The sequence below is a fragment of the Ruegeria sp. BC7 genome (assembly GCF_056539165.1).
In genome coordinates this window covers 1-57071 of record NZ_JBQFUL010000011.1, presented here as the reverse complement: position 1 = coordinate 57071, position 57071 = coordinate 1, and the positions used below count along the sequence as shown (strand labels likewise).

57 protein-coding genes, 2 tRNA genes and 1 pseudogene (1 of these 60 running past the window's edge) are annotated in these 57071 nt (G+C 55.0%); 31 read left to right on the top strand and 29 right to left on the bottom strand.

The window, feature by feature from the left end; all coding sequences use genetic code 11:
* Nucleotides 1–810 carry the 3' portion of an oxygen-dependent coproporphyrinogen oxidase gene (gene hemF / locus ACR0KS_RS19135; RefSeq protein ID WP_170568040.1) on the top strand. 75 nt of this gene lie to the left of the window's left edge, so the window shows 810 of its 885 coding nt (coding positions 76–885); the start codon falls outside the window, past its left edge; its stop codon occupies nt 808–810.
* A gap of 7 nt (nt 811–817) precedes the next feature.
* Here hemF and ACR0KS_RS19130 read toward each other — a convergent pair whose 3' ends face one another.
* From ACR0KS_RS19130 to modA, 4 genes are all read right to left on the bottom strand, one after another.
* Entirely contained in the window at nt 818–1225 is a 408-nt protein-coding gene (locus ACR0KS_RS19130) for a hypothetical protein (RefSeq protein WP_170388985.1), read from the bottom strand.
* Between the two features lie 109 nt (nt 1226–1334).
* Nucleotides 1335–2432, bottom strand: a complete 1098-nt coding sequence (gene modC / locus ACR0KS_RS19125) for a molybdenum ABC transporter ATP-binding protein (RefSeq protein ID WP_170568039.1) — start codon at nt 2430–2432, stop codon at nt 1335–1337.
* Nucleotides 2429–3121, bottom strand: a complete 693-nt coding sequence (gene modB / locus ACR0KS_RS19120; RefSeq protein WP_170568038.1) for a molybdate ABC transporter permease subunit — start codon at nt 3119–3121, stop codon at nt 2429–2431. The genes modC and modB overlap by 4 nt, the downstream gene beginning before the upstream one ends.
* Before the next feature lie 3 nt (nt 3122–3124).
* Nucleotides 3125–3904 carry a molybdate ABC transporter substrate-binding protein gene (gene modA / locus ACR0KS_RS19115; RefSeq protein WP_170568037.1) on the bottom strand — a complete coding sequence of 260 codons (780 nt, stop codon included), beginning with the start codon at nt 3902–3904 and terminating at the stop codon, nt 3125–3127.
* A 225-nt stretch (nt 3905–4129) separates the two neighbouring features.
* Between modA and ACR0KS_RS19110 the strand changes: the two genes are divergently transcribed.
* The 9 genes from ACR0KS_RS19110 (at nt 4130) to ACR0KS_RS19070 (ending at nt 11886) form a co-directional block, all read left to right on the top strand.
* Nucleotides 4130–5383, top strand: coding sequence for an aminotransferase class V-fold PLP-dependent enzyme (locus ACR0KS_RS19110; RefSeq protein ID WP_170568036.1), 1254 nt, complete (start codon nt 4130–4132; stop codon nt 5381–5383).
* 73 nt (nt 5384–5456) lie between these two features.
* Nucleotides 5457–5532 (top strand) — tRNA-Val (locus ACR0KS_RS19105).
* 80 nt (nt 5533–5612) lie between these two features.
* On the top strand, nt 5613–7202 hold the full coding sequence (locus ACR0KS_RS19100) for a site-specific integrase (RefSeq protein ID WP_170568035.1): 1590 nt from the start codon (nt 5613–5615) through the stop codon (nt 7200–7202).
* A gap of 701 nt (nt 7203–7903) precedes the next feature.
* Nucleotides 7904–8548 carry an HNH endonuclease gene (locus ACR0KS_RS19095; RefSeq protein WP_170568034.1) on the top strand — a complete coding sequence of 215 codons (645 nt, stop codon included), beginning with the start codon at nt 7904–7906 and terminating at the stop codon, nt 8546–8548.
* A gap of 130 nt (nt 8549–8678) precedes the next feature.
* Nucleotides 8679–9734 (top strand): hypothetical protein, encoded by a 1056-nt coding sequence (locus tag ACR0KS_RS19090; protein ID WP_170568033.1) that lies wholly within the window; start codon nt 8679–8681, stop codon nt 9732–9734.
* A 191-nt stretch (nt 9735–9925) separates the two neighbouring features.
* A complete protein-coding gene (locus ACR0KS_RS19085) occupies nt 9926–10297 on the top strand; it encodes a hypothetical protein (RefSeq protein ID WP_170568032.1) in 372 nt (123 codons plus the stop codon).
* Nucleotides 10298–10310: 13 nt separating this feature from the next.
* Nucleotides 10311–10493, top strand: coding sequence for a hypothetical protein (locus tag ACR0KS_RS19080; RefSeq protein WP_170568031.1), 183 nt, complete (start codon nt 10311–10313; stop codon nt 10491–10493).
* A gap of 188 nt (nt 10494–10681) precedes the next feature.
* Nucleotides 10682–11122, top strand: coding sequence for a hypothetical protein (locus ACR0KS_RS19075; RefSeq protein WP_170568030.1), 441 nt, complete (start codon nt 10682–10684; stop codon nt 11120–11122).
* A gap of 107 nt (nt 11123–11229) precedes the next feature.
* Nucleotides 11230–11886 (top strand): hypothetical protein, encoded by a 657-nt coding sequence (locus ACR0KS_RS19070; protein ID WP_170568029.1) that lies wholly within the window; start codon nt 11230–11232, stop codon nt 11884–11886.
* A 675-nt stretch (nt 11887–12561) separates the two neighbouring features.
* On the opposite strand, the gene ACR0KS_RS19065 is transcribed toward ACR0KS_RS19070, so the two are convergent.
* Nucleotides 12562–13314 carry a hypothetical protein gene (locus ACR0KS_RS19065; RefSeq protein WP_170568028.1) on the bottom strand — a complete coding sequence of 251 codons (753 nt, stop codon included), beginning with the start codon at nt 13312–13314 and terminating at the stop codon, nt 12562–12564.
* Nucleotides 13315–14017: 703 nt separating this feature from the next.
* Between ACR0KS_RS19065 and ACR0KS_RS19060 the strand changes: the two genes are divergently transcribed.
* Nucleotides 14018–15016 (top strand): LacI family DNA-binding transcriptional regulator, encoded by a 999-nt coding sequence (locus tag ACR0KS_RS19060; RefSeq protein ID WP_170568027.1) that lies wholly within the window; start codon nt 14018–14020, stop codon nt 15014–15016.
* Here ACR0KS_RS19060 and ACR0KS_RS19055 read toward each other — a convergent pair whose 3' ends face one another.
* A complete protein-coding gene (locus tag ACR0KS_RS19055; RefSeq protein ID WP_170568026.1) occupies nt 15017–16150 on the bottom strand; it encodes a Gfo/Idh/MocA family protein in 1134 nt (377 codons plus the stop codon).
* 36 nt (nt 16151–16186) lie between these two features.
* Nucleotides 16187–17290, bottom strand: a complete 1104-nt coding sequence (locus ACR0KS_RS19050) for a Gfo/Idh/MocA family protein (RefSeq protein WP_170568025.1) — start codon at nt 17288–17290, stop codon at nt 16187–16189.
* A 127-nt stretch (nt 17291–17417) separates the two neighbouring features.
* Here ACR0KS_RS19050 and ACR0KS_RS19045 point away from each other — a divergent pair, with 127 nt between their 5' ends.
* Genes ACR0KS_RS19045 through ACR0KS_RS19035 form a run of 3 tightly spaced genes read left to right on the top strand, consistent with a single transcriptional unit; the run spans nt 17418 to nt 20068 of the window.
* The gene (locus tag ACR0KS_RS19045) at nt 17418–18386 is read left to right on the top strand and encodes a PfkB family carbohydrate kinase (RefSeq protein ID WP_170568050.1); all 969 of its coding nucleotides are present in this window, start codon (nt 17418–17420) and stop codon (nt 18384–18386) included.
* Between the two features lie 9 nt (nt 18387–18395).
* Entirely contained in the window at nt 18396–19232 is an 837-nt protein-coding gene (locus tag ACR0KS_RS19040) for a 5-deoxy-glucuronate isomerase (protein WP_170568024.1), read from the top strand.
* Nucleotides 19229–20068, top strand: coding sequence for a class II fructose-bisphosphate aldolase (locus ACR0KS_RS19035; RefSeq protein ID WP_170568023.1), 840 nt, complete (start codon nt 19229–19231; stop codon nt 20066–20068). Before ACR0KS_RS19040 ends, ACR0KS_RS19035 begins: the two co-directional genes overlap by 4 nt.
* 9 nt (nt 20069–20077) lie before the next feature.
* Here ACR0KS_RS19035 and iolB read toward each other — a convergent pair whose 3' ends face one another.
* The 8 genes from iolB to iolG form a co-directional block, all read right to left on the bottom strand.
* A complete protein-coding gene (gene iolB, locus ACR0KS_RS19030; protein ID WP_170568022.1) occupies nt 20078–20884 on the bottom strand; it encodes a 5-deoxy-glucuronate isomerase in 807 nt (268 codons plus the stop codon).
* A 47-nt stretch (nt 20885–20931) separates the two neighbouring features.
* Entirely contained in the window at nt 20932–22113 is a 1182-nt protein-coding gene (locus ACR0KS_RS19025) for a phytanoyl-CoA dioxygenase family protein (RefSeq protein ID WP_170568021.1), read from the bottom strand.
* Between the two features lie 47 nt (nt 22114–22160).
* A complete protein-coding gene (gene iolE / locus ACR0KS_RS19020; protein WP_170568020.1) occupies nt 22161–23060 on the bottom strand; it encodes a myo-inosose-2 dehydratase in 900 nt (299 codons plus the stop codon).
* Nucleotides 23057–24889 carry a 3D-(3,5/4)-trihydroxycyclohexane-1,2-dione acylhydrolase (decyclizing) gene (gene iolD, locus ACR0KS_RS19015; RefSeq protein WP_170568019.1) on the bottom strand — a complete coding sequence of 611 codons (1833 nt, stop codon included), beginning with the start codon at nt 24887–24889 and terminating at the stop codon, nt 23057–23059. Before iolD ends, iolE begins: the two co-directional genes overlap by 4 nt.
* A gap of 79 nt (nt 24890–24968) precedes the next feature.
* Complete coding sequence (locus ACR0KS_RS19010; protein ID WP_170388972.1) at nt 24969–25787, bottom strand: ATP-binding cassette domain-containing protein; 819 nt, start codon at nt 25785–25787, stop codon at nt 24969–24971.
* A 1-nt stretch (nt 25788) separates the two neighbouring features.
* A complete protein-coding gene (locus ACR0KS_RS19005; RefSeq protein WP_170414704.1) occupies nt 25789–26913 on the bottom strand; it encodes an ABC transporter permease in 1125 nt (374 codons plus the stop codon).
* A gap of 80 nt (nt 26914–26993) precedes the next feature.
* Nucleotides 26994–27935: a sugar ABC transporter substrate-binding protein gene (locus ACR0KS_RS19000; protein ID WP_170484926.1), complete on the bottom strand. Its 942-nt coding sequence runs from the start codon at nt 27933–27935 to the stop codon at nt 26994–26996.
* 120 nt (nt 27936–28055) lie between these two features.
* Nucleotides 28056–29069: an inositol 2-dehydrogenase gene (gene iolG, locus ACR0KS_RS18995; RefSeq protein WP_170568018.1), complete on the bottom strand. Its 1014-nt coding sequence runs from the start codon at nt 29067–29069 to the stop codon at nt 28056–28058.
* Nucleotides 29070–29174: 105 nt separating this feature from the next.
* Here iolG and ACR0KS_RS18990 point away from each other — a divergent pair, with 105 nt between their 5' ends.
* Nucleotides 29175–29534 carry a hypothetical protein gene (locus tag ACR0KS_RS18990; protein WP_170568017.1) on the top strand — a complete coding sequence of 120 codons (360 nt, stop codon included), beginning with the start codon at nt 29175–29177 and terminating at the stop codon, nt 29532–29534.
* Between the two features lie 105 nt (nt 29535–29639).
* On the opposite strand, the gene ACR0KS_RS18985 is transcribed toward ACR0KS_RS18990, so the two are convergent.
* The 3 genes from ACR0KS_RS18985 to ACR0KS_RS18975 all read right to left on the bottom strand — a co-directional run bounded on the left by ACR0KS_RS18985 (nt 29640) and on the right by ACR0KS_RS18975 (nt 30526).
* A tRNA-Arg gene (locus ACR0KS_RS18985) sits at nt 29640–29716 on the bottom strand.
* Between the two features lie 21 nt (nt 29717–29737).
* Nucleotides 29738–30214 (bottom strand): GNAT family N-acetyltransferase, encoded by a 477-nt coding sequence (locus tag ACR0KS_RS18980; RefSeq protein ID WP_170568016.1) that lies wholly within the window; start codon nt 30212–30214, stop codon nt 29738–29740.
* The gene (locus ACR0KS_RS18975; RefSeq protein WP_170484935.1) at nt 30215–30526 is read right to left on the bottom strand and encodes an ETC complex I subunit; all 312 of its coding nucleotides are present in this window, start codon (nt 30524–30526) and stop codon (nt 30215–30217) included.
* Between the two features lie 149 nt (nt 30527–30675).
* Here ACR0KS_RS18975 and uvrB point away from each other — a divergent pair, with 149 nt between their 5' ends.
* The gene (gene uvrB / locus ACR0KS_RS18970; protein WP_170568015.1) at nt 30676–32862 is read left to right on the top strand and encodes an excinuclease ABC subunit UvrB; all 2187 of its coding nucleotides are present in this window, start codon (nt 30676–30678) and stop codon (nt 32860–32862) included.
* A 32-nt stretch (nt 32863–32894) separates the two neighbouring features.
* On the opposite strand, the gene ACR0KS_RS18965 is transcribed toward uvrB, so the two are convergent.
* From ACR0KS_RS18965 to ACR0KS_RS18955, 3 genes are all read right to left on the bottom strand, one after another.
* Nucleotides 32895–33509 (bottom strand): hypothetical protein, encoded by a 615-nt coding sequence (locus tag ACR0KS_RS18965; RefSeq protein WP_170568014.1) that lies wholly within the window; start codon nt 33507–33509, stop codon nt 32895–32897.
* 245 nt (nt 33510–33754) lie between these two features.
* Nucleotides 33755–34108 carry an MmcQ/YjbR family DNA-binding protein gene (locus ACR0KS_RS18960; protein ID WP_170568013.1) on the bottom strand — a complete coding sequence of 118 codons (354 nt, stop codon included), beginning with the start codon at nt 34106–34108 and terminating at the stop codon, nt 33755–33757.
* 54 nt (nt 34109–34162) lie between these two features.
* The gene (locus ACR0KS_RS18955) at nt 34163–34465 is read right to left on the bottom strand and encodes an excalibur calcium-binding domain-containing protein (RefSeq protein WP_480693302.1); all 303 of its coding nucleotides are present in this window, start codon (nt 34463–34465) and stop codon (nt 34163–34165) included.
* Between the two features lie 238 nt (nt 34466–34703).
* Between ACR0KS_RS18955 and ACR0KS_RS18950 the strand changes: the two genes are divergently transcribed.
* Complete coding sequence (locus ACR0KS_RS18950; RefSeq protein ID WP_170568012.1) at nt 34704–35207, top strand: pyridoxamine 5'-phosphate oxidase family protein; 504 nt, start codon at nt 34704–34706, stop codon at nt 35205–35207.
* On the opposite strand, the gene ACR0KS_RS18945 is transcribed toward ACR0KS_RS18950, so the two are convergent.
* Nucleotides 35192–35599, bottom strand: a complete 408-nt coding sequence (locus ACR0KS_RS18945) for a universal stress protein (protein WP_170388960.1) — start codon at nt 35597–35599, stop codon at nt 35192–35194. The two genes, ACR0KS_RS18950 and ACR0KS_RS18945, sit on opposite strands and share 16 nt — an antisense overlap.
* 65 nt (nt 35600–35664) lie before the next feature.
* Nucleotides 35665–35991 (bottom strand): antibiotic biosynthesis monooxygenase family protein, encoded by a 327-nt coding sequence (locus ACR0KS_RS18940; protein WP_170568011.1) that lies wholly within the window; start codon nt 35989–35991, stop codon nt 35665–35667.
* 531 nt (nt 35992–36522) lie between these two features.
* On the opposite strand from ACR0KS_RS18940, the gene ACR0KS_RS18935 reads away from it, so the two are divergent.
* The 5 genes and pseudogenes from ACR0KS_RS18935 (at nt 36523) to ACR0KS_RS18915 (ending at nt 39995) form a co-directional block, all read left to right on the top strand.
* On the top strand, nt 36523–36936 hold the full coding sequence (locus tag ACR0KS_RS18935) for a hypothetical protein (RefSeq protein ID WP_170568010.1): 414 nt from the start codon (nt 36523–36525) through the stop codon (nt 36934–36936).
* 387 nt (nt 36937–37323) lie between these two features.
* Complete coding sequence (locus tag ACR0KS_RS18930; protein ID WP_170568009.1) at nt 37324–38268, top strand: aldo/keto reductase; 945 nt, start codon at nt 37324–37326, stop codon at nt 38266–38268.
* Between the two features lie 104 nt (nt 38269–38372).
* A pseudogene (locus ACR0KS_RS18925) lies at nt 38373–38550 on the top strand (IS6 family transposase); the annotation flags it as partial.
* A gap of 133 nt (nt 38551–38683) precedes the next feature.
* On the top strand, nt 38684–39061 hold the full coding sequence (locus tag ACR0KS_RS18920) for a nuclear transport factor 2 family protein (protein ID WP_170568008.1): 378 nt from the start codon (nt 38684–38686) through the stop codon (nt 39059–39061).
* Nucleotides 39062–39149: 88 nt separating this feature from the next.
* Nucleotides 39150–39995 (top strand): universal stress protein, encoded by an 846-nt coding sequence (locus ACR0KS_RS18915; protein WP_170426894.1) that lies wholly within the window; start codon nt 39150–39152, stop codon nt 39993–39995.
* Nucleotides 39996–40071: 76 nt separating this feature from the next.
* Here ACR0KS_RS18915 and ACR0KS_RS18910 read toward each other — a convergent pair whose 3' ends face one another.
* Together ACR0KS_RS18910 and ACR0KS_RS18905 are read right to left on the bottom strand one after the other, a co-directional pair.
* Nucleotides 40072–40635, bottom strand: a complete 564-nt coding sequence (locus ACR0KS_RS18910) for a flavodoxin domain-containing protein (protein ID WP_170426893.1) — start codon at nt 40633–40635, stop codon at nt 40072–40074.
* A gap of 336 nt (nt 40636–40971) precedes the next feature.
* Entirely contained in the window at nt 40972–42276 is a 1305-nt protein-coding gene (locus tag ACR0KS_RS18905; protein WP_170568007.1) for a ferredoxin reductase family protein, read from the bottom strand.
* A 197-nt stretch (nt 42277–42473) separates the two neighbouring features.
* On the opposite strand from ACR0KS_RS18905, the gene ACR0KS_RS18900 reads away from it, so the two are divergent.
* Nucleotides 42474–43058 carry an Hsp20/alpha crystallin family protein gene (locus ACR0KS_RS18900; protein ID WP_170568006.1) on the top strand — a complete coding sequence of 195 codons (585 nt, stop codon included), beginning with the start codon at nt 42474–42476 and terminating at the stop codon, nt 43056–43058.
* Between the two features lie 219 nt (nt 43059–43277).
* On the top strand, nt 43278–44870 hold the full coding sequence (locus ACR0KS_RS18895) for a S1 family peptidase (RefSeq protein WP_170568005.1): 1593 nt from the start codon (nt 43278–43280) through the stop codon (nt 44868–44870).
* Here the strand turns inward: ACR0KS_RS18895 and ACR0KS_RS18890 are convergent, their stop codons facing one another.
* Entirely contained in the window at nt 44871–46487 is a 1617-nt protein-coding gene (locus tag ACR0KS_RS18890; RefSeq protein WP_170568004.1) for an MFS transporter, read from the bottom strand. It abuts the gene before it with no gap.
* Nucleotides 46488–46530: 43 nt separating this feature from the next.
* On the bottom strand, nt 46531–47751 hold the full coding sequence (locus tag ACR0KS_RS18885) for an amino acid permease (RefSeq protein WP_170568003.1): 1221 nt from the start codon (nt 47749–47751) through the stop codon (nt 46531–46533).
* 437 nt (nt 47752–48188) lie between these two features.
* On the opposite strand from ACR0KS_RS18885, the gene ACR0KS_RS18880 reads away from it, so the two are divergent.
* Both ACR0KS_RS18880 and ACR0KS_RS18875 read left to right on the top strand, forming a co-directional pair.
* Entirely contained in the window at nt 48189–49793 is a 1605-nt protein-coding gene (locus tag ACR0KS_RS18880; RefSeq protein ID WP_170568048.1) for a Na/Pi symporter, read from the top strand.
* A gap of 160 nt (nt 49794–49953) precedes the next feature.
* Nucleotides 49954–50361 carry a c-type cytochrome gene (locus ACR0KS_RS18875; protein ID WP_170568002.1) on the top strand — a complete coding sequence of 136 codons (408 nt, stop codon included), beginning with the start codon at nt 49954–49956 and terminating at the stop codon, nt 50359–50361.
* Here ACR0KS_RS18875 and ACR0KS_RS18870 read toward each other — a convergent pair whose 3' ends face one another.
* Nucleotides 50362–51534: a cation:proton antiporter domain-containing protein gene (locus ACR0KS_RS18870; RefSeq protein ID WP_170568001.1), complete on the bottom strand. Its 1173-nt coding sequence runs from the start codon at nt 51532–51534 to the stop codon at nt 50362–50364. It lies immediately after the preceding gene.
* A 198-nt stretch (nt 51535–51732) separates the two neighbouring features.
* On the opposite strand from ACR0KS_RS18870, the gene ACR0KS_RS18865 reads away from it, so the two are divergent.
* The 5 genes from ACR0KS_RS18865 (at nt 51733) to ACR0KS_RS18845 (ending at nt 56702) form a co-directional block, all read left to right on the top strand.
* Nucleotides 51733–52182 carry a phasin family protein gene (locus ACR0KS_RS18865; protein ID WP_170418691.1) on the top strand — a complete coding sequence of 150 codons (450 nt, stop codon included), beginning with the start codon at nt 51733–51735 and terminating at the stop codon, nt 52180–52182.
* A gap of 57 nt (nt 52183–52239) precedes the next feature.
* Complete coding sequence (locus ACR0KS_RS18860; protein ID WP_170568000.1) at nt 52240–52647, top strand: universal stress protein; 408 nt, start codon at nt 52240–52242, stop codon at nt 52645–52647.
* A gap of 595 nt (nt 52648–53242) precedes the next feature.
* Complete coding sequence (locus ACR0KS_RS18855) at nt 53243–53875, top strand: glutathione S-transferase family protein (RefSeq protein ID WP_170567999.1); 633 nt, start codon at nt 53243–53245, stop codon at nt 53873–53875.
* Nucleotides 53876–54178: 303 nt separating this feature from the next.
* Nucleotides 54179–54799, top strand: a complete 621-nt coding sequence (locus ACR0KS_RS18850; protein WP_170558291.1) for a class I SAM-dependent methyltransferase — start codon at nt 54179–54181, stop codon at nt 54797–54799.
* 172 nt (nt 54800–54971) lie between these two features.
* On the top strand, nt 54972–56702 hold the full coding sequence (locus tag ACR0KS_RS18845) for an adenylate/guanylate cyclase domain-containing protein (protein WP_480693303.1): 1731 nt from the start codon (nt 54972–54974) through the stop codon (nt 56700–56702).
* 181 nt (nt 56703–56883) lie between these two features.
* Here the strand turns inward: ACR0KS_RS18845 and ACR0KS_RS18840 are convergent.
* Nucleotides 56884–57071: copper chaperone (locus ACR0KS_RS18840; protein ID WP_480693301.1), on the bottom strand; the 188-nt coding region annotated here is incomplete at its 5' end.

Genomic DNA, 57071 nt, shown 5'->3' with positions numbered 1-57071 from the left:
GCCCTGGAAGATCGCCATGACACTGGTCCGTTCTCGGACGCGCAACCGGGCCGCTTCGAGGTCAAGCAAACCAAACGACAATCCGATGATGGCTCGGACGCGGGTGGTGGCCTGATGTCCGTCATGCGCGGAGGTCGTGTCTTCGAGAAAGTCGGTGTCAATGTCTCGACCGTCTACGGGACGCTTGGCGAGCGTGCGCAACAGGCGATGGCCGCGCGAAAAGGGATTCCCGGCATGACGGAAGATCCCCGCTTCTGGGCTTCGGGTATTTCGCTGGTGGCGCATATGCAGAACCCGCATGTTCCCGCCGTTCATATGAACACCCGCATGTTCTGGACCCCGCACGCGTGGTGGTTCGGCGGCGGGTCGGACCTGAACCCCTGTATCGAATATGACGAGGACACCGACCATTTTCACGCCACGCAAAAGGCGCATCTGGACCCGCACGGACCGGGGCACTACCCGCGCCTGAAAGACTGGGCGGACGAGTATTTCTATATCCCGCACCGCAAACGCGCCCGTGGCGTTGGCGGTATATTCATGGATGACTACTGTACTGGCGACTGGTCATCGGATTTCGCACTCACTCAGGACATCGGAAAGGCGTTCCTCCCGGCCTTCCTGCCGTTGGTCGAAAAACGCCGGGTTCAAGAGTTTGACGAGACAGACAAGGACACGCAACTTATGCACCGTGGCCTCTATGCAGAGTATAACCTTGTGTATGACCGCGGCACCAAGTTCGGGCTGGAAACCGGCCACGACCCCGATGCCGTTCTCATGAGCCTGCCGCCGCTGGCCAAATGGGTCTGATCAGCGATCAGAACCCGAAATCCATGAAGTTGTCATAACAATACCCCTGCGCTGATCCGGCGGACATGTTTTCACCCACTCGTTTAACCGTGACCGAGTAGCCCGGAGTAGTATCGACCCCTTCGGGCGGCGTCAGAGAGAATTGCACGGTCCTGGACTGCTTTTCATAGGCTCTGGTAATGTAGATCCGCTGAGATGCCTTGGTTCTAAGGCTGCGAATGGCGAAATCGCCGATACCGCACCAATACGCAACCGGCGCTGAACTTCCGATCGCGGAAACTTCGTATATGCCGTTCTTCATCGGTGTGACCGTGGTTCTAAACGCCGGGTACGCTCCGATGCCGAAGCCAACCGCCTGTGCAAGACCGGGAAGGGCAATCAACAAGGCCAAGCAGGGTATTGTCCAGAACCGCATGATCAATATCCATGATTAAAAAGCATCCGCGTTAAACCATAGCGGACAAACGAATTGAGTAAAGACAGCCGCCTTTCCAAGCCTGTTTCCCATCGGGTCGGCAAGTGCCTCAGTCGCCCCCAAGCCGCCCGCCTACGTCCTGAGGCGCAAGCGCGACGGTTTTGACAACCGCATAGCACGGCCGACCAGGTTCCAGCTCCAATGCTTCAACCGAACGGCGTGTGATACGCGCAAGAACGACACCGGCAGGCGTTTTCACGGAAACGATCGCTCCCGGCCCCTCACCTGCACGGATTGTCTCAACCGTTCCTTCTAGAATATTCAAGGCCGAAAGCCCCACCGGACGCGTCCGCGACAGGATAACTTCCTGAGCGGGGATACGGATACGCAAAGTTTCCCCCACCTGGTGCGGGATATGGGGCAAATACAGGCTTGTGCCGCCCGCATTCAATTCCGTCAGGCCATCGGCGTGATGCCTGGAAACCTTGACCTGAAGCACCGCACCCACGGCCCGGACACCCGCAGGCGCGACTGACGGATCGGATAAGACCTCAGAAGCTGGGCCGTGGCGGACGGACTTGCCATCCTGCAAAGCCACGACCGACGTCGCCAGACGCGCGACTTCGGCAGCCGAATGCGTGACGTACAGAATAGGCACTGACACCTCGTCTCGGAGCGTCTCGAAGTAAGGAAGGATTTCAGACTTGCGCGCATCGTCCAACGCGGCCAGAGGTTCGTCGGCCAGAATCAGACGCGGGCTGGCCAGCAAGGCGCGACCAATCGCGACACGCTGCTTTTCGCCGCCTGACAGACCGGCGGGCCGACGGTCCAGCAGGTGCCCGATACCCAGCATTTCAACCACTCTGTCGGGATTTTCCCGGCGCGCGCCCCGAGGGGCAAACCAACGACCATAGGCAAGATTCTGGCGCACGTTGAGATGCGGAAACAGGCGTCCTTCCTGGAAAATATACCCCAGCCGTCGTTTGTGAGGTGGCAGCCACAGACCTTTTTCAGTGTCAAACAGTTCCCACCCGTCAACACTCACCCGTCCGGCCTTGGGGCGTAGAAGGCCCGCGACCGCATTCACGACAGTCGTCTTTCCCGATCCCGATCGCCCGAACAGAACAGTCACTCCGGGCGGCGCATCAAAGCTGAGGTCCAGACCGATATCCGGCAAGTCATGCTGTAGGTGGACAGAGAGGCTCATGACCCAGCCACCCTTGCGGCGACCCGGCGCCCGATATACTCGGACAACAATAGCGCGCCCATCGCAATCACGATCGAGATAACGACCAGACGGGTCGCTGCGGACTCGCCACCCGGCACTTGCAGGAATGCATAGACGGCCGAGGGCAAGGTTTGCGTTTGCCCAGGAATGTTTGAGACAAAGGTAATGGTCGCCCCGAATTCCCCCATGGCCTTGGCAAAGGCCAGGATCGCCCCTGCAACCACACCCGGTAGGATCATCGGCAAGGTAACCGTGGCAAATACAAGCAGACGGGGCGCACCCAGCGTGGCACCTGCCTGTTCCAGCTTGGGATCAACCGCTTCGATCGACAGGCGGATCGCGCGTACCATCAGCGGAAACGCCATAATTCCGGCCGCCAGCGCCGCACCGGTCCAGCGAAAGGCCACAACGATCCCAAACTCGGCCAGCAGACGGCCAAGCGGCCCCTGAATTCCAAAGGTCATCAACAGAAGATACCCCGTGACAACCGGGGGCAAGATAAGCGGAAGGTGCACCAGCCCGTTCAGAATTTGACGGCCGGGAAAACGCCAGCGCGCCAGTGCATAGGCCACGAAAACACCGAAAGGAAGGGTCGCCAACGTCGCCCAGAACGACACCCGGAGCGACAGTTTAAGCGCCTCAAGTTCCTCTGGCCCCAACCACCCCATGCGTTATTCACCCGGCAGGGTGAAACCCTGCTCTTGGAAAACTGCCTGCGCAGCGTCCGATTGGAGATGAGCAAGAAAAGCCTGCGCCATGGATGACGCCGGCTCAACAACGGCAGCAGGGTAGATGATGGGCGGGTGCAGGTCGGGTGGGAATGTCGCGACAGTCTTGACCCGATCTTCAGCCAGTGCGTCCGAATTGTAGACGACGCCCAAAGGCACTGCGCCCGCCGCAACCAATGCAAGCGCAGCCCGCACGTTGTCAGCCTGAGCAACACGATGTTCTACGCGACTCCATTGCCCTAGATTCTGCAACGCCGCCTTTCCGTAAATTCCCGCAGGCACCGCGTCCACCAATGCCATAGCCAAATGCCCACCTTCCAATGCAGAACTTAGGTCTGTTTCCGGCCCCATCACCCCGATCTCGACATCGTCCGGGCCACCGATCAGAACAAGACCATTCCCGACAAGATTGACCCGCGATCCTGCGTCGATCAAACCCTGATCTTGCAGAACATCCATCCAGTCCGCATTGGCCGATATGAAAACCTCTGCCGGAGCGCCCTGCTGGATCTGGCGCGCAAGAACGGAAGACGCGGCGTACGAGACGGTGACATTCTGCCCTGTCCGACTCTCGAACGACGGTGCGATCTCGTCCAGCGCTGTTTTGAGGCTGGCAGCCGCAAACACCAAAACACCCTCAGCCTCGGCCCGCAGCGGAGCCTGCAGCGAGATTGCCATGGCGAGAACCGCAATCAATAAGCGGCGAGCACGTGACAGGATCATTTTCTTCCCGTCTGAAAAGTTTCAGTCCCTCCGGGAATATCTGAGGCGACGGGGCACACGCAAGCGCCTTTGCGGAACGCGACCACATATGAGACAGATAATGAACGAAAAAAGCGCAACAGGGCCATTTCCGTCAGTTGGGTCGTCGCGGATGTCGCAAACGATATTGATCGCACCCGGCACCAGATAGATGCTGCGAACAACGAAAAGAACAGGACGTCCACCATGCTGCACAATACACCCGGTCTGATAGACGCCATTCGTTCCCGCTTTGCCCATGTCGATGCCTGCCCCTTTCGGGGCCCTCGCATCTTTTTCGAGAACGCGGGCGGAGCACTCACGCTGAACTCGGTTGTTGAAACCTCGGCCAAGTTTGCCGCAATCCCTGACAATCAGGGGCGGGATAACATAGCCAGCCATGCGCTTGTGGACATCATCAACACCGCCAAGGCCGATTTGTCAGTGTTGATGAATGCCTCGACCGGACAGTTCTTTGTCGGAGAAAGCGGGACCGAGCTGTTGTTCCGAATGATCCGTACCGCCTGTGTAAACGCGCCCAAGGGCAGCAAGGTGATCGGCAGCTCGATCGAACACCCCGCAAGCCGCAGTGCCGCACGACGCTGGGCCGAGATTGCCGGATTGGGCTACGTCAACGTGCAGCATGATGACGAAACGGGCTTGGTCACAGCCGATGATTACCGCACGGCCATGACACCGGATGTCAGCGTTGCAACAATCGTTCACGCCTCACCCGTCACAGGTATGGGCATGGACGTGGCGGCCATCGCGCAGGCCATACGCGACGTCTCGCAAGACTGTTTCATTATCGTCGACGGCATTCAGCATGCGGCGCATGGGCAGTTGGATATCGACAGCTATCACGTCGATGGCTATGCGATTTCGCCTTACAAAGTGTTTTCACGCCACGGCTACGGGATTGCCTGGATTTCAGACCGCTTGACCGCCCTACCCCATGATCAGTTGATCGACGCCCCGTCTGAGGGGTGGGAGTTCGGCACCCGCGACACGGGGTCTTACGCAACAATGTCCGATGTTGTGGCCTATTTTGACTGGCTTGGGGAACAGGTATCCGAGGAAACAGATCGACGCGCCCGGATTGAGGCTGCCGGTCGCGCCATTCACGCATACGAAACCCACCTGACCGATGCTATGATCAACGGCACCGGCAACCTGCCCGGCCTACGCGATATGGATCACATCACGATCCTGGCCGGTGCTGACAACCCTGCACGCGAAGGGCTGGTCTCGATCGTTGTGCACGACACACCGTCTGCCCAAGTCGTGACACGGCTGAATCAGGAAGGCATCCGTACCCACATCAGAAAGGCCGATCACTATAGCGGCAATGTGCTGACGCCGCTGGGCCTGAGCGACTGCATCCGCATCTCGCTCTGCCACTACAACACTGAACAGGAAGTGGCGCAGTTGCTGACCGTTTTGAACGAGATGGCGGACTGATCCAAAATCAGGGAAAGAAATTATGCCAGACCCTCTTGCGCCCGCGCGCTGGCTTGGCTACATGCACCGTCACGGGTGATTAGCTCAGTTGGTAGAGCGCTTCGTTTACACCGAAGATGTCGGGAGTTCGAGTCTCTCATCACCCACCATCAAACAGCCCTTGTTTTACTGACGTCCTTTAAAATAAGGACATGACGCTGCCGTGTGGAGTACATCGCGGGAGTACATCGTGGGTCGTTTCGTAATGCCAAATCCAACTCTGATCAAAGGCTCGTATTACTGCCGAGTCGCCGTTCCAGCCGATCTCAAGGGCGAGGCCAAGGGAACGTATGTGACAGCAACGATCAATGGACAGATCATAAATCGCAAGGTCGGGACACACGCGAAAATACCTCTCGGAACGTCAGACCTGAAGGTAGCGCGGCAGAGGTTCCCTGCCGCCTTAGCTGGCATAGAAGCCCACTGGGAGAGCTTGAGACAGGGTCCAATAGCGCTCAATCACAAACAAGCCTTAGCCTTAGCAGGCGAAGTCAGAGCCGATTTCGTTCGGATACTGGATGGGAATCCCGGCGACAGTGAGATGTGGGAGGACGTACTGAAGCTGAACGAACTGGCACGTACGGGGCGGACCAACGAGCTACAGGTCAATAACCCCTCCAAAGAACTCGAGCATATGGAACATAGGTTTGGCGGTCTTGCTGATGCTATTCTCAGACGCCATCAGGTGCGGGTCACAGCAGCATCGCGGATCAAGCTGATCGGGCATCTATACACTTCGATGAATGAGGCGGCGAAAATCAACGAAGCTAAGTCGCTCGGCGATTACTCCGACAGCGGCGATACAAACAGATACCCAGCTTTCGAGATCACTGCTCCAACAGAAACTGTAAGCCGCGCCCGACTGACCTTTGCAGAAGTTATCGACAAAGAGGTACAACGGCGGGCTTCTGGGCGAGGTGGAGCGCCGTTACGTGAACGGTCAGAAAAGAAATACAGGCAAGCTGTCGCCGAGTTCGATGCAACTCGAGGCGATGATGACGTTCTGTCTATCGACGCCAAGCAAGCGGACCAATGGCTGAATGACATGCTTGATGCTGGAAAACTCAAAATCAAAACTGTCCGCGACCGCTTCAAGAACGTAAAAACAGTTATCGAATGGGCGCGAGAACAAGGGCTGGGCGAAGTGTTTCCGGACAAGAATCCGTTGGACGTGGTTAAGCCACCGAAAGCAGAGGCGACAGACAGCGCAGCGCGTACCATCCGCTTGGACGAGGCAAGAAGCATCCTTAAAGCCGCGCGTAACGAGAGCAGACCAGAGCGCCGTTGGTTGCCTTGGATGTGTGCATATTCGGGGGCGCGTATTGGAGAGGTGGCACAGCTTGGGCCGGATGATTTTTTCTTCGTCGGCGATGACTGGTTCTACAGGCTCACCTCAGAAGATGACAAGCTGATCAAAGGCGGATACAGCATCAGACGTGTTCCGGTACACCCTGCACTAATTGACGAAGGGTTGATTGGGTTTGTTGACGAAGGACGCAAGCGCGGGATCAGACGCTTGTTCCCCAATAGATCGCAAGGGAACATCCGCGATTGGGTCAGAAATGACCTCGGTTTGACACGGCGCGAATTGGCACCGAACCACGGCTGGCGGCACTTGTTCGAAGACATGGCCTTGATAGCGCACATGACCGACGCCGCTAAGCTGTACATAACAGGTCGATCACGTGGGTCCTCCGCTGAGGCATACGGAAAAAGTGATGCGATGCTGCCCGGTTTGGCTGCTCAGATGCGGATGATAAAACCGTATAAGGTAGATTGATCCGGAGCGCTGAAACTATCGCTTTTGCTTGCATTGACACAGTATTTGGGCAAGCCGTGAGTTGGAAATTCAGAAGCTAAAAATCGCTTTAATAACATAGCTTTAGAATTAAGTTCCACCATTGTAAAATGCCCCGGCTATACTATAGCTATGCTAAGCCTTTGTATGTAGCTTCCTGTTGCTACATCCTCCCCCCGGTATATTCCTATAGTCAAATATCTATAGCTACAGCCTATCAGGGATGCTCAATCCCTTTGCATGGGTCTATGCACACAGCTTACAGCCCTCCAGCGACAATTCGTTGGGGGGCTTTTTTGTTTACAGTTGGCCCTATGAACGCAGAATAGCTTGAATAAATAGGACCAAACCATCGTCAGCCACTCAAAGCGCGGAAATTATTGAGCCACAAAAATCAGAGCGCCTCTGACTATACCACTATTTGGGTCATCTCCCCCTTTACCGTTTCAGATACAGGAGCCTGTGTAACGAATGTGGCGGAGGGATGTTCCTTTCCTCACAGCGCCCCTGAGCGCCTCACACAGCGACGTTGTCGGCGACCGACTGGCAATTTACATCTGCACCCTACTGAGGCCCTACGGCGCTCTGACGCAGCCACTTCCTACTCGTCGTTGACACTGCAGCCTACACTGTGTTCTGCGTAGGACATTGCGGTAACTTGTTTTTTTCACAAGGACATTGAAATGAACTGGCGGGACTCAGTTGAGCTTGCGTTACAGAACTTAGGTGGCAGCACCAGCCTTGATCGTTTGTATGAAGAAGTCCGCGCAATTCGCGTGAGCAACAACGACACCACCCCCAAATCCCTTAAAGCAGTTGTCCGGAAAGAGCTTGAATACAACTCTTCGGACTCCTCGAATTGGCAAGGCGATAGAGACCTATTCTACAGCGTTCACGGGATAGGTATGGGTGTTTGGGGTCTTAGATCGCTCATATCGGAAACTCCGTTTGCTCACGACATTGAGTTACCTGATACGACTGGGGAAACCGAACGCTCCGAAGTTACGACCAACCGCATCATCCGTGATACGGACATGACGAAGAAGGTGAAGGCGCTTCACAACAACGAGTGCCAGATGTGCGGGGGGTTCATTGAGCTTCCCAATGGCAAGAAGTACGTTGAAGCGCACCACATCATCCCCTTGGGCGCTCCACATAATGGGCCTGACACTCCTGAAAATATAGTTGTGGTCTGCCCAAACCATCATGCCATGCTCGATTTTGGGTGTACCACTCTTTCGAAGTCGCTTCTGAAAAACGCAGTCGGTCATTGCGTATCTGACGCAAGCATAAGCTACCACAACGAGGTTATAGTCTTGTTCTCCTGATAGCAGGACGACGGTCAGATTGTGTCCGTAGGGAGCGCAGCAACTTATCGCCGCAGACACCGCGAAAAAAGATGGGTGGCGGCGTCAAAAAAACAATCATAAAGTGCGCTACATATTTCGAGGGTAAAAAATGCAAATATCAGAACTCTATGGATTTTCACGTTGGTTTCAATCCGAACTGCAACAAGTTATCACTAAGTACAGCGCTTTAAACCAAGCTCTTCAGCACAACGCTTCGCAACAGCAAAAACGCCCATTGGAACAACCTATGGACGACCTTATTGAATACCTTGGCAATATGGATTTTGACTCCTTGTCGTCGCAACAGTTGGCACTCTTTGAACTGTTTGGCGTCCAGAATCTGGTGGGGCCGAAGGGTGTATCGTTTGTGGAAACTACAATAAAGAAGAGCGACTTTGACCCGGCCACCGCGCATCAAGATGTAACGAAAGCTCAACAGTCGCTGCAATCAGCAAGTCAAAGAGCAGATGCCATCTTACAGGCGTTTGAAGGTCTTGATCTTCCAATCGCCGATCCAGAACTTGATGACGGGCGAATACTTGTAAGGATAGAATTTACCGGCGAAGCCTCAATGCACAATGTAGCTGATTGGAAGTCGTGGTCGGCATCTTGGTATGAGATTGTTCGTGGCGTAGCCGTCGCTATCGACGAAACGCCTGAAGATACGCAAGTTGTCGGTGCTTCTCAAGGCTCCGTCATTATGAAGCTGGCGGCAACATATGCATTTACCCGAGTTTTGGCCTTGATCTCAAAGTCGATTGCGAGCATCGCCAAGGACTACCTCGAAGTCAGACATTCGATGGAAGACCTGAAAGCAAAGAAGCTCCTTAACGAGCAGTCTGAAGCTGCATTGAAAGCAAATGCGGAAGAAATTAAGACAAGTGGCGTTGAGACTATCATGGATGAGCTGAGACCTATCCTACCGGATAATGTGTCCGGCGATAAAGAGAACGCGCTCAAAATGGCAATTGAAAAGGCGCTCGATTTCCACAACAAGGGTGGCGATGTCGATTTTGTTGCACCGGATCAACCGCCTGAAGTAGATGACAACGGCGAAGAACTGCCTTCTGAAGAAATAGCAAATGTCAGAGCAGCTATTGAGGAAGCCCGTGCGGTGAGAAACGAGCTTTTATTGTTGACTGACTTTAATGACGTTGGGGAATAGAATCCGTTTTGACGAGGATGAGCGAAAACTCCAAACTGCCTGCGACGAAAGCTCTATGAGAGCCGCTTAAATACAGTGCGAGTTTCGTGTCCTTAGATTGAGTCAATAGCCTTTCCGTCAGCCATAGATTGACTATCCAAAAAAAGTAATTCAGCTATCCACTACAAAAAAAGCAACAAGGGATAGTAGGAATGAAAGTCGTATACGGCTTCTTGGCAGCTCTGTCTGTGACCGGATGCGTGACTGCTGGATATGAAGGGCAAGTCGGATCATACTCATCATCAGATCAAATTCTCGCCCAACGCGAGGCAAACAGATCGATCTCCGTTTTTAGTCAGAACCCATCCGGCTACACGCCAATGGGCGAAATCGCCGTGCGACGGTGCCACAGGAGCTTTACAGAAGACCCCCCCAACATCGAAGCCATTACCGACGACTTGCAGGTCGCAGCTTACGGTCGCGGTGCCGATGCAATTAGCGATGTCAAAACAGAGAAGCTGAATGGCCTTGCTGCCAACTGTTGGTACGTTTTGGAAGGAACCGCCCAAATGTGGCGGAAGTAGGAGATCAAAGAATATGACTTCATCCTCTAATCCACGCACGAAATTCCATGAAGAAGGTGTTCAAGCGGCAAGAGACTTTCGCGAAGGTAGGAAGCCCAAATGCCCTTACGATTCAAACATTCAATGGCTTGAGGCAGAGGCTTGGGAAGAAGGCTTTCAACTCGAGTACAATACAATGTTCGGCGATCCTGAATAAGTTATGTTGACATGGCAACGGCCGCCACGCAGAAAAGCGGCCGGTGCTGCACCAAAACGTTGGGGATATCGCACTGATTTAAAAGAAGTATTTTCGGCCAAACTGTCCAGAAACTGTGTTCGACGAGGAATGAACGAGTTCGCCTTAGTCTTATATACAAACCAAATTCCATAGCTGACGAGTAATTTATGAAAGAAACACAAACAGAAGCCGAGATCGAACTGCAGAATTGCGAAAGAGAAGTAGACTACCGCCTAAGGGATTTGTCTGCCAATCTGCTTCGCCTCATCCGAGGCGGCGGCAAATCCTATGAAGTTGAAAACCAGTTGAAACACGCTCAAAATGCTATCGAACGCTATCGTGCAACGGCTTCACACGGAGTTCCCCCGCACTTAATTGACGGCGCTTTGAACCTCAGGCTCGAAGCTCCAGACGGCGTAGAGGAAAATTCTGAAGATCGTATCTGGCGAGATGGGCAAGAGCGCATGATTAGAGGGGCGCTACAGATAGCTGCATCTCATTTGCTTGGACAGAACTCACAAGGCGCAAAGGGTACCGATGAGTTGTACGAGGGACAACGCATCATCGAAGAGCTACGCCTCAAAAACCTCAAAAGAGACAGAATATAGATATTGAGAAGACGGCTGCTCACCTACGAGCTAAGTACATTTTTTCATGCAATAATTTGTAATTCCACGAGCCACAGAAGTTAGTCAAAAACGGAAACGAAGCAAAAATGCAGGGTCCTGATATTTCGAATATCAACGTCAGCCAATTGTTGGAGACGGCACAGTACGTCGCAACGTTGAAACACAATCGGGAACATCTCATGTGGATAAAACTATCTCATTCGCTCGGTAGTTTAATCGCTGATGGGGCAACTCTTACGATTCAATCTCTTGGAAAAATGGACCTATTGCTTAGGGTATTGGAAGACGAGCGGGTAGCTAAGCGCAACATGGTTGAAGGCTCCTCACCCGCAGCCCCAGACTTCTCATTGGATATTCAAAACACTCTGTCGGAATACTGGGTTGGTAGCGCATATGAGATTTTTCGTAGTGCCAAAGAAAAAAATACGTCAGACGAAGCAGCAAGACAGTTGCACGATGATCTACGTTTAGTTCGCGTACCATTGGAAAAATACCAATTACCTCAAGACCATAAGTTGACCGAGCCGCTACCTATGGGAGTCATTGGCGACGACGGTAGCGACATTCAAATGTACGACAAGACGGACAAAAACAGATCCCACATTATTGGTAGAGCAATTTCTGGGCGTGGATCGATTGAGTGGATGGCAATCGATGTCGTGAAGATGAAGAATATTCGTATGGAAAGACGCTACCTATCGGAACGAATTTTGGCCTACGGCGACAAAATAGACTCGGCTTAGTTCACCTCGCGCAATTCGAAGGTCTGCCAACGGCCTAAAGGGCGTTTCGGCCCGATCCGATTGGCATGAAAGGGTCGGCTTGAGCCAATGGACAAGAAAGCTCAGACCTATTTTACTTTGGTCTCGCCGTTACTTCTTATTTTGCGGTTTACGCTGCAGTCGAGCGTATTGACCTTTGGTACATTGGGAGAGTACATCAAGTTCATTAAAAAAACTCGGCAGAGTAATAAAATAAGGCCTCTTAGGTGAAGTCATGGGAGTTCGAGTCTCTCATCACCCACCATCCTAATCTTTTGATTTAAAAGAAAAGCCTTGCAAATAGGGGCATTTGCCCGTTTGAAGGCTACGACTTTGGTTTCAAAAGCGTTTTCATTGCTGGCAGAGTTCGTCATCTCTTCAACCGTTCCGGACAGCATGCACGTGTTTTAGCTCCGAGAGACCTGCGCTGAATCATCGGGAAGACCGTCAGCGATTTATATCTCTCACCTGTCTGACGTCAGATAGGTCATGAAAACCAGCAGGTTGATTTCGGCACCTGTGGAACAGAATTTAGGATTTGAATAAGGGGATTTCTGGTTCATCGTAACCTTTTTGGTGCGAAGATGAACCAGACGGGTTTCTCTATTAATTGACCTGCCTTGCCCTAAATACAGCAGGAAACAAGCAACTGCATCGTCATATACCACTCGATTTATCAGCGAAATAAGACCGAATACTCGCGACCTCCGCCTCATTCGGAATCCGATTAAGATGCAGCCCGCCATAGTCGCGAACATGTGCCGAGTTTGGGCCAAAAAGGCGGTAGCCGAATGAACTTCCGTCGACCAACCCTATGCCCGCAGCCGAGGCCGTCTGACCATTCGCATTTAGATGCAGCGCCGCGGCGCTACCCGAGGCAGTCAAAACGACATCCGTATTGGGCAAGGCCGCCGGCAAATTGACGCTAACGGATTTTCCACCAAAGGATGCCGACATTCGCGATGGTGAGGATTGAGTCGCGAAGATCAGTGGCTGCCGTTGGCTAGTATTGTTCGTATACACGCCCCTATTACAAACGATTGATGGAAAGGCGTGACTGAAAGATAGCAAACGGAACGCGAGACCTTCAAAAACCTCAGTCGAAAACGGAACGGATTCAGAGAATTCCAATGCCCCGCCGCTCTCACCTGTTTCTAACCAGTGGCGGGACCCATCTGTTTGATAAGTCAGAGTGCCGGTTGCCAGAAAATGCCCTCCGAGGGTGCCCTTGTTGTTTTGCCGCATCACAGTATCGCCCGGAGACGTGACCGGGATCGTGCCAGCTGCATCCTGAAACAGCGTGGACAGGTCGGAGGGATCGCGCAAAAGAGGTGCTTTAAGGCGAGCGATGGGGTTGCCCGGCCTCCGCCGAACGGCCAGGGACGTGATTGATAAGCCAACTCCGATCATTGCGGGCGATCTCCTTGCGCACTTTGCTTTTCAGTTCGGCAAGAAGTACTTGGGCCGGGCGTAAAATTACGGAAACGCTAAGTTCGCTCTGTTTACGCCTTCAAGGATCGGGTTGGCTTGCTGGCTGGCGATCCGTGTGTTTCCCAAACCTTCACTCGCCAGACGATCTGAAAAACTACCCCAAGAAGTAACTGAACATGGGACCAGTAAGTAGGTGCCTTTTCAGGGTCAGACTCGAACAAGCTGGCAACAATCAACGGTGTCCCTCGTTAGGCGTTCCAGATTCATACAATCACGGGCCTAGATCTGTGACTGGCGATAGAGTGGCAAGGGGTCCGCCTATCGAGAAAGTGAACCTGATCTTCGCGGGGTAAACACCTGCGCACAGAGGATCAGGTTCCTGAAAAAATGTCGCGCCCAGCGTCAGAAAAAGGAACAGTTGGATGCCCATTCTTGCGTTTGTTTGTTTGGGCCAATCTAAAGTCGTTTGCACGGATACAAAGCACCAAATAAACCATTGGCTTGTAAAGTTTTGCCGAGAGATAGAGACTCTCATCATCAAACATTCACGCCAATCGCGAATTGTGGACCCAGCGTCAGGGGCACTTAGGCCTTGCAACCGATTGCAAGTTTGGGGCGATGCTGCGTAGTATTCAGCCATGAAATCGCATGTCAGTTTTACCCGTTGCAGCAGGTGCCCGTTGTGAGTGTAACCCTAAAAGACGTCGCCGCTCTTGCTGGCGTGTCGCGCTCGGCCGTGTCGCGTACCTTTACCGAAGGGGCTTCTGTTTCGGCCAAGACCCGAAGCAAGGTTGAGAAAGCCGCCGCGGAACTGGGATACAGCCCGAATGCGCTGGCCTCATCGCTTACGACAGGGCGGACCAAGCTGATCGGGCTGATCTCGAACAACTTTCACAATCCTATCTTCCTTGAGGTCTTCGACCAATTTACCCGAGCGTTGCAGGAACGCGGCCTGCGGCCGTTGATCGTGAACCTGACAGATGAAACTGAACCCGCCAATTCAGTGAGAATGCTGCGCCAATACTCGGTGGATGCAGCAATCGTGGCGTCCTCGACCCTCCCACCCAGTTTCGCCAAGGCGTTCCACGACGCGGGCGTTCCTGTCGTGCACACATTCGGACGGTCGGCAACCTCGCCCGAGGTCCATGTCGTGGGAATTGACAATGTTGAATGCGGTCGGATGGCCGCACGTGAGCTGTTGGCCCGTAGCTATCGTCGCGTCGGCTATCTGGGGGGACCGAAGGATGCAACCTCGGCGATGGATCGCTATCGCGGCTTCATGGAAGAAGTCGAAAAGCACCCCGAGCTGGAGGTTTCTCACTCATTTGCAGGGGCCTATTCCTTTGAAGCAGGACGGGCCGAGATGCTGCGTCTGCTAGAACAGGCACCGGCCGATGGCTATTTCTGCGGTGATGACATTCTGTCAATCGGCGCGCTGTCGGCCTTGTCCGATCATGGGCTGAAACCGGGCAAGGACGTCGGGATTATTGGCCTGAACGACATGGAGATGTCGCGCTGGCAAAGCGTGAACCTGACGACGATTCACCAACCAATCAAGCAGATCATCACATCATCCGTCGACTTGGTCGAGGAGATGCTGAAAGACCCCGAACGATATCCCGAGGCCCGCATTTTCCCATGCCGGGTGATCGAGCGGGGCACCTTGCGACCCCGCCCCTGATTAACGGAACATCGGCGGGCGCGCATCAGTCCACGCGCCGTTATTTTTGGACGACGCAACCGCTGCGTGAACCGCAGCAATCGACCGAACCCCATCGGCAGGGGTCGGCAACCCATCGCGGGCTTCGCCCCTGATCGCATCCGCCAGATCACAATAGATATTGGCTACGGCCAGCGGGAACCCCTCGGGGTGGGCAATCGCCACGCGGGACAGGCGTTGCGCGTCGTCGTGCAGACCGCCTTCGCCTTTTTCAATGATCTGCGTGCGGCCTCCGACCGGAGTATAGACCAATTGGTTCGGCTGCTCGGACGCCCAGCGCAACCCACCGGTTTCACCAAAGACCTGAATATCGAACCCGTGCTGACGCCCGATCGCCACCGACGAGGTCCACAGCCGACCCACCGCGCCCCCTTCGGTGCGGAAGTTGACCATCGCATCATCCTCAAGCTCGCGGCTGGAAATGGTCGAGGCCATGTCAGCCGAAAGCACCTTGACCTCATCATCACTGATGAAGCTCGCCATATGCAGCGCGTGGATACCGCAATCTGCGAATTGCCCGGATACGCCCGCCATTGCCGGGTCATACCGCCAGCGCACGCGGGGGTTATCGGCATCGGTTGCGTCACCGTGGTGGCCGTGGCTGAAATTCGTCACAACCAGACGCACCTTGCCGATATCGCCTGATCGCACCATCGCACGGGCCTGCCGCACCATCGGGTAGGCCGAGTAACAGTAGTTCACAGCGCAAATCTTGCCCGCAGCATCGGCAACGCGGACGATTTCTTCGCCTTCTTCCACGGTCATGGTCATCGGCTTTTCGCACAGCACATTGAAACCGGCCGTCAGAAAGGCTTTCGCAATCTCAAAATGAGTCGAATTTGGCGTTGCGATGGTGACCAAATCGATCCGGTCGGCGCGTTCTGCTTCACTAGCCAGCATTTCTTGCCAGCCGCCATAGGCGCGGTCCTGGGCCACACCTAAACGTTGCGCGTATTCGCGCCCCACATCGGGTCGATGATCCAGCGCGCCCGCAGTGAATTCAAACATCCCGTCGGCCAGCGCCCCTAGCCGGTGGGCAGGTCCGATCTGACTGCCTTCGCCGCCACCAATCATGCCCCATTTCAACTTTGCCATGATCTTAGTCTCTCTGTTGTCTTGTTGTTTGCGCGGTCAGAAATCGCTGACCGCTTGCCATTGCCGCTGATCCGAGGAGGCACGCACCGCCGCCAGAACGCGGTTCACCTCATGCCCGTCCCTGAACGTCGGCCAGATGTTCTGGCCGGAATGGATCGCGTGCAGGAAGTCCTTGGCCTCGATGATGATCTGGTCCTGGTACCCTGTCCCATGCCCCGGCCCCTGACAGAAGGGTTCATAATCCGGGTGCGCCGGGCCGGTCAGGATCTTGGTGAACCCCCGCGACGCTTCGGGTCCTTCACGGCGATAGAGCCACAGGGCGTTCTGGTCCTCCTGATCGAACCGTATCGCACCTTTTGTGCCTGAAATCTCATAGGCATAGCCCATCTTCCGCCCCGTCGCGACACGGCTGAAATACAGGTTGCCCATGACGCCGCTCTCAAAGCGGCACATCACCTGCGCATGGTCGTCATTCGTGACCTCTCCGCCCGGTCGCCGGCTGTGGACGGTCTCTACATCGGCCATCACCTGCGCAATCGGCCCGATCAGGGCCATCGCACCATTGACCATATGAGGGGCCAGATCGCCGATGGTTCCATTCGCCATGCCTGTTGTACGCCAAGTCGCCGGAGCCTGCGGGTCTGCATAGAAATCTTCGGTGTGCTCGCCACGGAACCAGGTGACGTCACCAATCTCTCCATCCGCTATTAACTTGCGGGCGAATTGGCTGGCCGGGGTTCGGATATAGTTGAATCCAACCATGTTGATCGCACCCGCAGCCTCGGCCGCGGCCACCATCGCCCGACTGTCATCAATCGACGCGCCCAGAGGTTTCTCGCAAAGCACCGGTTTGCCCAGCGCAAACGCAGCCTCGGCGATCTCACGGTGCGTGGATTGAGGTGACGCGATCACGATCGCCTCGACCCGCCCGTCGCCAACGAGCGTGCGCCAGTCATGTGTCGCGCGTGCAAATCCATAGGCCGCGCGATACCGTTCGGCGCTGTCTGTGGTCGAAGCACAAATCACTTCAAGCCGCGGTCGCAGCGCTGTGTTGAACACGGCACCCACCGCCGCCATCGCTACGGAATGGGCCTTGCCCATATAGCCCCCGCCAACGATTCCAATTCCGATTTCAGACATTTGCAACGGCCCCGAACATTGTATTTGCAACCGGTTGCAAAATCAGTATCGTGTGAATCGATTCAACGCAAGGAACAACAGTCCCTGCAAACCCATTCTCGCCGGAGGAAAAGCTGTGGCCACTTTGATGGACGGTATCAAAGGAAACCGGTTTGCTGTCTTTGGGCGTGCGGGCATGGACATGTTTGCCGACCCAGTTGGCGTGAAAAGCGAAGACGCGGATATGTTCCGCGCTGATCTGGGTGGGTCTTCCGCCAATATTTGTGCGGGCTTGGTCAAACTGGGCAGTCGGGCGTCTCTGATCACTTCGGTCTCGGACGATGCGGTGGGGCGGTTCTGCCTGAACCGTCTGGCCCACTATGGCGTGGACACGTCCTATATCCGTGTTCTGGGAGGGGAATACCGCGTTTCACTGGCCGTTTACGAAAGCCGAATTGAAAACTTCCAGAACGTCATCTACCGCAATGGCGCCGTTGATTTCCAAGTCACAAAAGAAGACATGGACCGGGTCGACTATGGAAAGTTCACGGCGGCGATTTCGGCCGGAACGGTATTTGCGTCAGAACCTTCACGCAGCGCCACATTCCGCGCCTTTGAGAATGCCCGAAACGCCGGGTTGCCGATCATTTTTGACATCGACTACCGCCCCTATAGCTGGCCCTCAGCCGAAGTAGCCGCCGATGTGCTGTCCCGCGCAGGCGACGCCAGCGACATGATCGTCGGCAATGACGAAGAATTCGGATTCATGGCTGGCGGCATGGAACGTGGTTTCGCAAAGGCGAAGGAACTGGCCGAAAAACCGGGGCGCATCGTCATCTTCAAGAAAGGCGAAGAAGGTGCGGTCACTTTGTTCAACGGACAAGAAATTGAGACCGGGATTTATCCTGTCAAAGCCGTAAAGCCAAACGGCGCGGGCGACAGTTTCATGGCGGGGCTGCTGGCTTCAATCGCGGCAGGATACGGGCTGGAAGACGCGGTCATGCGCGGCTCGGCCTGTGCCTCGATCGTTGTATCCCAGCCCGGATGCGCCCCGGCGATGCCGACCACACAAGAGCTGGATGCGTTCCTTGCGTCTCATCCCGGCCCCACGACATAGGAGAGTCCCATGCATATCGCGCCCTATGAAAACCAGAACAAGCCCATCGTCGATGCCGACGATCCGACGGTGCCCCTGAACTATTTCAACATCGTCAAGTTGAAGAAAGACGAGGCGTTCGCATACCAGGTGCCCGGCTATGAAACCTGCATCGTACCAGCCACCGGCAGCGTCGACGTCGAGGTCGAGGGCGTGCAATTTCCCGCTCTGGGAAACCGGGGGGAGGATGTCTGGGATGGCGAACCCGAAGGGGCATATGTTCCGGTGGGTGCCAAAGCGCAGATGGTTTGTGTATCGGACAGCGCCGAGGTCTTCGTCGCCGGCGCTAAATACGACAAGGTGCTGGATCCGTTCGACGTGCGTGAACATGACCTTGTGCAATATGGCAGCGACGACACCAAAACCCATCGCAAGATCAAACATATCCTGGGCCAAAAACAGCATGACAAGGTCGGCCGCCTGCTGGTGAGCGAGCTGTTTACCGTCGGTCAGGGCGGCTGGTCAGGTTTCCCCAGCCACAAGCATGACACCAATCGCCTGCCCGACGAGACGCGCCATGACGAGACGTACAACTTCCGCTTCAAACCCAACTGGGGCTCGGGCCTGCAAATGCTACAACGCGAGGACAACAAGCCGGGCGACGCATATCACATCGTCGATGGCTCAACGATCTGTATCGACAAAGGGTATCACCCCTGCTGCGTTCTTCCGGGATATGAGATGTATTACTTCACCATTCTCGGCGGCCTGACACAGCGCTCGTTAGTACAGTTTTTCCAACCCACCCATGCCTATCAGGTCGAAACGATTCCGGGCATCAAAGACATGATTGCCAAGTTCAAATGACTCTTGCCACACTGAAGGACGTGCTGACCCCTGCCCATGAACAAGGATATGCTGTCGGCGGGTTGGTCACACTGGGCTGGGAGGATATGCGCGCCTACGTAGCTGCCGCCGAAGCTGAAAACGCGCCTGTCATCCTTCAAGCCGGACCAAGTTGCCGCGCGCACACGCCATTGCCGATTCTGGGCAAGATGTTTCGGTACCTGGCCGAGAACGCCTCGGTCCCGGTCGTGGCCCATCTTGACCACGGCTATACGTTCGAGGAGTGCAAAATTGCTCTGGACAGCGGCTTCACTTCGCTGATGTTCGACGGATCGCGAAAGCCCCTGCAGCAGAATATCGACGAAACTGCCGCCATTGCAGACATGGCCCACGCCGCTGGAATTTCCTGCGAGGGTGAGATCGGCTTCGTGGGCTATTCCGGCGGCGAAGGATCAAACGGCACCGACCCGGAAGAAGCAGCCCTGTTCGCACGTCAAAGCGGCGTCGATGCGATGGCCATCTCGGTCGGCAATGTCCACCTGCAACAGGACAAAGAAGGAAAGCTGAACGAGGCCCGCATCACCGAAATCGATGCTGTTACTGATGTGCCCCTTGTGATCCACGGCGGCTCGGGCGTGCCAGAGGAACAACGTAGCCGTTTGGCGCGCGACACGTCAATCTGCAAGTTCAACATCGGCACCGAACTGCGTATGGCATTCGGCCAAGCCCTTCGGGAAGCGGTGAACCGCGATGCAGACCGTTTTGACCGCGTGACCATTCTGAAAGAGACCCATGATCCCGTCGAAGCTGCTGCCCGCATCGTGATCCGGGCTTTCGGCGCGCCTCCGCAAAGGTAGGCGCAGACGTTACCCGTCGCGCTCCATAATCCACTCGACTTCGGGGGCCGGAACAAAGCGCCATTTGCGCAGCGGACCCGCCATGACGTTCAGATAGTACATCTCGAACCCATAAGGGGCACCGCAAGGGTGATGACCGCGCGGGACGGTCACAACGTCACCATCCGACACAGCCATGGTCTCATCCAATTGGCCGTCATCTGTATAAACCCGTTGAATGCCAAACCCGTTCGCGGGATTGAGGCGATGATAGTAGGTCTCTTCCAGGTAGGTGATCCTTGGAAAGTCATCCTCGTCATGGCGATGGCTGGGATAAGACGACCAATGGCCGTTCGGAGTGAAGACTTCGGTCACCAAAAGGCTGTCGGCATAGTCTTCGTTCTCCATCGCGACGTTGTTGATATAGCGGGTGTTCAACCCCTTACCCCGTTCGGTCAAGGTGATGCCGTCCGGCCCAATCTGCCGCGCCCTGTGCCCCCCTTTTCCCGGCGCCGAACAAACGGCAAGAACACAATCGGTTTCGGCAACGGCCCGCCACTCGACCCCATTGGGCAGATAGAGGCAATGCGGCGGCGTCTTCTCAAACACGTTCATCCGGTCGCCCAGTATGCCCCAGTCGCGATCTGCTCCGCTGATCTGCGCTTTGCCTTCGACCATGACCAGAATGACCTCTTGGTCCCCGGTCACCTCGGACGCGACATCACCCGCCCGCAGGTGATAGAGGCCAAAGCCAACATACCGCCAGCCCGCATTGGCCGGGGTGATATCATGCACCTTGCCGCGCGTGCCGAACGGTTTCCTGAGCAAGTCTGCCATGGCGTCGTCTCCTTGATGGGCGGGTCATAACCCAACCGAATGATGTTTCACGCGGCTTGCCGTGTGAGCAAGGCCGAAAGCGCGTCGGCCAATTGCGACTCTGACCAACCTTCGGCGACCGCGCGGCGCAGGATGCCCGCCTGACTTTCTGGCGCATTGCCCCCGATCGGCGGATCCGTGTCCAAATTGGTAGGGAATGGATACCCTTCAGCCGCGGCCGCGATTGCAGCATTCAGCTCCAAGGCGTCCAGATCGCCTCGCTGTTTCAATGCGATCAGGGACGGCAAAATTGCTTGCGACATGGCTCGTCGATCCACGGCCTCCATCGCGCGCCCAAAGGCGGACGAGATTTGCAGCAAGTTCGCCATTCGATTGATATCCGAGCTTCGGTTTTCTCCGGCAGCGTGGAACAGCGCAGGATTGAAGAACACCGCATCCCCCTTGGACAGCGGCAACTGGATATACGCGTCTTCGAAATGGTCCCGATGGGCGGGGTCGTGGAAGGCCAGATAACCGGGCGCGTAGAGCTGTGAAAAAGGCAACAACTTGGTCGGCCCGCTTTCGATCGGCATGTCACAATGGGCCACCGCGCCCTGCAGGGTCAGTGCGGCGGTCAGGTGATGGGCATGGGCCGGGTAGCGTTCCGCACTATCGGCGCTTTGAAACCCAAGATGATAGTCGCGATGCGCCTGCTGCGCCTGACCACCGGGTCGCACCTGATTGACTTGCGCAGTGACCTGATAGTTCGGACCCAGCCACGCCTCGCACGCGGCCGCAATCGACGTGTTTCCAAAATACAGTGCGAACCCTTCGGGGTCTCGCAGGCATTGCTTTTGCGCCGCGTTCCAAATCCGATCATTGGCGCCTGAGGCTGCAAAGTGATCGCCCTCTCCCGCTCCGCTTTGGCGCTCTTCGGCAATGATCTGGGTAAACACGTCCGAGGCCCGGTCGATCACCGAAGTATCCGAATAGGCCCCTTTCAACGCAATCACGCCAGCGGATTTGTTCAGAACCCAACCCCATTCCGACAGCAGGGCCAACCGTTCCTCGGGCTTCCTCAGCGCAGGTTGCAACGCCTGCATGTCATAGACTGGCACATTGCGTTCAACCGTTGCAGCAAATGGCACCGCATCCGCCAAAAGATTCTGAGAGGTCAACACCTTGAATTCATCCAGATCACAGGATTCCCGGTCAAAATACCCGACATATCCAAGCTCTTGATGCACCATGATTTTCTCCTTTCTCATGGCTTTGGTGTTGTGCCGTGATCGGCCTGTCAGTTCGCGATAGACAGCCCCGCTTTTCCGCACACCTCAAGGATGTGGTCGTAGCCCATTTTGGAGTATTCGTAGGGCGGCGCCTTGGCCGGGTCCTGTTCGGCTTCGACAACGATCCAACCGCTGTAGTCCAATGCCTTCAGCGTGTTCGCGACGGCCTGAAAGTCGATGCAGCCATCGCCGGGCACGGTGAAGGCTCCGGCAATCACGGCATCCAAAAAGCTGCGATTGTTCTCGCGCGTGTCCTGCACGACCTGCGGGCGGATATCCTTGAAGTGCACGTGATGCACCCGGTCGCCCCAACGGTTCAGAGTCGCCAGAACGTCGCCGCCCCCGAACAGCAGATGGCCGGTGTCAAAGCACAGCTTCACCTCGGGGCCAGACCCTTCCATCAACCAGTTCACATCATCTTCGCTTTCGATGATCGTGCCCATGTGATGGTGATAAGCCATCGGCATCCCCTGATCCGCCATCCACTTGGCCAGTTCCGTGATCTTGGCGGCATAAGCCAAAACTTCATCTCTGGACAGTTTCGGGCGATCATTGACCGGCGTTGCGATCTGGCCCTGCACGGTGTTGGAACATTCCGCATAGACGATACAGGGGCTGTTCAGCGCCACAAATTGCGCGACCTGTTCGCGCACGGCCTCACGCTCGGTTGCGAAGTCGTTCACCAGCGACGCCCCGGAACACCAGCCACCGCAAAGCGCGATGTCATTCGCATCAAGATAGGCGCGCAGACCCTCGGTATCGCCGGGCATGCGCTGACCGCGTTCCACACCGGTATAGCCGATCTCGCGGGCTTCCTTCAGCGCCTGCTGCATAGTGTAGGCGGCGGTCAGATCCGGCAGATCATCATTCTGCCACGCGATCGGAGAGATTCCGATTTTCACGCTCATTTGGTGTTTCTTTCCTTGATCGCCAGCTCATAGGCCGCGCGTTTTTCGTTCACTTCGGAGCGGATGCTGACCTCGGGCACCGCCACTTCCCACCACGTGCCGCCATATTCGGTCGAGGGGTATGGATCGGTATCAATAACAACCACATACGGCCCCTTGATTTCGGCGCGTTTGGCCAGCGCGCCCTCCAGCTCGGCAATGGAACCAACCTTGACCGAGGTCGCGCCCATCGCTGCGGCATGGGCCGCAAAGTCGATAGCAGACGGGTTTTCATGAACGGCGTGGTCCAGCAGGTTGTTAAACTCGGCCCCGCCGGTGCCCATCTGCAACCGGTTGATGCAGCCAAAGCCCCGGTTATCGGTGATCACCACCGTGAACGACACACCCATCATCGCGGCCGAGGCCATCTCGGAATTGGCCATCATATAGGTGCCGTCGCCAGTAAAGCAGATCACATCACGCTCGGGCTCGGCCATCTTGATGCCCATTGCGCCGGCAATCTCATAGCCCATGCAGCTGAACCCGTATTCCATGTGATAGGCACCGGGGCGCGGGGCTTTCCACAGCTTGTGCAACTCTCCCGGCATCGTACCTGCCGCACACATCACAACCGTATCGTTATGCGAGGCACGCTGAACCGCGCCCACAACCTGCATGTCCGTCGGCAGAGCATTCCCATCGCCGGGCGCATCGGTCAGCTTGTCGACCTTGCCATACCAGTCGGCCTTAAGCGTGTCCGAGACCGGATCGGCGCGATAGCCTTGCAGGGCGGTTCCCAGTTCTTCCAACCCGACACGGGCGTCGGATTGCAGCGGCATCGCGCCGTGTTTCTCGGCATCATAAGCGTTGGTGTTCAGGCACACCATCTCGCGGTCCGGGTTCGAGAACAGACCCCATGACCCGGTGGTGAAATCCTGCAACCGTGTACCGACGGCCAACACCAGATCGGCCTCGGCGCAGACGTCATTGGCAGGCTCGCCGCCCGTCACGCCAACCGGCCCAAGGTTCAACGGATGATCCCAGGCCAACGCGGACTTGCCCGCCTGGGTTTCCGTGATCGGAATATTGTGCGTCTCGGCAAAGCTCTGCAACGCGTCGGTCGCGCCCGAGTAATGCACTCCACCCCCGGCAATGATCACCGGACGTTTGGCAGCCTTGATCGCAGCTACAGCGCGGGCCAGTTCGCCCTCGTCCGGGCGAATACGGCGCTGATACCAGACGCGGGGCTCAAAGAAGCTTTCGGGATAGTCATACGCCTCGGCCTGCACGTCCTGACAGAAAGCCAGCGTAACCGGACCGCAATCAGCCGGGTCGGTCATCGTGCGAAAGGCGCGCGGTAGCGCGGTCAGCAGATGCTCGGGTCGGGTGATCCGGTCGAAGTAACGGCTGACCGGGCGGAAACAGTCATTGGCGCTGACAGTTCCGTCGTTGAAATCCTCGGGCTGTTGCAGAACCGGGTCAGGACCACGCGTCGCAAACACGTCACCGGGCAAAAGCAACACCGGCAGGCGGTTCACATAAGCCAGCGCCGCCGCCGTCACCATATTCGTGGCCCCCGGCCCGATCGAGGACGTTACCGCCATCGCCTGCGTCCGGCGCTTTTGCTTGGCATATGCGATCGCGCAATGAGCCATGGTCTGCTCATTATGGCCGCGATAGGTGGGCAGACTGTCCTTCACGGCGTGCAGCGCCTCACCCAATCCGGCCACGTTGCCATGGCCGAAAATGGCCCAAAAACCGGCGATGAAGGGTTCTCCGGCCTCGTTCATCTGCGCGCCCAGATAGCGCACCAGAGCCTGAGCCGCAGTCAATCTGATTGTCTTGCTCATTCGTGTTTCCTTTCAACACGCGGACCCCACGGGCGATCCGTTGAATTCCTGTACTGACTGGTTTTGTGACGATAGATCGTCAGACAGTTCCGCCCAACGACCCCTCAAGTTCGGCCAATTCCTGCCCGCCCGCCATCAGATCCTGCAATTCTTCAGGAGAGATTTCACCACGTTTGGCGGTACCCAGCGTCTGACCCCTGTTCAATACGGTAAAGCGATCCCCAACCGCCAAGGCGTGACGCACATTGTGGCTGATAAAAACGACGCCCACGCCCTGACTGCGCACCTTGTCGATTGTCGCCAGAACATTCGAGGTCTGCCGCACCCCAAGCGCCGAAGTCGGCTCGTCCAGAATCAGGATCTTCGCTCCGAAATGCACCGCCCGGGCAATTGCTACCGTCTGACGTTCACCCCCAGACAATGTGCCAACGGCCTGATCCGGGCCACGCAGGTTGATACCCATCTTGCGCATCTCTTCCATGGTGATCTCATCCGCCATTTTCTTGTCGAAAAAGTTGATGCCCGCGACTTTCTTTGTCGGCTCATTACCCATGAAAAAATTCCGGCTGACGCTCATCAGCGGGATCATGGCCAGATGCTGGTGAACCGTGGCAATCCCCGCTGCGATCGCATCACGAGGGTCCTCGAAATGCATTGGCTTGTCTTCAAAGAAGATCTCACCAGCGGTCGGCTTGTGCACGCCCGACATCGTCTTGATGAATGTGGACTTGCCCGCGCCATTGTCACCCAGCAGGCAGTGACACTCACCCGGCTTCAGATCAAAACTGACCCCGGCCAGAGCGATCACCGAGCCAAAGTGTTTCTGGATATTGACCATGCGGATGATCGGCTTGCGATCCTCTGCGTCGCCATGATGGAACTTGGTATCTTCGGTCATCTCAGCGCTCTCCTGTGATGATGCGGCGGATATAGGTGTTCAGGATCACCGCACCCAGCAGGATCACACCCAAGAACACCCGGAACAGAGAGCTTTCGACCCCGGCAAAGAACAGCCCCTGCTGTACCACGCCAAAGATCAGCGCACCCAGTGCCGCCCCCAGAACCGAGCCGTATCCGCCAGTCAGCAGTGCGCCTCCGATAACCACGGCGATGATCGCCTCGAATTCCTTCAGCAGACCGCGATCGGCACCGGCCGAGCCAAACTCCATCACCTGACATGTGGCAAATACGGTGGCACAGAAGGCCGTGAACATGAACATCAGAATCTTGACCCGGCTCACCGGCACACCCGAGTTTCGCGCGGCCTCGGCATCGCCACCAGCGGCAAAAATCCAGTTGCCGAACTTCGTTTTGGTCAGCAGCACATGGCCAAATATGATGATGCCTATGGCCCAGATGATCAGCATTGGAATGCCGTCCACCACGGGCTGGCCCGCTCGTGTTCCGCGCTCGAAAGTTTCGATGATACCGTTGTCGCCCAGCCAGACAAAAAGACCCTGTCCGATTTTGCCGCCAAAGACCGAGGCCAGCCAGTCGCCTTCGGCCACGTCGCGAATTCCGCCGATGATGGTTTTCCGCTCGATGGTTTGCGGCAGGTAAATCGTGAACCCTCGCAGGATGAACAGAAACGCCAATGTCACGATAAAGCTGGGTAGACCGGTGCGCACGACGATATATCCATTCACCGCCCCGATAGAGACACACAGCGCGAAGGTCACAATGATCGCCATCCAGACCGGCCAGCTTAGGGTGACCGAAAAGATCGCGATCATCATACCCGCAAACCCGATCATCGAGCCGACGGAAAGGTCGAACTCTCCGGCGATCATCAACAGACAGGCGCCCACGGCGATAATCATGAACTGGGCCGAAACGATCGACCAGTTCATCACGCCCTGCGCATTGAACATGCCGCTGTCAAAGGCGAACAGCAGGAAAAAGGTGAATACGGCAACAGTCCCGACCATGCCGCCCAGCTCAGGACGGATCAGAGCCCGTCGCAGCGGCGATATCTCTTTGATCCGTTCATCGCCGCCGGTTGCGGATTGCGCTGAATCAGCCATGGGTGCCTCCCCTCGCGCTTCAAAATGCTTAGAATTTCAAGGGTGCGGACACACTTTCGGCATCCGCACCAATGTGAAGATCAGCGGTATTCGCCCGCGAATTCTTCGATCTTTTCCAACCCGTCCGCAGTTACAAAACCGGGGCCGGAATTGATGTTATTGCCAGGCAGAACGCCATAGCGATGATAGTTGGCCATAACCACAACCGGCAGGTAAGCCTGCAGGAACGGTTGCTGGTCAATGCCCCACTGGATCACGCCGCTCTTGATGCCTTTGACGATCTCGCCACCCAAGTCGAACGTGCCGAAATAGATGTCACCCGCCATGCCATTTTCTTCCAGCGCCAGAATGGTTGGGTCAGCCGACGTCGGACCCAGCGTCAATACGGCTTCGGTGTCGGGATTGGCCGACAGGTACGCCAGAACGCGGTTCTTTATCTCGGCCGGGTCCTGACCGGCGTCGATCATCTGCTCGCCAAGCTCGATACCCAGGCCGTCAGCGAAGCCCTGGCACCGCTCCTGACTGGAAGGCTGCACGATGTAGTGGTTCACACACAGGAACGAACCGATGCCATCATCCTTGGCACGCTGGCCTGCGGCAAATCCGGCGTCGTATTCAGGCTGACCCACATACATAAGCGCACCCACTTCGCGCGCTTTCTCGGGCGTGCCGGTGTTCATAATGATCACGTCGATACCAGAATCCACGGCCGCCTTGATCGGTCCTTCCAGAATATCCGGATCGGCCAGAGTTGTGATGATCCCGTTCGGTCCCGATGCCGCCGCCTGATCGATGATCCGCGCCATGTCAGCAAGGTCTCCGGTCGGCGGGTTGCGGTATTCGACCTCAACGCCCATCTGTTCGCCTGCCAGGGCGATCCCGTTTTTGATGGTGTTCCACCAGCTGTCGCTGTCAGGGGCGTGACTGACCAGAATGTATTTTTCACCTTCCGCCGCGGCACCGGTAGCACCGGCAAACGCGACGGCGCTGGCCAACAAGACGCCTTTTACGAACATTTTCATTTCCATTCCTCCCAATAGAACAGTCAATCTTCGTGCCGGGTCCGTCCCGGCCATTCGGCTAAACCGAATCTCCTCTGCCCCGATCAGCGTCAGAGCTTCCCTCAGTTTCCGGATATAGAATTATTTTGCAACCGGTTTCAAAACTTCCTCCAGTGTGACAGGCCGCCCGGACTGAGCTGATCGAGTTGCGGCTTCGGCCATCGCAAGGGCGGCAACGCCATCCTCAAGCGTCACAGGCATCGCCGCACCGGACTGCACCGCAGTGACGAACGCATCCCATTCGGCGCGATACGCAGACATGTAGCGCTCGAGAAAAAAGTAGCTGGGTCTTGCCCCAACCACGCCCTTCTCAGTTGACTTCACGACCGAGTTTTCAAGGATGTTGTGGGCCTGCAGCAACCCGCCTGAGCCAAGTATTTCAACCCGCTGGTCATACCCATAGACCGCCCGCCGCGAGTTTTTGATCACCGCAATTCGACCATCTGAATAGGTCATCGTGACGACCGCTGTATCTACATCCCCGGCCAATCCGATCTCTGGATCTACAACCGAAGATCCAACAGCAGAAATTGCTACAGGCGCATCGCCCATGAGGTAGTTCGCCATGTCGAAATCGTGGATCATCATGTCCCGAAACAGGCCACCCGAGACTTTGACGTAGCTGACCGGAGGCGGTGCGGGGTCGAAAGATGTGATCGACAGCAACTCGGCCTTGCCGATTTCTCCAGCGTCAAGCGCGGCCTTCAACGTGGAAAAATTCGGGTCAAAACGGCGATTGAAGCCAATCATGACCGGCCGTCCATTGGCCGAAGTCGAACGCTGGCAAGCCAGTGCGCGCTCAAGATCAAGATCAACCGGCTTCTCGCACAACACGGCCTTTCCCGCCAATGTTGCTGCTTCGATCAGGTCGGAATGAGTATCGGTAGGCGTGGCGATCAGAACGGCATCTATTGCAGGCGTTCGGATAATCTCATCAGACGCCAGGACTTCGGCCCCGTATTCTGCGGCAAGGTTTTCCGCAGCGTCCAAAGACGCGTCTGCAACCGCGACCAGCTTGCTCTGAGAGTGCCCGGCGATGGTATTCGCATGCACGCGACCGATGCGTCCGGCCCCCAGCAATCCGATCTTGAGCATGCGGTTCTCCCGAATCCAATTTCGCGTGCCACAATGTTTCTCTTTGCAACCGGTTGCAAGAATTATTTCTCCTTACCCGAAAAATTGTGACCCGCGACGAATGAAATGGGGCAAGAACGGTGTCGCGCCCAAGGAAAAAACATTTGCGCAAAGGGCAACCCAACCCGAACAAAATCGAGGCTGATCCGCGCGCTGCACCGGCGTTATTTTCAGGTGAAAAACTACCCCGAGATTTTCTGCATGTTTTATGCAATAATATCTGGAAGTGTTTTTTTAAAAGGTGTTGTAACGATGATTGAGTATGGAGTCGCTACAGGTAGCGTTACTAAAGCTTTCTTCGGCGTGCCCGCCTACGGTGCGTCCAAAGTTCCTGAGTGGGTAAATTTTTTCGACGACAATCCCGAACTGCTTATTGTCAGCATCATCGGCATTCTACTTGTCGCACGGTATTTGCTGGCCAGATGAAAACACCAATTGGAAGGCATGCTGGTTTGAGGAGCTAAACCGCGAATACCAGCGATACGACTGCCAAGTACTTTGTGCTGGCCGGTTTTCAAATAGATCAAATAGTGGCGATCCCGGAAGGACTCGAACCCTCAACCTGCTGATTAGAAGTCAGCTGCTCTATCCAGTTGAGCTACGGGACCGCTGCGCCCTTCTTGCGGTTTTTATGGGCGGGGTTCAAGACCCAAGCGCATGAAGGCGCTGTTTGGATCGTCTTCGTAGCCGAAGATCGGGCCGCAATAGGAATAGCCCAACGACTCATAGAGTTTACGCGCTGCATCATACTCGGGCAGGTTCTCGGCTCCGGTTTCCAAAACCAATGCCGCGATCCCTTCATGCCGCGCGATTTCGGCCAAACGCGTCATCATCGCACGCGCAAGTCCGCGCCCACGCACAGAGGCAATCACATGAACGGATTTCACCTCGGCCGTTCCATCCGGCAGCGCCTTTAGCGCACCACACCCTATTGCCTGCCCATCTTCGTACATTGCCCAGAACCGGATGCCCGGACCGGCCAGCCCTTCGGCATCCATTGTGTGATTGCTTTCGGCGGGACCAGCAGTTTCGCTATGCGCGAAATGAGCCTCAACAACCGGGCGCAATGCGTCCGAAGTCGGGTCGGCCTCTTGGATTTCGATCAATCAGTGTGTCCAGGGCGCACGACGGTCGGTGGCAAAATTCTCGCCATAACCACGAGAGCGCAAGTTGGGCTTACGCTTGTGCGGCTCACTGACTTGCGCGTCGATTCCGTTGTCCTTGGCGTAGTCCAGAGCTTCTTCCTTGGTGTCGAATTTCAAACGCACTTGCGACTGCGTGTCGTTCGACGAAGTCCAGCCCATCAACGGGTCGACTTCACGCGTAGATGCAGGGGCGTATTCCAAAATCCACTTGCGGGTCTTGGCCATCCCTGAAGTCATCGCATTCCGTGCAGGCTGGTAAATCCGTGCGCGCATGTCGCCTCTCCGTACTCACTTGGCTGAGGGTGTTTATGCGTCACGCTGGCCCCGCGAACAAGACCGGAATTGTCGCAACATTCCGTTTTCAATTGCCCCTTGAACAAGAACAAAAACAGATCAAAATCAGGCCCGAAAGGAATCCCCCGATGGCCTACGCTCATTCCGACAAGACGCAACTGACCTCCGAAGATGTCCGCGCCCGCCTCAAGCTGGAAGGCGGCAAGCAGTTCGTCATGCATACTGAGTTCAATCCGGCAGGAGATCAGCCGACAGCGATCAAGGAACTGACCGAGGGCGTTAACGGCGGCGAGCGCGACCAGGTTCTGCTGGGCGCGACTGGCACGGGTAAGACATTCACCATGGCCAAGGTGATCGAGGAAACCCAGCGCCCCGCCATTATCCTCGCACCGAATAAAACGCTGGCGGCGCAGTTATATGGCGAGTTCAAGGGCTTCTTCCCCGAAAACTCGGTCGAATATTTCGTTTCCTACTACGACTACTACCAGCCCGAGGCCTATGTGCCGCGTTCCGACACCTACATAGAAAAAGAATCTCAGATCAACGAACAGATTGACCGGATGCGCCACTCGGCCACCCGCGCGCTGTTGGAGCGGGACGACGTGATCATCGTGGCCTCGGTATCCTGCATCTACGGTATCGGTTCAGTCGAGACCTACGGGGCGATGACGCAGGATCTGAAGGTGGGCAGCGACTATGATCAGAGGCAGGTGATGGCCGATCTGGTCGCCCAGCAATACCGCCGCAACGATCAGGCCTTTCAGCGCGGCTCGTTCCGGGTACGCGGCGATTCACTGGAAATCTGGCCCGCCCACCTTGAAGACCGCGCGTGGAAGCTGTCCTTCTTCGGCGAAGAACTGGAACAGATCACCGAATTCGATCCACTGACCGGTGAGAAAACAGACACGATGGACCACATCCGGGTCTACGCAAATTCCCACTACGTCACGCCCAAACCCACGATGCAGCAGGCGATCATCGGCATCAAAAAGGAACTGCGCATCCGGCTGGACCAACTGGTCGGCGAAGGCAAGTTGCTGGAAGCGCAGCGCCTAGAGCAACGCACCAATTTCGATCTTGAGATGCTCGAGGCCACCGGCGTCTGCAACGGGATCGAGAATTACTCGCGCTATCTGACTGGCCGCGCGCCCGGTGAACCTCCCCCGACCCTGTTCGAGTTCATCCCCGACAACGCCATCGTCTTTGCCGACGAATCCCACGTCTCGGTCCCGCAGATCGGTGGCATGTACCGGGGCGACTACAGGCGCAAGTTCACGCTGGCCGAACACGGGTTCCGCTTGCCGTCCTGCATGGATAACCGCCCCCTGAAGTTCGAGGAATGGGACGCCATGCGCCCGCAATCCGTCTTCGTCTCGGCCACGCCCGCCGGGTGGGAGCTGGACCAATCCGGCGGTGTCTTTACCGAACAGGTGATCCGTCCCACGGGCCTCTTGGACCCCGAGGTCGAAATCCGGCCCGTGTCGATGCAGGTGGACGATCTGCTGGACGAGGTGCGCAAGGTCGCCGCCGATGGCTATCGCACGCTGGTTACGACGCTGACCAAACGCATGGCCGAAGACCTGACCGAATACCTGCACGAACAGGGCATCAAGGTGCGCTACATGCACTCGGATATCGACACGATCGAGCGGATCGAAATCCTGCGCGACCTGCGTCTGGGCGCGTTCGACGTGCTGGTCGGCATCAACCTGCTGCGTGAAGGGCTAGACATCCCCGAATGTGGGTTGGTCGCCATTCTGGACGCGGACAAAGAAGGGTTCCTGCGCTCGGAAACCTCGCTGATCCAGACCATCGGCCGCGCCGCGCGGAACGCCGATGGCCGCGTGATCATGTATGCCGATAAGATCACCGGCAGCATGGAGCGCGCCTTGGGCGAGACCAACCGCCGCCGCGCCAAGCAGATCGCCTATAACGAAGAACACGGCATCACGCCCGAGACGGTGAAGAAAAACGTCGAGGACGTTCTGGCCGGTCTCTACGAAGGCGACGTGGACATGAACCGCGTCACTGCCACCATCGACAAACCGATGCACGGTGCCAACCTTGAGGCCCATCTGGACGGCTTGCGCGAGCAAATGCGCAAAGCTGCCGAGAACCTGGAGTTTGAAGAGGCCGCCAATATCCGCGATGAAATCAAACGCCTGGAAGCCGTCGACCTCGCCGTCGCCGACGACCCCATGGCGCGCCAATGGGCGGTTGAGAAAGCCTCCGAAGATGCGGTGAAATCGCGGGGGAGGTCAACGGCCGGCAGGCCGGGACAGCGGGGTGGGAATGTGAAGCGGAGGAAAAGGTAATCCCAAAAGATGCCTCCGCTGCCATTCAGTTGTTACAACACGACTCGCTTTACACCGTAAGCTTGCCGCTTTAGCTCGTCACAAAAAACGTCCATGCGGCACAAACGTGTAACTTTCTTAACTTCAGTGACGTCAGAATGTGCTCTATGAGCAAGCGTCAATGGGTCAATTTTCGGATCTAGCAGTGCCACCCCACATTGGAAGAAAACAGCCGCCAAGTTTGCCTCGTATTCCTCCTTTGTCGGAGGAATATTGGCGTTGCCACTCGCTGTTGCGAAGAGTTGAAAGTGCTTAACAACGGCTTCTTGAGCGTGGTGATCTAGCGCCAAGTGTGCAAATTCATGAGCCAACATGAAATTGGACAGTTTGCACCCTTCGTCAGCATTTTTGAGCAGCTTTTCATCGACCACAAGCATTGAGCGTTCCCCAAAAGCAACGACGCCCGCTTTACGTTTGTAGTCCTCCGCGTTTTCAGTCCTGAATGTTTTGATTTTGACTTCACCTTCACAGTCAGCCAGCCAATTCCAAACATCAGTCATCCGAAAGAACTCTGCATCCTCGCAAAAAATTCGACGATAACCGATCATTTCTCGGAAAAGACTGACAGCCTCCGAAGTGGTCAAGGATTGCTTCTTTGCCTTAATCATTTGCCCACCTCTTTCGATAGCCCATCGCAGAATCAACTACTTATGCCACTCATACTACCCTAGGTGTTGACACCGCCACAATAGGTTGATGAAATACGAAACTCTCTACCAAATCTTGATCGGCACCCAAAGTGGCCGGCCCCGCGTAAAATCAAGTCCTTTAACAAAGGTTGAGGCGGTTGAAATTTCTCACAATTCAAACTTTCGGCCCAGCACACCAAAGGTCCAAAGCGCCAACCGCCGCCCTAAACCCCCAACTCCGCCCGCGCCTTTTTGGTCAGTCTCGCCACCACCAGATCATACGAGGTCACGATATGATCGCGCAGGGAGATGTCGCTCATCCCGCGCGCCTCGTAGACCTGTAGCCACTTCATCCCGCGTGAGGCCAGATAGGGCGCGGGGCGGATGCCGGGTTGGTCGCTTAGCACCTCAAAGGCCAGATCGGTGGCTTTGAAGGTGAAGGCGTCGCGCCCCTCGTTCCAGCCGCAGATCGCAAAGACCTTGCCGCCCACTTTCCACACATCCGCGTTGCCCCATTGCACAACGTGGGTGGTCGCCTTGAGACTGGCGCAGAATTCGTTGAAGTCGTCGCGTGTCATTGTGAAGTTTTGGCGGTGCGCGCAACGCTAGGCAAGTCAGAATAAACTGCCAACTCAGGGCCGGATAAATTTGGCGGTTCCCACCGCGTGGACGGTCGCGGCCTTGGGTAACTTACTCGTCGCGGACGCGGCAGTTTGAGAGGCATTGCCACATGCGGCTCCGTCGCCATCGGGGTCGTTGCGTCGGTGATATCCCGGCTCTCCTATGAAATACGGCCCCGGAAGAATGACTTCGGAGGTCGAGCACCCTCCCAACGCGATGAGATGAAAGATCGCATCTTCCTGCTCGAACTTGGACGTCCGCAAGTAAACGCTAAACGCGATTGCTGCGGTCGTTACCGGAAGCAAGAGAACCATGATCAGGATTCGCACAGGCGAAAGCGCCCGCCGTCGCAACGATTCCGCACGCCTGCGGCGCGCTGGCGTGTTCGGATCGGTAAAAAATTGTCGCGGCACAGGGGATTGGGGCAGCATACGACAATCATACACTATTTTTGTGACGAATCCGAGGGTTAATCACCCGCGATTACCCCTGACAAAACGCTTTGCTGACGTCTACACTTGGGCTGCAAACTCTCCTACCCTGCGGTGCGACATGACAAGTTCGACCCCTTTCCGAGACGTAGATGACTCGGCCCGCAAACTGGCAAAAGACCTGCTCGCCAGCGCCACCTATGGCGCACTGGCCGTTCTGCGCCCGGATACAGCCGCTCCGTCTGTGTCTCGTATTGCCTTGGCTCTGGACCAGACCGGATCGCCGGTCACCTTGATTTCAACGCTGGCGGACCACACACGCGCCCTAAGCGTCAACCCGGTCTGCGCGCTTTTGATCGGAGAGCCGGGCAATTCCGGCGACCCCTTGACCCATCCGCGCCTCACCCTGCATGCAAGCGCCACCTTCATCGCCAGAAGGACCGAAGAACACGAAAAGCTGCGCGCCCACTTTCTGAGCCAGAGGCCCAAAGCGAAACTATACGCAGATTTCACCGACTTTGGGTTTGTCCAGTTTGAGATTTCCGAAGGTCTGCTGAATGGCGGTTTCGGCAAGGCTTGGCGCCTTGCCCAAGGGGATTTACTGCCCGATCAACGCACCACATGAACCGCGCAGGCCGCGTGTCGCACCACGTGGTTCGTCGTCGAGCCCAAAAGCAGATCCTGCATCCCCGGTCGATGCGAGGCCATGATGATCAAATCGGGTTTATGTTCTTCCGCCCAGTCAAGGATCGTTCGCCCCGAATGCCCTTCGACCACAACCCCTGTCGCGTTGGGTAGCTTCGCAGCCAGATTGTCCAATTCTGTCTGAAGCGCCGTGCGCGCTTCGGCCAAGTACTCGGGCGGCATGTAAGAGATTGCATAGCTTGGAATATGCTCGACCACATGCAGCAATGTCACTTGCGCACCCGGCGTGGCTAAAACTTCGGCCAGCTTCAGGGGGCCGGAAATATCTCGCTCGGCATCAAAGGAAATAGGGACCAGAATATTGTGATACATGACGCGCACCTCCGTTCAATTTAGGACAAGATGCGGCAATTCGTGTATCAGAGCTTTGATTTAGGTCACGAACTGCCGAATGTTTCGGCAACATCATACATGACTGGCTCGAAGCTTTTGCACAGCTCGTTGATCTTCCGATTCCGGGTGCGCATCTCTGGGGTGCGCAGCATAGCTAGAAAATCCTCGCGGCGCTCCCACTGTGAATAATTGGCAATTCGGGTCTGCGCATCATTCACATGCAGGCCAGCTGCAACAAAACCCGGCTGTTTAGATATGAATTCCGCATAGGCATCGGTTAAAGCCTCGAGCAGGTCATGACAGGTGCCCGGCGTCATTTCAAAGGTGGTGATGACGGTTTGGACGCTTGCGTTCTTAGCAATTTTCGGCATCTGGAATCTCCCTTGTTCACTCTGAACTTAACATAGGTTTTGAAAACGTCGCGGGTTTCCTTTGAATGCCAGCCACGTCCTGGTTTCTCAGAAACCAACAAATCCTAACGATCCGTTAACCATGCTGCCGGATGCTGCGCGCATGCGCCGGATTGTCTGCCTTCTTCTGCTACTGACCATCGCCTCGCCTGCGTTGTCTGGTGCGTGGCTAAGAGAAAAAGACGCAGCCTTCACCGCTGCTTCTGCGACCGTTTTCAAAGAACAGCACCACGGTTTTGACTATAAATCGTCTCTCTATGCAGAATGGGGGGCCAGGGACAACTTGACCGTAGGCTTCGACTTTGAAGAAAACCGAGACCTATACGGCCACGCGACCGTATTTGCCCGGATACCTGTATTGGACCTGCGACACATAGGACGGCTTGCGGCAGAACTTGGCATCGGCACCCTTTCCGCACGGTCGATACTTCCGTTACCCCCACCACACCCCGCTAGCGTCTCCCTATCAAGCTATGAAGCGAGGATATTCGAATGCCAAAAGGAAGCGGTCTGGCACCCCGGAAGAGTGTCGCGACATCATCAGAACTTTGGAAGCATCTGGGCGAAAACCCCATCGAATGGCCTGCAGATGTGGAGCCGTGGCAGCACGACCAAGCGAAGGCCGAGCGCGTGTTCCAAGAAGTGTTGTTGGGTCGTCCAAGATCTCGGTGGACCGGAACGGATGTCCATCTAGCTGCGATCTACGCTCGTACGCTTGTCGAACATGAGTACACGCATCGAATGGTGCAAAAGGAAGGCCACCTTATCCAAAACAGCAAAGGCGATTGGGTTCGGTCGCCATGGCTGAGCCTTCACATCAACCTGCAGTCGCTTCTGATCGCCCATTCGCTAACTCACATCGCATGTCTCATTTGGAGGTCCGGGTGTGCAATGGTGGTCAACTAGTTCGCAGCAGTTGTTTTGCCTTCTAAATAGTTTGGCCTACTTCGATAACAGGTGTTGCACCACCAGCACTCAGCCCCATCCAAGTTTAAGCGATTTTGCTGGTCCCCGGCTGATTGCTGGTCAAACTTGGTGGGGCTTTCTATCGAGATGAAAATTGTTAAATTCCATTTTTCAACGAACGCTCCGGCCTTGGTGCCGATGTTAAGTGAGTTTCATTCAACGACTGCTAGGCGGACAAAGCAACCATTTTGCAGAAAAGCTTCATAGTAGGACTGCATGAACGATTGCAGCGCCTCCCAAGAGAGACCCCGGCAGCAATACTGACTTGTTTCTAAGAATTTAATCGCGCAGCATTTGCAAATTTCCAGAACCTAGTGGGAGGATGGCATGGCGGAGTTACGCGAGATTGGTCAGACTGGGATACGGGTCCCTCAGGTCGGGTTTGGGTCTACAGGCTTGGGCAGTATTCCGGAAATCTATGGTTATGAAGTCGACGAAAACCGAGCGATTAGTACCATTCTGGCAATTCTTTCGCAGCCAAATGCATTCTTGGACACGTCGCGTTGCTATGCCATGGGCCGAAGTGAAGAGCGCATCGGGAAAGTCATTCGTGAGCTTGGCGGGTGGCCGGGGGGACGAGTCCTCTCCACCAAAGTCGACAGGAATCTGGAAACCGGCGCGTTCGATGCATTCCAAGCACGAAAATCATTTGAGGAAAGCCTTAGAGCTCTCGGTGTCGACAGCGTTGATATTCTCCACATCCATGATGTCGAATACGCCAGCGACTTATCGGAGGTCAAAGAAAGCGGTGGCGCGATTGAAGAGTTGTTTCGTATCAAGGACGAAGGTTTGGCAAAGGCCGTTGGAATTGCTGCGGGACGTGTCGATTTGATGATGCCAATTTTGGAGGGTTGGGATTTTGACGTAGTCCTGACACACAACAGGCACACGCTGGTAAATAACAATGCGGCACCTCTGATTGAATTCGCAAAATCGCGGGGCTGTTCGATATTGAACGCAGCACCTTTTTCAGGAGGTGTATTGGCCCGAGGCAGCGCGATTCACCGCTTCTACGTTTATCGACCAGCAGATGATGAAATACTTGCGCCAATACGTGCAGTCGAAGAGATATGCGGTCATTACGATGTTCCAGTCGGTGCTGCAGCCTTGCAATACTCGTTAAAAGACGAAGATATCACTTCGACGATTTGCGGAGTTACGTGGCCTCAGCATGTTCAACAGGCGATGGAATGGGCAGAGTGGTCCATCCCTGAAGGCGTTTGGGAGGAACTCGCTGAGCTCGATAAAACTTCGAGCGACCCAGAAGTATAGAGTCGATTTGAAGATAGAATACTATTCTTCCAATTGACCGCTTTGGGCTCGAAGCAGTCATTCGCTGCAACTTGGTTGAACGACTGCTGTGCGGACAAAACAGCCGTTCGCGACATACGATGCAGCGGTTAAGGCGGATGCGAAGTTTGCAGAAGCTCGTCGCCGTTCACTCCTCCGAATCCAATCACTTCAACTAGGGGCGATCCCCTCCCAGCCGAGACACCTTCAAGTTGTCACGGCACCGCCGCTCTTGCCGAGTGGCGCGAACTTGGCGCGTTATAAGCGACATCTCTGTTGGCCTAGCTGAGACTTGTTCGAACCGGCCTCACAGTATCCATCGATATGCTTATTGATCCTTGTCAAGATTGGCGCGGGCAAGAAGTGGTACTGTCAATGGTAATTCAGGGGGTGGCTCATGGAAGAGTTGATTGAAATCGGAAGATCATTCGCCCAGGCCATGCGTGAGCGCAGGGGCCTTGCAAGTGTTGATGAAATGTATGCCGAAAACGCACAGTCGATAGAGGCAGTCGTGCCTCCGGTTCGACAATTCCGCGTTTCAAAGGGGCGAGAAGCCATCAAGGGAAAAAGAGAGGATTGGTTGGCATCGCATGAAATCCAAGAACTAGACGTGGATGGCCCCTACGTCCACCCACCCAACCGCTTTGGAGTGCGCTTCACGGCTGAAGTGATTCAGAAGGCTACGGGTGAGCGTATGACCCTACGCGAGATCGCAGTGTACTCGGTGGCAGAAGGAAAGATTGTGCTGGAAGAGTTCTTCATGCTGCCGAAGTAAGATGAGCGACTAACAACATTGTCTATTTGTTTGTTTAGTCAGTGCGTACGGCTCTTGGACGAAGTGAAGCTCCGAGCGGAGGTCGGGAATGCAACACAGAACAGTGGCTTATTTTGTAGGAGTTGAAACTGAGGACGCGTCGATTTTGGAATGCGCTGAAACTGCCCATTTCCAGAACGACCACTTGAATTGCGTATTGATCGCGGCCTTACCTAACCTGCCTTACCTGAAGTATGGATCAAACAGGTTCGTTGAGGCGGGTCTGCCCTCAAACTGGTTGGACGTTCTTCACGCGAAAAATGCCGCCCTGAAGTCTCGCGCCACTGAAGTTGAAACGCTTCTTGCTGGGCAGGGCGTATCTGCAAATGTAACTGGTTTCATGGGACTTGGAGCGGAGTTACAGCAACTTGTAGCAGAACAAGCCAAATGCTCTGATATCGCTTTTCTAGACGCTGATTTGCGAAAAGACCCCGATTTATTTCACAAGATCACGTGCGGAGTATTGTTTCATTCGCCGGTTGCTCTGATGATCAATGGAGATCCGTTTGCCCAACGCGACTGCATTTTTTTGGCATGGAATGATAGCCTGCCTGCGTCTAGGGCCGCGCATTTAGCTTTACCCTTTTTTCTGGCGGCCAACGAAGTTGTGATCGGGTGTTTTGATTTGTCGTCGCCTGATGGCGTAGAAGGTGAAGTGCCCGGAACTGACATTGCTGGATGGCTCAGTCATCACGGTTGCAAGGCGACCGTGTCGCAGTTCCAGTGCGGGGGAAATTCAGTTGCACATTGCATTCAAGAACAAGCAAGAGAAGCGGGCGCCGATCTCATTGTTATGGGCGCTTTTGGGCATTCCCATTTGCGAGAATCAGTTTTTGGGGGCGCGACGCAAGCAATGTTGGAGCAGACAAGTTTACCAGTGCTTTTCGGACACTGATGAAGTGAGCCGATAACTGTGACTTTCTGGGAGTCATAGCAATCAAAGTTCATCGGTAAATACTTGAGAGACTTTATTAAGAGTTTGCTTGAGGTTGAAGCGTGTTTGCCCGCCCGTTTTCGCCAAGGAACTCTATCACAATTAACGTGAGTTCATCCCAGTCAGTAAACTCCCTTGCCCCTTCTCGTGGATCGATTTTTCGACCGAGCAAGACGACGTGCTGAAGAATCTCCCTCTCAAAATACCCGTAGTTTTCGGGCCTCACCGCGCCTGCGATCAAAGCCGTCGCATTTGGTTCAAAACCTGTTCGAAGAAGCATTTCGTCAAGATAGTCGCGTGCTTCTTCTCGACCTGACGCAAAAGCAGCTTTTAGACCGACGGAAAGCACGAGGGACTTTCGCTTCATTAAGGCATCTCTATTTGAAGCGACAAATGCTTCGAATGACTTGGGGTGCTTACGCTCGTGGACAGGGGCCAGGAGAATAACCTTGACCACATCGTCAAGTGAAACGTGGCTGGGCATTTCATCAGTATTGATCAGCTTTGCGTCGAAACCGGCATTCTTCGCGAGATCGGTGATGAAGCGCGCAATCTTTGCTGTTTGGCCTTCGACCGTGGCGAAGGCGATGAGTAAGGTCATTCCGATCCTCCCATAAATCGGTCTGAATAGATTGCTTATTATGAATAAGTGACGTGCGTTGCCCTTGATCTCTATCAAAGGCGTTTCATAGCGGCATATCTGGATCGTTGCGATATGCTCATGCTGTCCACGCGGAGCATGTTTTTAAGGAAGTTCGTGACGGCATCCATCTCCAAGAAAAACTGCCTTTTCGGCCGGCAGCCTTGAAGCGAGCCAACCCCTGGCGGTCTCGCTTTCTACCTTAAGCAAAAGGCCAAGACAGCGACGAAGATTGAAATACTGATCAACCACACTGCGAGTTTCACTTGTTGGCGTGCGGGCAGATTTCTCAGCAGTCTAATCATAGTCAAACCTTTCAGACAAAATCCGGTGTGAAGCGGTGCCCCGCTCAATCAGATGATCTTCGACGGTGTCCATCATGGCAGGGGGGCCGCAGAGAACAAAAAGCCAGCTTTCAAATTGAACAGAAGACAAATTGCGGTCCAACAGATGACCGTCGATCAATCCTGTCTCTCCGGACCAATCCTCTGGCGGCTCGGATAGAACAAACACTGTTTCTTCTTTGGACAACTCCTGGCGAAAAGCAATCTGCTCCTCCACCCGGTTGCCATAGATAAGCTTGAGATCGTACTGTTTTCCGCTCAACCGTACCTGACGCACAATGCTCAACATGGGCGCGATCCCGACACCACCTGCGATCAGAACAATGCCTTTCTCAGTTCGGTGGCTGATCGACAGATTTCCGTGCGGGGCATCCAGATAGGCCGTGGTTTGCGGAGCGATCTGTCCGAGGCCGCATGTGAAATCCCCAAGCTCCTTTATCACGAATGAAACTTCGGGGCCTTCGGCTGGTGCGGAACTAATCGAGAATGGGTTCTCATGCAGCGAAAAAACACTGTGGCCGACGTTTAGCCAAGCAAATTGCCCTGCTTCGAAGTTTAGTCCGTTGTGACCATCTGGCACGACGCGCAACTCCCATTGCTTCGGCGTTAGTCGAGACACAGACGTGACACGCCACGGTCTTTTCCTCTGACGTAAAGGGCGAACGAGATAGACATACAGCAAAGTTCCAACTGCAATACAGGTTAGGGCAAGCCAGAGATAGGTTAGTAGCGGATGCCCACCGTAGCGCCCAGCATAGACCGTGTGATGCAACAGCAGGCATGCGATCACCAAGGCTCCCAGCCCGTGTAAGAGGCGCCATGTTTCGTATTTGTAATCAAGGGATTTGCGTGCAATTGCCGAGGCGACCAAAATGAACAGCAATAAGTATGCGCCGATGCCCGATACCAGCACAGAAAAGTCGGTCGAAATCGTAAGTTGGTTTGTTTCATCCCACGGACGGCGTCCGCCCGAAGGCGTGCCCTGATATAGCAGCGGGTGTATCAGCGCAAAGCCGAGTGCTGTACGCGCCATCAACTGATGCGCTCGCATGGTTACATCCATACCCAGACCGGAAGAGATGAACCTGAACCGCCCAGACAGCAGGAACTCGACTAAGATTATTGAAAAAGCAAGCATTCCAAGCCCGGACGCGAGCTCTTGATGAAATGATCGTGTTGGCCATCCCAGAGACCAAGAAAAACCCAGGGGAGCCAAGATCAGCAAAACGTAAATCAGCGCCAGATAAGGCCATTTCATACGGTTTTGCTCCACTGCGCTAAAGGTAGGCAACTCGGGCTCATTCAAAATAAACGCTAAGCTGACCTGGGTTTCCGATCAAGACTACTGGGAATGGTGCTAACTCCACCACGACGTGGCAGGTTTAGTGGACGACGTTTCCCGTTTCTGTTCGTTCAGCCGCTGCGTTCGGTCTGGCTGATGCTGAGGTTGCATGCTTGCGCAAGATCAAGGTCCTTTGCCACTTTTCCTGTCATAATGTTGCGCGCGTGAAATCAGGCCAAAGGAGGAGGCTCGAAATGCTAGAAGACAAAAAGTCCCCACAACTTTTCACTGGAATGCATCCGCTCTCTGACAACTTTCGGCGTGAAATGGAAACCCTGATGTCGCGTTTTTTCGGGGGAGGATCACCTTTCCTACCAATGGAAACGGCTGCGCAACGCACGGGTTTTCCGTCTCTTGACATGACAGGTGCGATTTCACCTGCAATCGATGTCCAAGAAACGGATTCTGCGATTGTCCTGACGGCTGAATTGCCAGGGCTCGAAGAGGATGATGTGGAAATTGAAATCAAGGATCGCAGGCTAATCCTGCGCGGTCAGAAGAAGATTGCGCATGACGAAACGGGCGATCTGCGTGTCAGCGAAAGAAGCTATGGCAGCTTTTCCAGAGCCATGTCGCTGCCAGACACTGTGGAAATCGACAAGATTTCAGCAACATTCGACAAGGGCGTTCTGCATATCGAAATGCCGAAAACTGAGCCTCAGGATCCAAGCCGTAAGATCAAAGTATCGTCGAAATAGACGGTCAGTTGGCTCGATACGAGGCTTGAAAATGCCAAAGCAGAGGGCCGATCATGGATCGGCCTTCTTCGAACTGCGGTCTGATAGATGTTTTGGGTTGAATTCGGTAAACATCGCAGGTGCTTGTTTAAATGTGATTTTTTGTACATTTGCGTCAAACCATGGGTTTGGTGTTGCGGCGTGGTAGAATGCCCTCACGCGTTTGGATAGGGGGCCACAATGCGCAAACCAGAAGTGAGCGACATGACACCCTCAGTGAATGGTGGTGAAGGTGAGGTGCGGGCCTTTCTGGAGAGCCTTACAGGTCCATCGCGCGGAAACGTGAACTGGCTTGTCGATAAAGCCCTGACCGTCTCTGTTGGTGATGGCAGGGTGTTAAGCATTCGACCCAAAGATGACCTGCCTCCCCATGACAACGATATTGCCACACTACAGTGGGCTGACGACGGTTACACAATAGCCGCATCGGTTGGGCGCAATGTATGGGTAAACGGGCAAAAAGCCTCTGCGGCGTCTCTTAGGCATGGTGACATGATCGAGTTCGGCGAAAAGGGCCCCATGTCTCGATACAGATTGTGCGATCACTCATTTCCCGCACACCACACAGTCGAAGATATCCTCAGCGATGCATATGCTTACACCCGAACGAGCCGTCGACCCTTCGCCAAAAAGATATCTGGTGCCTTGCGCGATAGTGGGCGGCGGCTTGCCTCTCAAACCACGATACTGTTCAGGATCACGGTTCTTGCAACGCTTCTTGTGATTGCGGGGTTTGGGTACCTGCTTTACCAAAACGACCGGCGCTTGGCGGATAGTATCGAAAAGGAGTCCCGCAAGATCGAAGCGGTCGCGGTTATGCTTGCCCAGACGCGAGAAGATGCACTTACGCCTGATGACTTAGCTTCGTTGCGTGACGCTTTTGAGAACCAAATTCTGTCGACCGAGCAGCGTCTTGGAACCTTGGAACAGCGGGCGGGGGCACCCACGCGAGTGATAGCTGCCTCCACTCGATCTGTCGCTTTCCTTCAGGGAGCTTATGGATTGCGCCACGTGGAAAGCGGGAAGATACTACGGCACGTTTTGGGACCGAACAGAGAAAACCTGAAAACCCCGTTTGGTCAGCCTTGGATCGAACCGGACGGGACCGGCGAACCTGCAGAGTTTCAGTTCACCGGAACGGGGTTTTTGATCGCTGGGGTCCCGTTGATGGCGACCAACCGCCATGTCGCTTTGCCCTGGACCTCGGGGAACCGAGAAAAAGCGCTGAGTGACGCTGGCCTTGAGCCAGAGATGTTGAGGCTGCTGGCCTATTTGCCTGATCAGACGAAACCAATAGAGGCGCGTTTGGTCAGGTTCAGTGAAGCTGCAGACTTGGCGATTTTGGCAGTTGAGACAAGTCGCGTTCAGGGCCTCGGCATTCCGTTGGCGGATGCCACGTCGCGCGTGGGTGAAGAGCTTTATCTGTTGGGGTATCCAACGGGTTTGAAAGCATTGATCGCGCAGGCTGGCCCGGGCTTTCTAGAGGAACTGGAAACAGAGGGGACGTTGAATTTTTGGTCGATAGCGTCCCGGCTTTCAGCACAAAGCAAGATCCACCCGCTAGCAAGCCAGGGGATCGTTGCGCGGACGAGTGGGAGCGCAATCGTTTATGACGCTGAGACTACGACCGGTGGGAGTGGAGGGCCAGCATTGAATCGGCGGGGCGAGGTCGTTGCCATCAATGCTGCGATCCTGCCCGAGTTTGGTGGTTCAAACATCGGCGTCCCGGTCTCACATCTCAGAGTTCTGCTGGGAGAGGTGGAAAGCCAGTAATCATTCGCTCGTTCGGAAGCGTGAGTTTTGAACGAAGAACACTGTAGCGAGTGGAACAATCACTGAGATCATGGCCACGCATATTAGCAGGTATCCAAGTTGACTGTAGTCTGCGGTGGACGTGACCTCACCGGTCTCAGGGTTGGTGACAGCGCGCGTGATTACGTACGTCTGGTTGAGGTACTTGGTGCTGAGGCTGCTGGCCGACAATGCCATGTTTGTGAACGATGCCATCACGGCAAAAAAGGTCGCTTTCAATTGAACTGGGGCATTGCGTGCGATCCAAGCCAACATCGGGACCATGGCAATCTGCCCAAGCGGCGATTCAACCGCTGTATCAAGAATGGCAATGAACCTTGCGTCGACGACTCCGCCGGTATGCGCCGCCGTCCATTCATGTACACCGTAGTAGAGGGCAAGGTTGGGCAGTGAGAGAACGCCCGCGGCGATCGTCAGCAATACTACCACATGCGCAATGGAGCGATTGGCCATAAACGGCCGGAGAACGATTAACCCGAGCAACGCCAGCAGCGAAGTTAACAGAGCCAGAATTGCTAGGAATTGTTCATCGAACCCCAGTTCATCGATTTCAAACCAAGTCAGGCCTGGTCCCGGCAGAGGAACGGCACGGAAAACAAAAATGATTGTCGCTGTCCCGATTAAGGCTTTGGCTTGGGCCGGTTCCAGCTCTTTGAGTAGGCGCGACATGAGGTACAGGATCACCGTTAGAGAAACCGCAAAGACTGTTTCTTGCGCAAACTCGAAATCGGCGGTTCCCAACACGATGCTAAGCACAACGAATGCCAGGCCGCCCAGCAATATGGACCATTTGACTTCGGTGACTTCATCCGGCTTGTAGGGCGGGTGGCCCGATCTTATACGCTGACGCTGGATCAAGCTGTGAAGGACGACGCCGCTTACGGACAATACAGGGATAGCCAGAGCTATCAGGTAAACTTGGCCATAAAGTGTAAGACGATCGGGCTTTTGCAAGTCCTCTGTTCCAGAGAAAATCCAGATGTTTACAGCTGCAACCGCGGCAAACCCGGAAATAATGGAAACTCTGCCCAAGGTTTGCATCGTCGTGTGCTGAGCACGGGTTTCTTCAGGCGAAAATGGTAGGCCGTTTGGGTCAACCTTTGGCACCGCCTCAACCGTCATGGCGTCGGCAACAACGTCCTGAATGGCATAGCCCGAAGGCGCCAAGAGCAAGGCAACAACATACCAGTCTTCCAGTGGCATGAAACTGGACATCTGCGCAGGTGCGGTCACGAGGCCGTACATGGTGAGCAAAGATAACGTGATCAGGGATGCGCCGAACAAGATCAGCAGGGACTTCCAGCGCCAAAACAGGTCCACAACATGACCAAGCGGCATTTTGAGTATCCACGGGATACCAGCCCAAAACGCGAGTCCTGCAACGAAAGAGGCGGATAAATCGAGGTAGTCTTTCAGGAAAAAAGCGCCGACGACTGAGGTCAGGCCGGACACGCCGGCCGCAAAATAGACCATCAATGGCGGCAGATAGGACCATTGCAGCTGCTGAACCAGATCCACAAACGTTCTATGCCACCAGGCCGAAAGTTTTGATCCTATGGAAGTTTGGTCAGTCGTCATATGCCATGGCAGCTCGTGGAGGCCTTTGGGTCGTTTTGTCTAGTTAGAGAAATCCAGATCCGAAAAGCAATGCACTGGTGATCACCGCAAGGATCGGTACCACAAGAGGAACGCGGAAATGCTTGGCGGCCTCGTCCGGCTGCATCTTCAGCAGGATCAGCGAAATGTTGACGAGCACAAAGACGCCCAGAACGATCTGGGATGTGCGCTCTGCCAAAGTACCAATCGGTATAGTTTGAGTCAGCAGAACGATTATCGCCACAACCAGCAAAGTAGCAACAACCGGTGTTTGCGTTGCTTTAGGGACTATCGCCAGAACCTTCGGCAAATGGTCACGGTCTGCTAGTCCGTAGATCACCCGCGAGGCCATGATCATCTGGATCAGTACTCCATTGACTGTCGCCACAATCGCGACTGCGGAAAAGCCCTGTTTAATCACCTCGGGGGCGTTTGAAAACACAAGCGCGAGGGGTGCTGCGGACGTCGAAAGAACATCGATCGGAACAACATGTAGAACGGTCATTGAGGTTCCAAGATACAACACGGTCGCCAGAACGAGAGTTAGCATAATCGCTTTTGGGATGGTGCGCACAGGGTCTTTAACCTCTTCAGCGACATTGGCCATGTCCTCAAAGCCAACAAATGCAAAGAAGGCGAGAAGTGATGCTGCGAAAATGCCTTTCCACGCGTCGAGTTCCAGCGGCGGAAGCATCGAACTGATCCCGTATCCCTGCGGATCCTGGATCGACATGCCCCAGCCAATCACAAAGAAAAGACCTGCGATCTCGATGATCGTGATGACGGCCGCAACAAAGACCGACTCAGTGATCCCCCAAAGTGCGATTAAACCCATGATCAAAACAACACTGATATTCAAAATAGGGATCGAAAAACCGGTCAAAGCGTGAAGGTATGATGCTGCGCCAATTGCAACGGCAGAAGCGGAGATAACGCCCGAGGCTGCCACCGCAAGCCCAACGAAAACCGCCATCCAGTTTTTCCGAAATCCCGCCTCAACATAGGCTGCTTCACCTGCGCTGACAGGAAATCGAGTTGCAAGTTCCGCATACGAAAGCGCGGTGAGTGATACAACGAGCGCGGCTACAACGAACGACAACGCCGCAAACGGTCCGGCAATGTCTGCTGTTGCACCGACTAAAACGTAAATGCCCGCTCCGACCGTTACCCCAAGGCCATAAAGCGTGAGCAACGGGGTAGTAAGGGCCCGTCTGAGTTTCTGTTCGTTTGGATCAACAGAGTTCATAAGTGATTTCCGCCAACTGCCCATTCCGAACGTCGTCAGTGGCGTCCTTCTCTTTTTGTCTCGATTGGCGCAGCGGCTTAATCCTATGGTCAAAGCCGCACCGAATGCATTGTGTCTCAACGTCTGGGCGCATTGGGCGCCAATCAACTAACTGGGGGCTCGCCATCACTCCTGCCGAGCCCCCGTGGGTGGAACTTCCGCTCCTTCAAAATTCCATTCACCTTTGTGTTTACTTGGGGACAGGACGGTGAACGTAGAATATGTTGAAACATTCGAATTTCACTATGTAGTTCATGTTGGTGCTTTGATCTATGTCAATCAACTCGCGGCGTCGGGTCTGCGAGGCTGAACGCAAACCAACTGTCGTTTGTCGTCGAACTTAAAGGCAAAGCAAACGTGTTAGTCGGTGTGAGATTTAGGGTGGAAAGCTATTCGTGATGTTTTGGAACCTGTTACCAGCCTTGGGCGGCATCGGCCTGTTCCTTGTCGGAATGCTGTTGATGACGGACGGATTGAAGGCTTTGGCAGGGGCGCGACTGCGGGATATTTTGGGCCGGTTCACGTCGACACCGTTTACCGGGGCCGTAACAGGCGCGGTCACGACAGCTGCAATCCAATCTTCCAGTGCGACCACCGTTGCGGCCGTCGGATTTGTCGCGTCTGGTCTGCTCACGTTTCCCCAAGCGCTTGGGATCATCTTTGGGGCCAATATCGGAACGACCATGACAGGTTGGCTCGTCGCGCTCTTGGGGTTCAAGTTAGACTTGGGGCAAGTGATGTTGCCAGTTGTTTTTATTGGGGCTTTGCTGGCGCTTTCGGGAAGAAAAACAGTTTCCGGCCTCGGACTGGCGTTGGCCGGGTTCAGTTTGATTTTCATTGGGATCGAGCAGCTCAAGTCCGGGCTTGACGCGTTTCGCGGCGTAGTTACCCCTGCCGATTTTCCGCCAGATACACTGCTAGGCAGGCTGAAGCTTGTATTGATCGGCGTCCTGATAACGATGGTGACGCAGTCTTCGAGCGCTGGCGTCGCGACAGCATTGGCTGCGTTAAGCGCTGGTGCTGTGAACTTCCCTCAAGCGGCGGCACTTGTCATTGGAATGGACGTGGGGACGACTTTCACCGCTGTTCTGGCCACCTTTGGTGGGGGCACTATGGCTCGCCGCACCGGTTTTGCTCATGTGATCTACAACGTGATGACGGGTATAATGGCATTTTTCCTGCTGGGGCCGTTTACTTCGGTCCTTGTAAGCGGCGCGGGGGCAGGAAATTCTCTGACTGCGCTTGTCGCGTTCCATAGTTTCTTCAACGCCATAGGCGTGGCGCTGATCTTGCCGTTCGCGAAACCCTTCGCCAGATTTGTCGAGGCGCTTGTACCCGACAGAGGTGCTGAGTTAACGAGATCTTTGGATCCTCTCGTCCTCGGGATGCCGGAAATAGCTGTGGATGCAGCAAAAGCTGCAGTCGAACGTGTTGTAAGGGCCGAAGTGGCGCACCTTCGGTCATGTATTGAGGTATCGCAGTCAAGCGGAGCCGACTATGGGCGGGAGAACATTGAGACTGCTGTATCCGAAGCGCGCTCGTACCTAGACAAGATAGAACCGTCCAGCAGGTCCGATGTAGAGTTATCCAACATCAAGGGTATGTACCATATCCTCGATCATCTTGACCGGCTGCTTTACCGGTGTAGCCAAGATGATCGGATAAGCGAGTTACCAAAAGACCGGCGTTTGAAACGGCTTGCTTCGGTGATGGTTGCAGCAACTGATGGTTACTTGGAAGTCGACAATCCAGTGAAGTGTGAAAGTTCGCTGAACCGCGTTCGCCGTTTTCTGCGGCGACAGAGGAAACTTCGCAGAGACTTGCTCATCTCCGACGCTGCGACTGACAGTCTGCCGGATGAAGTGGTCTGGGCTCGCTTGGATGCCCTCAGATGGTTGCATCGCGTGTCTTATCACCTCTGGCGAATTCGTTGGCATTTGAACGCATTGGAAGGTGTGCCGTCTGGGCGCAAGGGTGGTGGGGTCGATGACGAGGTGGCGTAGTTGGAGGCCGGGCTGGATTAGATTCGGCGCGCGCTCAAACGCTATTTGACTGAAACGCCAATGTTGGTACTGGTGCGAACAACATGAGCAAGGTCAAAGACGTTCCCTAGCTACACCGTTTAATAAGATCTTCATCCGGGGCAGCGAATTGGAGGAGCATATGCAGATTGTTCGCGGGATTTTACTGGCACTGTTGTTCACGGGACCTGCACTAGCGCAGGAGGTCAGCGTCAGTGAGGGAAGTGATTTGTACCGGACGTATTGCTGGCAATGTCACGGTTTCGAAGCGACCGGAGACGGACCAATGGCCGAAATGCTGGCTATTCGAACACCCGACCTAACCAAATTGGCGGGCGAAAACGACGGTGTATTTCCGATAGTTCGCATAGCTGAACAGATTGATGGTCGTTCACAATTGCTCGCCCATGGCGGCGAAATGCCAATCTTTGGCGCGGTGTTTGAGACAGACCAACAAATCACGGTGGCTCTGCCTAATGGGCAACCTATAATGGTAGGCCTGCCGTTGGCGAATTTGCTCGCCTTTCTTGAATCGATCCAGTCTGAATAGTCACTGACCAATCTGCTCATCCGTGTCAGCCGTTCGTCTGATTGACATGAGAGTCAACGGCGGCCCCAACACCTCGAAGGCCACAGTACTGACTAGAGTAAAGGCCATGATCGACGCGGCCCAATGTGGAAATTGCTCTCCGGCGACAAGGGCCATTCCTACCGCGACACCGGCCTGTGGTAACAAAGCTGGACCGTACCAGCGGGTCTGACGGCTAGGCAGGCCGCCAAGTCTCGCTCCGTAATAACCCCCGACGAGGCGGGCGACGGTGCGCAAGAATAGGAAAAGAGCACCAGCCCAGCCCATCAAGCCGAAGGCTTCAATATCCAACGTGGCGCCAGCCAACAGGAAGAACAGGATCATGAATGGCCACTGAATGTGCTCGATCTCATGGAAAGCACGCTCGTGATGGCGGGCGAGATTCCCTATAACTGCGCCCGCAACCATGCCTGCTACCAAGAATGAAACCTCCAACCAAAGCGCGAGGCCCGCTGTAAGAAAGACTATGCCCACTGCTTCTGCCTGCATTGGCTCTCCCGGTTTCAAGCGACCGGTCAGGTAAGCGGATGGCACGCCTAGTGCGGAACCCAACAAAATAGCCCCTCCGAAATCCCACATCGCTGTGGTCGTGATGGTGGCCCAACCGTCCGAATGACCAGCCAGAACCAGGGCGATACTGAATACGATCAGACCCCAAGCGTCATCAATTGCGACTATGCCCTTTAATGTCTCGGTGAAGCTGTTGGACACCCCAGATTGTTTGATCACGTCTGTCATGGCGGCCGGAGCTGTAGCCGTAGCAATTGCCGCCAGCACCAGCGCCAACCCGAAGGGCACGCCAATTGCGGCCAGTCCAGCAGACACAATAACAAGGGTTGCAACCACGGTTGAAATCGAAATCGTCAGAATGGCTCGGCCATGCCGAACTAGGTTCTCGCGGGTCAATGATCCTCCAAGAAGAAATGCGACCATCGTCAGTGCAACGATGGATACCTCATCGAACCACATTGCAACGTCGAGTGGGATCAACCCCATTCCGGCATTCCCTGCGATCAAGCCAAGGAAAAGTAAGGTTGTAACACGAGGAAGATGCGTGGCCCGGCCGAGTTGGTCGGCGGCCAATCCGGCAAGGAAGAGCACACCAAGGGTAATCAGAAAGCCGGCAATGTGCATAGAAAACCAAGCGTTAAGTTCTTGTCTAGACTACTCTAACCCCAACCCTGCCTGCTAGGAACCGATGACGGAGAAAATGCGAGTGTCCCGTCGCAGCTTAGGCCGAAGATCCCTAAAAAAGGATATTGATCTGTATTAAGGCGAAAGCGCGCCGCACTTGGCACAATAACTCATTCAGGAAATGAGGAGGAACTTTCGATGCCGACAAAGAAATTTAACACAAATAGCCCGACCTCACTTTTGGATGTTTTCAAACAAATGCAGCCGCCCATGTCTGGCAATCCGGCCTTCGGTGCCCAGATCGAACAATTTTGGGACGCACAAGAAAAATTGCTCGAAGAAACAGAGGCCTTTGCGCAGCATTGGTTCGAACGGCGTCATGAGGCCGTCCGGACGGCTCTACAAGCTGCACGCAATGTGTCTTCCGCGAACCCGTCCGATCCATCGAAAGCCCTTCAGAGCATGGCGGAATGGCAGCGCCATTCGGCTGAGCGGTTGGTTGCTGACGCGCAGGAATGGTTTGAAACGGTGTCCCGTTGTGCATCTTATGTTGCTGAAACCGAAGCTGAAGCTGTTGAGAAAACAGTTGGTGATGTTGCAGCCTCTACAAAGAGCGCGGGGAAATCTTCAAAGTCTAACCCTGTGTAGGGTTCCTGCTTCCGAAAAACCAAACTGAAATCACCGGAGCAGTAGATAGGAGGTCAAATGTACAAGAATATCCTGATCCCGGTTGCTCTGGACCAAGAACACGACACACAAGCGTCGTTTGGAGCCGCGCGCCAATTGGCTGATGCGGACGCTGTATTCACCGTGATACACGTCCAAGGACCAATTCCGGCGTATGTAGGGTCTCAGATTCCCAGCGAAATACTTGCCAATACGCGGCATGAAATCCTGGAAAACCTGCATCAAACTGCTTCTGAAATTCCAGGCGCGAAGGCTCGGCTCATCTCTGGGCACGCGGGTAGGGCTATTGTCGACTTCGCAAATGAGAGTGATGCGGATTGCATCGTCTTGGCTTCGCACAAGCTTGGTTTTGAGGACATATTTCTAGGTTCCACAGCGAACAGAGTCGTGCATCATGCCAAGTGTTCGGTTCACGTAATTCGGTGATCCAAAGCTAGCGATGCGATATCTCTCTGGGGTCTTGTCAGAAGAACTTGGGTAGAGCGCTGCAGGGCGGTTGCGTATCTTTTGCTCATTAGCAGACCTGCCTCTTTCAAGTACTTATAAACGGTCTCGAAATCATCCGCCTTGCGGTGATGTTGTACATCCGTTTCACGCTCATTCTGACGTCAGCAAAGCACATCAAACTGCAATTGGTGCAAGTACCGCGAATCCACACTTCGTCCGCAACGTAGACGTTTCAGCAAGTTGCAGCGAACGTCCGAGTTGTGAACAAACCTGCCGTTGGCGCACGGGACCTGAATGTCTGGTTCAGCTTCAATTGCTGCCTTAGGCGCTCTATCGGCCTCGTGCCAAGAGTTGCCCGTACGACTGATGCGACCTGACGGCAGCTTTCTGCCCGTTTCCGGACTCTCCAGTGGGCATCAGACGGCAGCGGGTTTAGCCCCAAAACTCACCGTAAGCCAAGAGGCAGCTCTTGTGCCGAAGCGACTATACCCCGGACTCTTGCCCGAAAGCTTCACCGAAGCGATGCGTGCCAGTTGCAGCTGTGCTAGCTTTCCAACTCAGGGAGGAACGTCAAATGGCAAATCTGACTCTTTACGGACCAAGTTACAGCACATACACACGCTCGGTGCGCCTCGTTATGGAAGAAAAAGGGGTCGACTATGACCATGTCGAGGTTGATTTCATGGAAGGCATGCCAGCTGAACAGATTGCTAGGCAACCGTTCGGCAAAGTTCCGGCATTTGAGCACAATGGATTTCACCTTTATGAGACCGGCGCGATTGAGCGTTACATCGACGAAGGGTTCGATGGCACAGCATTGCAGCCCGGTAGCTTGAAACAGCGCGCCCGCATGGCGCAGATGATAAGCATTGTCGACAACTATACATATGGCCCGGTCATTGGTTTGTGCGAGCAAAGAATTTTTGCACCGATGATGGGTGGCGAGACCGACGAAGCTGCCTGCCAAGCCCTTTTGCCCGAGATCCAAAAAGCCCTCGGCACTCTTGAGGACTTGCAAGATGGAAATCCCTATTTGGTTGGGGGCGATCTGAGCCTTGCCGATCTCCACTTGGCCCCCGTGTTCTGGTACTTTGTGCAAACGCCAGATGCAGAACCCATTCTTTCGGACAAACCTGGATTGCACACATGGTGGGAAAGCATGGAGTCAAGGGAAAGCATGTCTAAGACAGAGCCGAAGTTCGAATAGTTCGCGGCATGTGCAAATATGTGTGAGCAGACAAGCGCGCTGTCACTTTGAACGCGAAACTGACACCACCTCTGTTATTCCAAGCCCTCTAACTATTGTCCGACGCGTTTGCCTGGCATGTATTCGTTGTCGGGTCGCAAGTCCAAACCGACACGTTTGCGAATCCCGAGTTGTTCCGCGGATTCCCCTTTGCACCCAAGAGCGGACGTTCGCGAAAACTCGGGCAACGACCGAGTTGCGGACATTGCAGTCATTGACCTAAAGTTACATGATCACCACCTGACGGGATCAAGTGGAGACACCATGGCAGACGAGAGAGTGAGCCACTGGGAGGAGGTCTACCGCGAGAAAGACGATACCCAGCTGAGTTGGCATCAGGATGATCCCTCGATCTCATTGGAGCTCTGCGACGTGGTCGGCGTCGATAATGCCTCCTCTGTGATAGACATAGGCGGAGGCACTTCACACTTCGCAGAACGCCTGATCGAAAGAGGACTGAGCGACGTTTCTGTGCTCGATGTATCCAAAGCTGCGCTTGATCGATCTCGTGGACAACTTGGCGCCGTAGGCGAGCAGATTGAATGGATCGCAGCCGATGTCACAACCTGGAGCCCGGAGAGAAGCTATGATCTATGGCACGATCGCGCAGTATTTCATTTCCTTGTCGATGCGGACGACCGTTCCGCCTACCGGGACCAGTTGTACCGCTGCCTTCTCCCAGGTAGCCATGCGATTATCGCAACGTTTGCGCTCGACGGTCCGAAGAAGTGCAGCGGTTTGCCGATCGTTCGCTATGATCCAGAGGGGCTATGTGAGGTATTAGGCGATCGTATTTCCCTGGTCACGCATCGGAAGCACACACACCATACTCCTTGGGGAAGCTCTCAGTCCTTCCAATTCAGCTTGTTACGCGTGGGCCAGTAGCGCTGCTGTTGCGCTTCGGCACGACTGTGACATCCAATGGCCTTGCTCATGCCTTCGCTGCAACTTAACTCATCCGGCGGCCGTCTTGCAGACGAAGTCGCCCTTCGGTTTCTTTCCAAGCCTGCGCATGATAATCTTTGATAATTGCACTTTGCTCGGAGGAGGATGACCTCTGAAACGCAGGCTGACCGCCATACTAGCAGCCGATCTGGTTGGGTATTCCCGCCTTATGAACTCGGATCAAAGCGGAACTCTCAGCGCGTTGCGAGAGCTTCGATCTGGGCTTTTTGACCCTTCTGTAGTCGCGCATCGCGGCAATTTAGTGAAATGCATGGGGGATGGTTGGATAGTCGAGTTTCCATCAGTCTCTGACGCTGTGACCTGTGCTGTCGCCATTCAGAACTCTTTGGCCAGCGAGAATACACTGAAGTTGAGAATTGGGATACACACAGGTGAAGTCGTTTTCGAGGAGGATGATGTGTTTGGTAACGGCGTTAACGTCGCCGCTCGTTTGGAAGCGCTTGCCGAAGCCGGGCAGGTTCTCATCTCCGGCTCCGCCTATGAATGCCTGGACAGCAAAACGGCTTGCGCCTTCCAAGGCGGAGAAAACCGTGAGCTTAAGAACATTGATCGACCGGTGCCAGTCTGGTGGTGGGGGGACGCCGAGTCTGTAGATCCGCTTTATGATTCTGAACCGCCCGGGTCCCCTGACGGAACTGCGATCGCCGTATTACCATTTGACAACATTTCAGGCGACCCTGAACAGGAATATTTTTCGGACGGGTTGTCCGAAGACATAATTACGGCTCTGTCGAAACACCACTGGCTCGAGGTCGTCGCGCGCAACACGACCTTTGCCTACAAGGGAAAATCCCCGAATGTTCGGCAGCTCGCCGATGACTTGGACGCCGACTACGTTGTCGAAGGCTCAGTCAGGAAAGCGGGCGCGCGCATTCGAGTCACGGTTCAGCTGATTGACGCATCGACTGGCAACCACGTGTGGGCGGAAAAATATGACCGTCAGTTGGAAGACATCTTCGATGTTCAGGACGAGATCACGGAAAAAATTGTTGGCAGGCTGGAGCCCGAGGTCGGAAATGCGATCCGGCGCAAGTTAGAAGATACGCCGCGCCGAAACCCCCATGCCTGGGACTGCTATCATCTTGGGCTTGCGCACTTTTACAAGTTTACTGCCGTAAGCAACCGTGAAGCTCAGAGGTTGTTTCTCCAAAGCCGCGAACTGGACCCCAGTTTTCCCGAGGCACATGCCTGGTGGGCCTATGCCACGATTCTCGGGATGGTGTATTGGGACACGGAACCGGATTCTGCCCTTATGGACGAAGCGCTGGCTGCCGCACGCACCGCCGTTTCAATGGATAACCAGAATGCGCTGCTCTACATGCTGATGGGCAGAGTCCAACTGGCCCGCCGGGAATACCGCAGCGCGCTGGCTGAGAATGAAACTGCAATCAAATTGAACCCGACGCTGGCTCCAGCATATTGCGGATTGGGAGACTCACTTTCTTATGAGGGACGATACGAAGAGGCGATTGCCAATTTCGAAAAAGCCGTGGAGATGAGCCCTAACCATCCACAGCTTTGGGCCTTTCTGAGCTATGGCGCGCTGACTCTGCTTTTCGATCACCAGTTCGAGAAAGCTCTGGACTGGGCAGAGCGGGCTCGCGATGTGCCAAATTGCCAATACTGGGCCACCGCGCATGCAGTCGTGGCGCTTGCCAATCTCGGGCGGGACAAAGATCTGGCCAAGATGGTACATAACCTAATGGTGGAAGAGCCGAAATTCTCGCGGTCATTCGCAAAAAATAAGCTGTTCTATCTGAAGCGGGAGGATCAAATGGAACTTTACCTTGCAGGGCTTGCAAAGGCAGGTATCCCCGCCTGATTTTTCCTGTGATCGGCCCTTACTTTGCCGCTTGTCTTGAATGCTTGCGTCAGGTCAAGCCGAATGACCGCAAAGGATTCGGAGCGGGACTTAAACTCCCGCAGAAATTGCTTGTCCGGTGACGTGTTGAAGATCGCTCTGCGGTGGCCTTTATCCAGCCTGTGAATACACCAATGTTTCCTCAGGCAATCGTGATCAGCCACCCGCCCCAGGCAATCAAAACCAAACCCAATCCTCGGCTCAGAAACCGCCCGAATGGCAACGTCTTTTCCGCCAACACTACGATTGTAAGTACGGCAACCCACGGCAGGTTCATGACGCCCAACACAAAAAGCAGCACCATCAGCATCCAGCAGCAGCCAAGACAGT

Coding starts and splice junctions, on each gene's coding strand:
- ACR0KS_RS19130 (WP_170388985.1), bottom strand. CDS start 1,225: ATGCGGTTCTGGACAATACCCTGCTTGGCCTTGTTGATTGCCCTTCCC.
- ACR0KS_RS19085 (WP_170568032.1), top strand. CDS start 9,926: ATGAAAGTCGTATACGGCTTCTTGGCAGCTCTGTCTGTGACCGGATGC.
- ACR0KS_RS18905 (WP_170568007.1), bottom strand. CDS start 42,276: ATGAAATGGCCTTATCTGGCGCTGATTTACGTTTTGCTGATCTTGGCT.
- ACR0KS_RS18915 (WP_170426894.1), top strand. CDS start 39,150: ATGCAACACAGAACAGTGGCTTATTTTGTAGGAGTTGAAACTGAGGAC.
- ACR0KS_RS18940 (WP_170568011.1), bottom strand. CDS start 35,991: ATGCCGAAAATTGCTAAGAACGCAAGCGTCCAAACCGTCATCACCACC.
- ACR0KS_RS18930 (WP_170568009.1), top strand. CDS start 37,324: ATGGCGGAGTTACGCGAGATTGGTCAGACTGGGATACGGGTCCCTCAG.
- ACR0KS_RS19010 (WP_170388972.1), bottom strand. CDS start 25,787: ATGACCGAAGATACCAAGTTCCATCATGGCGACGCAGAGGATCGCAAG.
- ACR0KS_RS18850 (WP_170558291.1), top strand. CDS start 54,179: ATGGCAGACGAGAGAGTGAGCCACTGGGAGGAGGTCTACCGCGAGAAA.
- ACR0KS_RS18935 (WP_170568010.1), top strand. CDS start 36,523: ATGCCAAAAGGAAGCGGTCTGGCACCCCGGAAGAGTGTCGCGACATCA.
- ACR0KS_RS19095 (WP_170568034.1), top strand. CDS start 7,904: ATGAACTGGCGGGACTCAGTTGAGCTTGCGTTACAGAACTTAGGTGGC.
- ACR0KS_RS19090 (WP_170568033.1), top strand. CDS start 8,679: ATGCAAATATCAGAACTCTATGGATTTTCACGTTGGTTTCAATCCGAA.
- ACR0KS_RS18950 (WP_170568012.1), top strand. CDS start 34,704: ATGACAAGTTCGACCCCTTTCCGAGACGTAGATGACTCGGCCCGCAAA.
- ACR0KS_RS18965 (WP_170568014.1), bottom strand. CDS start 33,509: ATGATTAAGGCAAAGAAGCAATCCTTGACCACTTCGGAGGCTGTCAGT.
- ACR0KS_RS19075 (WP_170568030.1), top strand. CDS start 10,682: ATGAAAGAAACACAAACAGAAGCCGAGATCGAACTGCAGAATTGCGAA.
- ACR0KS_RS19035 (WP_170568023.1), top strand. CDS start 19,229: ATGACTCTTGCCACACTGAAGGACGTGCTGACCCCTGCCCATGAACAA.
- iolB (WP_170568022.1), bottom strand. CDS start 20,884: ATGGCAGACTTGCTCAGGAAACCGTTCGGCACGCGCGGCAAGGTGCAT.
- ACR0KS_RS18885 (WP_170568003.1), bottom strand. CDS start 47,751: ATGAACTCTGTTGATCCAAACGAACAGAAACTCAGACGGGCCCTTACT.
- ACR0KS_RS18955 (WP_480693302.1), bottom strand. CDS start 34,465: ATGGTTCTCTTGCTTCCGGTAACGACCGCAGCAATCGCGTTTAGCGTT.
- ACR0KS_RS19000 (WP_170484926.1), bottom strand. CDS start 27,935: ATGAAAATGTTCGTAAAAGGCGTCTTGTTGGCCAGCGCCGTCGCGTTT.
- ACR0KS_RS18870 (WP_170568001.1), bottom strand. CDS start 51,534: ATGCACATTGCCGGCTTTCTGATTACCCTTGGTGTGCTCTTCCTTGCC.
- ACR0KS_RS18990 (WP_170568017.1), top strand. CDS start 29,175: ATGGGGCAAGAACGGTGTCGCGCCCAAGGAAAAAACATTTGCGCAAAG.
- modC (WP_170568039.1), bottom strand. CDS start 2,432: ATGAGCCTCTCTGTCCACCTACAGCATGACTTGCCGGATATCGGTCTG.
- modB (WP_170568038.1), bottom strand. CDS start 3,121: ATGGGGTGGTTGGGGCCAGAGGAACTTGAGGCGCTTAAACTGTCGCTC.
- ACR0KS_RS18865 (WP_170418691.1), top strand. CDS start 51,733: ATGCCGACAAAGAAATTTAACACAAATAGCCCGACCTCACTTTTGGAT.
- ACR0KS_RS18855 (WP_170567999.1), top strand. CDS start 53,243: ATGGCAAATCTGACTCTTTACGGACCAAGTTACAGCACATACACACGC.
- ACR0KS_RS18895 (WP_170568005.1), top strand. CDS start 43,278: ATGCGCAAACCAGAAGTGAGCGACATGACACCCTCAGTGAATGGTGGT.
- ACR0KS_RS18860 (WP_170568000.1), top strand. CDS start 52,240: ATGTACAAGAATATCCTGATCCCGGTTGCTCTGGACCAAGAACACGAC.
- ACR0KS_RS19025 (WP_170568021.1), bottom strand. CDS start 22,113: ATGGTGCATCAAGAGCTTGGATATGTCGGGTATTTTGACCGGGAATCC.
- uvrB (WP_170568015.1), top strand. CDS start 30,676: ATGGCCTACGCTCATTCCGACAAGACGCAACTGACCTCCGAAGATGTC.
- iolG (WP_170568018.1), bottom strand. CDS start 29,069: ATGCTCAAGATCGGATTGCTGGGGGCCGGACGCATCGGTCGCGTGCAT.
- ACR0KS_RS19050 (WP_170568025.1), bottom strand. CDS start 17,290: ATGTCTGAAATCGGAATTGGAATCGTTGGCGGGGGCTATATGGGCAAG.
- ACR0KS_RS19110 (WP_170568036.1), top strand. CDS start 4,130: ATGCTGCACAATACACCCGGTCTGATAGACGCCATTCGTTCCCGCTTT.
- ACR0KS_RS18960 (WP_170568013.1), bottom strand. CDS start 34,108: ATGACACGCGACGACTTCAACGAATTCTGCGCCAGTCTCAAGGCGACC.
- ACR0KS_RS18975 (WP_170484935.1), bottom strand. CDS start 30,526: ATGCGCGCACGGATTTACCAGCCTGCACGGAATGCGATGACTTCAGGG.
- ACR0KS_RS19065 (WP_170568028.1), bottom strand. CDS start 13,314: ATGATCGGAGTTGGCTTATCAATCACGTCCCTGGCCGTTCGGCGGAGG.
- ACR0KS_RS19045 (WP_170568050.1), top strand. CDS start 17,418: ATGGACGGTATCAAAGGAAACCGGTTTGCTGTCTTTGGGCGTGCGGGC.
- ACR0KS_RS18945 (WP_170388960.1), bottom strand. CDS start 35,599: ATGTATCACAATATTCTGGTCCCTATTTCCTTTGATGCCGAGCGAGAT.
- ACR0KS_RS19055 (WP_170568026.1), bottom strand. CDS start 16,150: ATGGCAAAGTTGAAATGGGGCATGATTGGTGGCGGCGAAGGCAGTCAG.
- ACR0KS_RS18920 (WP_170568008.1), top strand. CDS start 38,684: ATGGAAGAGTTGATTGAAATCGGAAGATCATTCGCCCAGGCCATGCGT.
- ACR0KS_RS18880 (WP_170568048.1), top strand. CDS start 48,189: ATGTTTTGGAACCTGTTACCAGCCTTGGGCGGCATCGGCCTGTTCCTT.
- ACR0KS_RS18910 (WP_170426893.1), bottom strand. CDS start 40,635: ATGACCTTACTCATCGCCTTCGCCACGGTCGAAGGCCAAACAGCAAAG.
- ACR0KS_RS18890 (WP_170568004.1), bottom strand. CDS start 46,487: ATGACGACTGACCAAACTTCCATAGGATCAAAACTTTCGGCCTGGTGG.
- ACR0KS_RS19005 (WP_170414704.1), bottom strand. CDS start 26,913: ATGGCTGATTCAGCGCAATCCGCAACCGGCGGCGATGAACGGATCAAA.
- ACR0KS_RS18875 (WP_170568002.1), top strand. CDS start 49,954: ATGCAGATTGTTCGCGGGATTTTACTGGCACTGTTGTTCACGGGACCT.
- iolE (WP_170568020.1), bottom strand. CDS start 23,060: ATGAGCGTGAAAATCGGAATCTCTCCGATCGCGTGGCAGAATGATGAT.
- ACR0KS_RS19040 (WP_170568024.1), top strand. CDS start 18,396: ATGCATATCGCGCCCTATGAAAACCAGAACAAGCCCATCGTCGATGCC.
- iolD (WP_170568019.1), bottom strand. CDS start 24,889: ATGAGCAAGACAATCAGATTGACTGCGGCTCAGGCTCTGGTGCGCTAT.
- ACR0KS_RS19070 (WP_170568029.1), top strand. CDS start 11,230: ATGCAGGGTCCTGATATTTCGAATATCAACGTCAGCCAATTGTTGGAG.
- modA (WP_170568037.1), bottom strand. CDS start 3,904: ATGATCCTGTCACGTGCTCGCCGCTTATTGATTGCGGTTCTCGCCATG.
- ACR0KS_RS19080 (WP_170568031.1), top strand. CDS start 10,311: ATGACTTCATCCTCTAATCCACGCACGAAATTCCATGAAGAAGGTGTT.